The organism is Enterobacter sp. CCUG 70166 (genome assembly GCF_020224095.1).
In the GTDB taxonomy this organism is placed as follows: domain Bacteria; phylum Pseudomonadota; class Gammaproteobacteria; order Enterobacterales; family Enterobacteriaceae; genus Enterobacter; species Enterobacter intestinihominis.
Map to the genome: position 1 here is coordinate 1 of NZ_NRIQ01000047.1, position 56,778 is coordinate 56,778.

A 56,778-nucleotide genomic window follows, 5' to 3' on the forward strand; every position below is an offset into this window, starting at 1 on the left:
TCAACGGGGAGCAGGTCAACGCGATTGTGTTCATTCCCATTTTCTGAATCGGAAATAACACGTTCAAAATAAAGATAGAGCATGTGTGCTATTACATCGCGATAACGGTAAAGCGAGAGAATTGAGAGGTACATTCTCTTTTCTTCTGAGAGAAGCTCGTCACATACATCGTGATAGCTGGGGATTAAGCATGATGAGTACCAACTTACACGCTCAACCCCTGAGTAAATATCAGAGCCGATCCCCTTTAATGCTCTCCATGTTCCTGCAACACCTTGCTGTCCATAAATAGCCAACTGCCTGTCACTCTGGAACTTCATCTTTAAATAATCAGATGCTTGCATAATGTATCCACACAATGATTGCGGCTATAGGAATATACATTGAAAAGTCCAGAAATTCAAACCAGTAAAATTGCTTTACATAAACATTCACATAAATAATAAGTCAGTACGATTTTATTTATTAAGGTTATATACGAAACAACTTAATTACTTGAAGGGCATTAGCGGTTTATATTAGTTCACACACTTTTAGTTTACTCATTGCAAAATGAGTCTAATACCTATTTCTATAAAGAGAGTTGCATAAGCGATGCTATCCCGTTCACAACGAAGCTAAATAGCAGAAACCTCGCTTTTATAGCAGCCTTTTTATGGGCAGACCAGAAAACAAAAAACCCCGCCTAAGCGAGGTTTTTATCAGGGTTTTGCGGTTGGTTGCCGCAGAACACACTGTGTTACGTCAACGCAAAAAGTATACGCGATAGAAGACGAACGCGCAATTCCGGCACGGATTTTGACGTTTTTGAGTATGGATCGCCTTCCAAAATTTGTCCATAAAATACTGTTCATACATACAGTATTTATCTATACTGAGGGTGTTCGCAGTGAGCGAGGGGGCCGCAGTTTACCGGCGCAACGAAGTCCTGGCTGAAACGGGTGGTGCCGTCAGTGCCTTAACCCCTGAAGTGAGCACACTGTGTTACGTCAATCCAGGTGCTGGCCACAGGCGGCGGAAAGGTACGCCAGCATCGTGCTCCTTTTAACCAAAAGGAGACGCGTATGAGCGTCGTGGATATGGTCATACTTGTCCTCAAACTCATTGTTGCTGTATTGCAACTGCTTGATGCTGTCCTGAAATACGTTAAGTGATTCAGGTTCAAGTCGCACCTGAGAGGGGCGGGCAACCGCCCCTCTTTAATAACGAGGGAATGCTATGTCGCGTCTGTTAATTGAGCCTGTTACGCCTGATGAACCGGGCTATATCGCCCTGAAGGCCGAGAGTATCGCGTTAAATTTCAATATGCTGCGCAGGCTGGAAGAGAACTGGCAGCGCGGTGAGAATCGCTTTAACGCGCCGGGTGAAAAGCTGCTGGGGGCGTTTCTTAACGGCAGGCTGGTGGGCGTGTGCGGTCTAAATCGCGATCCATTCAGCCAGCAGCCGCGCGCCGGACGTATTCGTCATCTCTACGTCAGCGAAAAGTGCCGTGGGCTGGGGATTGGAAAACAACTTTTGACCGTGGTGATGGCGGATGCCAGCATCTGGTTTGATTTTCTTAATACCCATGCGCCGGAAACCGCGTACGGATTTTATCATCGGGCGGGCTTCAGGCTGGTGTCAGACGAGCCCCGGGTGACGCACCGCCTTTTTTGCGCAGTGTAAGCGGCTGGCAGCCTCGACGGGGGAATGTTACAGTTGGATGACATTTCACCAACCGATCCGCCATGTCCATCACCGTTTTCTGCATTTTACTGTTCGCCGCACTGCTGCATGCCAGCTGGAACGCCATCGTTAAGGCCGGAACGGATAAGCTCTATTCGGCGATCGGCGTTAGCGGTTCAGCCGCGCTTATTGCGCTGATTTTACTCCCCTTCTCGCCCCAGCCGACTGCCGCATGCTGGCCATATTTGTTCGTCTCCTGTGCGTTACACTGCTCGGCGGCGTCGGGACGATGGGATCTTACGGTCTGGCACTCTGGGCGATGACTCAGGCGCCGCTGGCGGTGGTCGCCGCACTACGTGAAACCTCTATTCTCTTCGGCGCATTCATCGCATTTGTGCTTTTAAAAGAGAAGGTTGTGGACCTGCGCATCGCGGCGGCGCTGGGTATTGCAGCCGGTGCGGTCCTGCTGCGCCTGGCGTAATTCGCTGGCAACATTAGTTGCCGATCTTGTTTACAAATCCTGCCTTCACGCCTTCTGTCATTCATCACAGTAATGCTTAAATTGTCATCTCTCTGTGGTAGATTCCTCGCGCATTTATGGGAATGAGTAGTCACTTATTCTTTATTTATCTCTTTTGGCAAAAGTATTCAGCGACATGAAAAAGCAACGGAACGTGAACTTATTGTTGATGCTGGTGTTACTGGTGGCCGTCGGGCAGATGGCGCAAACCATCTACATTCCGGCGATTGCCGATATGGCAAAAGATCTGAGCGTCCGCGAAGGTGCGGTACAGAGCGTGATGGCAGCCTACCTGCTGACCTATGGCGTTTCACAGCTGGTTTATGGTCCCCTGTCCGATCGCGTCGGGCGTCGTCCGGTCATTCTGGTGGGCATGAGCATTTTCATGGTGGCGACGGTGATTGCCATTACTACGCACAGCCTGACCATCCTGATTGCCGCCAGCGCCCTCCAGGGCGTGGGCACCGGCGTCGGCGGGGTCATGGCGCGTACCCTGCCGCGTGATATGTACCAGGGCACCCAGCTTCGCCACGCCAACAGTCTGTTAAATATGGGCATTCTGGTCAGCCCGCTGCTCGCCCCGCTGATTGGGGGTCTGCTGGACACCGTCTGGTCCTGGCGCGCCTGTTACGCCTTCCTGCTGGTGCTGTGCATTATTGTCACCTTCAGCATGGCGCGCTGGATGCCGGAAACACGTCCGCAGGACGCGCCGCGCACGAAGCTCATCGCCAGCTACAAAACGCTGTTCGGTAATGGGTCGTTTACCTGTTATCTGTTGATGCTAATCGGCGGCCTGGCGGGCATTGCGGTGTTTGAAGCCTGTTCCGGCGTGCTGCTGGGCGCAGGTCTTGGCCTGAGCAGCATGGTGGTGAGCATTTTGTTTATTCTGCCGATCCCGGCGGCGTTCTTCGGCGCATGGTTCGCCGGACGTCCGAACAAACGCTTCTCTACGCTGATGTGGCAGTCAGTGATCAGCTGTCTACTGGCCGGGCTGATGATGTGGATCCCGGGGCTGTTTGACGTGATGTCGGTCTGGACGTTGCTCATCCCGGCGGCGCTGTTCTTCTTCGGCGCGGGCATGCTGTTCCCGCTCGCCACCAGCGGCGCAATGGAGCCGTTCCCGTTCCTCGCGGGCACGGCAGGCGCGCTGGTCGGCGGTTTACAGAATATCGGTTCCGGCGCGCTGGCCTGGCTTTCGGCTATGATGCCGCAGACCGGGCAGGCGAGTTTGGGCCTGCTGATGACCCTGATGGGGCTGCTGATTTTGCTGTGCTGGCTGCCGCTGGCGTCGCGCGTCCCGCATCACGAACAGCCGGTTTAACCGCATGATGGCCCGGCTTCTCGCCGGGCTTTTCACACACGGGCGCAATCATCGCCTGTAATAACGGCTCTGGCGCAGGCCGCCAGGCGCCCTCTTCCCCGTCGTAAAACTGGAAGTCCGCGTTAAGCGCATACGGGATTTTCGCCTTTTGCAGCTCGCAGGACATAAAGTTGGCGAAGGCCATTTGCGAAGCGGTTGGCGTGAGGTGGTTTGACTCCCCCACGCCCCAGCCCCCGACCCAGCTAACGTGCCCGGTTTTTTGCTGCCAGTGCAGCGCGGCATTGATTCGGTTACGGATAGCCGCTTTCTCAGCCGCGGTTCCGGACGTCCACGGGTATTTGCCGTTCGTTTTCAGCGGACCCCAGGGGAAAATATGCCATTCCGCCAGCAGGTAATTCTGGCTGTGTGCGGGCAGCTTCAGGCTGGATAAATCCTCCGGCGCGGCGCGCAGACGAGGGGCGATAAAAATCATGCGGCTGGCATCAATGGCGTGAATGTCTTTGATCGCTTTCTCATACACCCGGTTGAGCGAAGCAACGTTGTGGTTGAGCTTGTCCGCCGGTTCGTAGATCAGGTCAAACCCCAGCAACGGCGAGCGCTGACCAAAATAGTGCGCCACGGCAATCCACCAGTTGATCACCGCTTTTTCGGTATCCGCTTTCGGATCGTTTTTATATTCATCGGCCTGATAGGCGATGATGGGGATGACGCCGTATTGCTCGCAAGCCTCCACCAGCTTACGCAGGTGAATCAGCCGCGCTTCCGTCGGTTCGCCCGCCACCCGAATACGGACATGATGTATGCCTTTCGCCTGGAAATCACGGACCACCAACGGGTCGAATTCGCGTATACCGCGCTCGGTGCGGGCCCAGTCGACATCCATTCCGACGCCCAACATCTGCGCGTAACGGGCAGCCGTCAGGGGTGGCTCAGCGGCACAGGCCCAGCCGGAAGCGAGCGCTAACACGGTGACAATTAACGGCTTTAACACGACGCCCCTTGCAAATAATCAAATGCTTTACTCTGTATTTAGCATGCTTTTTCACAATTGGTGTAGAGTCAAAACGAACTAAATTCTGAGACAGATTATGAAAACGACTGACCTGACCGGCCTCATTGACCGGTTTCCGCTGCTGGCGGATTTGATTGCCCTGAAAGAGATCACCTGGCTTAATCCGAACACCACGACGCTGGCGGAAGGGTTGCCATATGTCGGGCTGACCAAAGCCGACGTGGACGACGCGCATGCACGCCTGAAACGCTTCGCGCCGTATCTGGCGAAAGCCTTCCCGGAAACGGCGGCAACGGGCGGGATTATCGAATCCGAACTGGTCGCGATCCCGGCGATGCAAAAGCGGCTGGAGAAAGAGTCCGGCAAGGCCATTCCAGGCACGCTGCTGCTGAAAAAAGACAGCCATCTGCCGATTTCCGGCTCCATTAAAGCGCGCGGCGGTATCTATGAGGTGCTGGCCCACGCGGAAAAACTGGCGCTGAAAGCCGGGTTGGTGAGCGTTGAAGATGACTACAGCATCCTGCTGGAGCCACGCTTTAAAGCCTTCTTCAGCCAGTACAGCATCGCGGTGGGTTCAACCGGCAACCTGGGGATGTCCATCGGCATTATGAGCGCGCGCATCGGCTTTAAGGTCACGGTGCATATGTCCGCAGACGCCCGCGAGTGGAAGAAAGCCAAACTGCGCAGCCACGGCGCGATCGTCGTGGAATATGAGCAGGATTATGGCGTGGCGGTGGAGCAAGGGCGCAAAGCGGCGGAAAGCGATCCAAACTGTTTCTTTATTGACGATGAGAACTCACGCACGCTGTTCCTGGGCTATGCGGTTGCAGGTGAGCGCCTGAAAGCGCAGTTTGCCGCGCAGGGGCGCGCGGTGGATGCTGAACATCCGTTGAATGTCTATCTGCCGTGCGGCGTCGGCGGCGGCCCCGGCGGCGTGGCGTTTGGCCTGAAGCTGGCCTTTGGCGATAACGTCCACTGTTTCTTCGCCGAGCCCACGCACTCCCCGTGCATGCTGCTGGGCGTTTACACCGGGCTGCACGATGAAATCGCCGTGCAGGATCTGGGTATTGATAACGTGACGGCGGCGGACGGTCTGGCGGTAGGTCGCGCGTCTGGCTTCGTGGGCCGCGCGATGGAGCGTCTGCTTGACGGGTTCTATACCCTCGCCGATCAAAGCATGTACGACCTGCTCGGCTGGCTGGCGCAGGAAGAAGGCATTTGTCTGGAGCCGTCGGCGCTGGCGGGGATGGCCGGGCCGGTACGCATAACGGCGAATGCTAACACTACACACCTGGTCTGGGCGACCGGCGGCGGCATGGTGCCGGAAGACGAGATGGCGAAATATTTAGCGAAAGGGAAGTAAATATGCCGGGTGGCGGCTGCGCCTTACCCGGCCTACAGGTGCAAAATTTGTTGAATGTGGGTGACCGCAAACAGCAGTGACAGCGACAGCACGGCCAGGGCGATAAGGAACTTATCCCGCACCGCCTTCGGCTGTACAAAGTCGCTCTGCGCCACGTCCATCAGGTTACGACTGCGGGTGTAGCGCCATAAAATGATGGCTACCAGCGCCAGCACCACAATGGAGATCCAGAATGGCGCCCCCGTGCGGTGCCAGTTGTGCTTAATGGCAAGCGCGATCAACGCACCATACCCAAGCAGCGTGCGCAGCCAGGCCAGCGAGGTTCGCTCCGGCTGAAGCCCGGGGTCCGCTTCCCGCCGCGCTTTGCGGCTATCCGGCATACAGCACCAGTAACATCACTACGCCCGCAACCATCAGCAAAATCGTACTGATGATGATCAAACCGCGCGTGTAGGGGAGATCCTGCTTCAGACGCATCGCCTTTTCATTTCTCAGCCAGCGCAGATAGCCATAAATCGCCAGCACGCCGGCAATCAGGCACAGCAGCAGGGCCAGCACTTCGCGAATCAACGGAGTGGCAAAATCGGGGGCGAGCTGATCAAGGCCGACGCCTGCGGCCAGAAAGCCCAGGGCGGTGCGGATCCACGCTAAGAACGTGCGTTCGTTAGCCAGTGAGAAGCGGTAGTCCGGCGCTTCACCGAGGCGGGAAATGTTCATGAAGGTTCCTTGTCGTGCAGCATGCAGGCTTCAGCATAGCGTAATTCAGCCAGGACAAGGAGACCGGCATCTGGCGATGCCGGTCAGAAAGATTAGTGCAGCTCTGGCCAGTAATCCTTATTAGCTTCAATCAAATCGTCCAGAATCGCCTTCGCCACCGATGCGCTCGGTACGGTTTTCGACAGGGTAATCGCCTGCCAGAGTTTCTGATACGAGCGCTGCTCCCAGGCGTCCACCACCAGTTTTTCCACCGCCACCTGCTGGCTCATGAGCCCTTTCTGGAAGTGCGGAATATCACCCACGGTCAGCGGCTCCGGTCCGTTGTGGCCGACCAGACACGGAATTTCTACCATCGCGTCGGCGTCAAAATTATGGATAGCCCCATTGTTAGGCACAATCAGCAACATGCGTTCCTGGGTGTTAAAGGCAATCGCGGTCGCCAGATCGACGATGTACGATGCATGTTCGTCGATTTCCAGTTCACCGGCAGAAGAATGACCGGCTTCGATAATCGCCCGGCATGAACTGAATACATGCTTCTCACGGTGATCCATCACTTCATTGGCGCGGGTACGCTCCGGGTTGGAATGGGCGACCACATAGTCCGGGAACAGGTAATACTTCAGGTAGGTGTTCGGCATGGTGTCCGGATCCAGCGCCTGTACGTCTTTGGCCTTGGCGAAGGTATCGTTCCAGCTCGCTTCAGTATGCGCATCTTCCGAAGGTGGAACATAACCGTTTTTCGCCACGTATTCGCGCAGTTTCGGCATCAGATCGTTGCCGTTCAGATCTTCAATCGACGTCCACCAGCCGAAGTGGTTCAGACCGTAGTAGCGCACGCGCATCTCTTTGCGGTCTTTCAGGCCGACGATTTGCGCCATACGGCCTTCAATGCCGATCGGCATGTCGCAGATGTTGAGGATTTTCGCGTTCGGACGCAAGCGGCGCGTGGCTTCCGCGACAATCGCCGCCGGGTTGGAGTAGTTCAGCATCCACGCTTTCGGGGAGTACTGTTCCATATAATCTACCAGCTCAAGCACGCCGCCGATGGAGCGCATGCCGTAGGAAATGCCACCCGGCCCGCACGTTTCCTGGCCCAGCACGCCGTGGCGCAGCGGGATTTTTTCATCTTTTTCACGCATCGGGTATTTGCCCACGCGAATATGCGCCATCACGAAATCCACATCGGTAAAGGCTGCTTTCGGATCGGTGGTGTAACTAAATTCAATCTCAGGCGCCTGCTCCCTGAGGATGATTTTGCACGCCTCGGCGATAACCTCCTGACGTGCTCCGTCATTGTCATAGAACTTCAGCGCACGCAGCGGGAAACGGTCACGGTTGGCTAACAGCATCAGGACGATACCAGGCGTGAATGTACTGCCGCCGCCTGCAATAACAACTGAGAATTTTTTCATGATATAGCCTCTGTCAGAGTGGTTTGTTCGTTTGTTAAAGGGGTTTTCATCAGCGATTCCAGCTGGTCGCGCACCTGAGGAACGTGCAGACCGACAATCACCTGAATGCCGTTGCCGCGCCGCACCACACCGTGTGCGCCCAGGGCTTTGAAGACGTCGTCGCTTTGGGTTTTCGTCATATCCACCAGGGCGATACGCAGGCGGGTGGCGCAGTTATTGATACTTTCGATATTTGCTGCGCCGCCGAGCGCCTGTAAGAACCCAGCGGCCTGTCCGACCTGCTGGCTGGCTGCTGCCGGGGCGGTGGTTTGTCCACGCGCCGCCTTATAGTCGGCCTTGCTGTAGAGCTTGATTTCGCTCTCTTCCCGGCCCGGCGTTTTCAGATTCAGACGTTCGATAAGCGTCCTGAAGACCACGAAATAGAGAGCGGTGAAGCAGAGGCCGATGCCAATCTGGGTGAATACCGTCGAGGCGTGGTTATGGAACATCGGGATCCAGTTTTGCGGCAGGAACTGGTCCAGCAGACCGCCCCCCATGTTCCCCACCACCCCGAAGGTATACATCACCGTCGCCATCGTTGCGGCCAGCACGGCGTGGATGGCAAACAGCAACGGCGAGATAAACAGGAAGGTGAACTCCAGCGGTTCGGTAATACCCACCAGCACGGCGGTAAGCGTGGCCGGAACCAGCAGCCCCGCAACCTTGACGCGGTTCTCCGGCGACGCGGTGTACCAGATCGCCAGCGCAATCCCGACCGAGCCAAACACTTTCGAATTGCCGTGCAGGGCGAAGCCGCCTTCAGGGAACAGTGTTTTCAGCGGCACAGTGCTCTGGCTGAATTCCTGCAGGTGCTGCGCCCAGTAGACCTGAATGCCGCCCTCTACCGCCGCCGGGCCGAAAATAAACGGACCGTAGACGAAGTGGTGCAATCCGGTTGGGATCAGAATGCGTTCCAGGAAGGTATAGACCCATACGCCGAGCGCACCGGCAGAGCGCAGGAACGCCTGCAGGGACTCAATGCCCATCTGCACTTTCGGCCAGCCCAGCAGCGTCAGCCAGGCGCAGGGAATCATCACGAAGAACGCGAGGATAACGACAAACGAGGTGCCCTGGAAAATCCCCAGAAAGACCGGCAACGGCTTGTCGAAAAATCGGTTGTGGATGGCGGTGACGAGCCCGGAAATGATAATCGCCCCGATGATGCTGGTATCAAGCGTTTTGATTCCGGCAATCATCGCCAGCCCGCTGCCAGCAGTGGGTTCAGCAGAGAAGTCGACGCCAAAGAAGTGACCCCAGGTCATCCCCATCGCGTTGATAAAGTAGTTCCAGGTCAGAAAGCTAATCAGCACCGCCAGACAGGCGCGGCCCTGCGCCTGCTTTGCCAGGCCAATCGGTAAGCCGACAGCAAAAATCAGCGGCATATTGCGGAACACCGCCCAGCCGCCCTCTTCGATGATGTGAACAATCTGCGCGAACAGATGATCGGGGGCCGTTAAAGCTTCGCCGACAAACAGCGGGTTGCGAAGCATGATGGCGATCCCGACCACGATCCCGGCAAAGGGAAACAGTAAAACCGGGGTGAACATGGCGCCGCCAAAACGTTGTATTTGACTGAGCATTTTTAAATCCTCATGAAACAACCTGTAGGGGTAGAGGCCTTTATGATTTTTTACTGGCCTGAGGTGAGCATAAGAAGTTACTGATGCGGGAACATGGCGTGCCGCTGCGATTCGTGATCGCATTCATGGTTTTAATTTGACCAATCAGGTCTACTTTTGATAGCAAATATGGACAAGTTAAGACGTAATCCACGCCATAACGGGCGAGCAGAGGTCTACAGGTGATCTACAAATCTATTGCCGACAGATTGCGGCTACGGCTCAATTCGTCGGACTACAACATTGGCAGCCCGTTACCCGGCGAAAAAGCGCTGGCAAAGGAGTTTGGCGTAGCCCGGATGACCATCCGCAAAGCATTGGATCTGCTGGTAAGCTGGGGGCTGGTTGAACGTCGACACGGCAGCGGGACGTTCGTGGCGCGCAAAGACGTTCATCATGAAACGACTAACCTGACCGGGCTGGTAGAGGTACTGCGCCAGCAGGGGAAAGAAGTGCAGAGCAAGGTGTTGCAGTTTGAAGTGATGCCCGCGCCGCCCGCCATCGCCAGCCAGCTGCGGATTCAGGTTGATGAGCGGATCTATTTTTCAAGGCGGGTACGTTACGTGGACGGAAAACCGCTGATGCTGGAGGACAGCTTTATGCCGGTGAAGCTGTTCCGCAATCTTTCCCTGGCGCATCTCGAAGGGTCTAAGTTTGATTACATCGAGAAGGAGTGCGGGATCACCATTAGCGGCAACTACGAGAGCCTGACACCAGTGCTGGCAGATAAACAGCTGGCCGGTTATATGAATCTGCCGGAACAGACGCCGCTGCTGCGCATCACCTCTCTTTCCTACAGCGACAGCGGCGAGTTCCTCAACTATTCCGTGATGTTCCGGAACTCCAGCGATTACCAGGTGGACTACCATCTGCGGCGTATCCACCCGGAAGACTTATTAGCCCATCCCCCAGAACAGCACCGCCAGTAGTTGCGGGGTGATAATGCGCAAAAACATCACCAGCGGATAAACCGTGGCGTAGGACAACGCCGCCGCGCCGCTGGTGGCGTGCAGGTTATTGGCGAACGCCAGCGCGGGCGGATCGGTCATGGAACCGGCCAGCATGCCGCACAGCGTGAGATAATTCATTTTTGCGAACATACGCGCCAGTAATCCGACCGTTATCAGCGGGATGGCGGTAATGAATATGCCGTAGCCTACCCAGCTCATCCCTTCGCCGTTAACCAGGGTATCGACAAAATCGCCGCCGGATTTCAGCCCCACCACCGCCAGAAACAGCACGATGCCCAACTCCCGCAGCGCCAGGTTAGCGCTCGGCGGCATAAACCAGTAGAGCTTACCGATGGAGCCGATACGCCCGAGGATCAGCGCCATAATGAGCGGCCCGCCTGCCAGCCCCAGCTTCAGTGCTACCGGGAAGCCGGGCACGTACAGGGGGATGGAGCCAAGCATGACGCCAAGCCCGACGCCGATAAAGACCGGCAGCATCTGCACCTGCTGGAGTTTTTGCTGGGCGTTGCCCACCATGTTCGCTACGGCATCAATAGATGAAGGACGCCCGACGAGGTTGAGAATATCACCGAATTGCAGGCTGGCATCCTGGCTGGCCACCAGCTCGACACCGGCGCGGTTAAGCCGGGAGATCACCACGTCATAACGCTCTTTAACCTGCAAATCGCGTATTTTCTTGCCCAGGACCTTCTCATTGGTCACTACCACGCGCTCCACGCGCATGTCCGTTCCACGGGTTGAGAGCGAGGTATCCACCTCCTGACCAATCACCAGCCGGGCATTGTTTAAATCCGCCGGTTGCCCTACCAGATGCAGGAGATCGCCGTGCTGAATGAGGGTGTCAGGTGAAGGCACCATCAGCGTGTCGTCACGTTTCAGGCGTGAACAGATAATGGTCGCGCTGTTCAGAATGGGGACATCCTGTATCGCCATATTATTCAGGTTGGGGTTTTCGACGCGAATGTTGATGGTTTTAATAAGCGCATGGCCGTTGGTCAGCGTGCTTTCATGCTCTTTCGCCTCCTGCTCGACGTTAATGCGGAACAGCACGCGCACCAGCCACATGGAGAGCAAAATACCGCAAATGCCAAACGGATAGGCCATGGCGTAGCTCATCCCCATCTGATCGACGACATCAGCAGGGATACCCAGATCGCGCAGAATTTGCTGGCCCGCCCCGAGCGCGGGCGTATTGGTTACGGCGCCGGAGAAGATGCCCAGCACGACGGGCAGCGGAATAGCGAAGAGTTTGTGCAGAATGGCGGTGACCAGCCCACCCATCACGACGATGCCGAAGGCAAAGAGATTAAGGCGTAAACCGGAGACGCGCAGGGAAGCGAAGAAGCCCGGCCCCACCTGAATACCGATGGTATACACAAAGAGGATCAGGCCGAACTCCTGGATGAAATGCAGCATATCGGCGCTGAGCACCCACCCAAGCTGGTCGGCAAAATGGCCGACAAAAATCCCGCCGAAAAGCACCCCGCCAATCCCAAACCCGACGCCGCGGATTTTGATATTCCCCAGCCATAGCCCCACTACCGCGACAAGGGCCAACACGCTGACGGTTAACGCGATATCACTCATGTTCCACATCCTGTGTATAACCTTAGTTATAACAGGGATTCTCTCAGAGCTGGCGGCGGTTGTATGGGCGATGGCGCACAAAAAAGCCCTGCCGGGGCAGGGCCTTGTGCGGTCTGTGAGCGTTGTCGGGTGGCGGCTGCGCCTTACCCGACCTACAGTTTCGGCGGGTTTGTTAACTGTTTAACGCCGGCCTGTCGCTAATGGCGATGCGCTGCGGCGCGATAGCTTCCGGCACGTTACGGGTGAGGTCAATGTTCAGCAGCCCGTTAGTGAACGTCGCGCCAGAAACTTCCATATGGTCTGCCAGGGTAAAGCTCAGGCTAAACGGCTGAGTGACAAGCCCCTGATGCAGCCATTTGGTCTCGGTGTCTGGTTTTTCCGGTGACCCTTTAACGGTCAGGCGCGTACCCTCAAGCTGGATGTCGAGATCTTCCTGACGAAACCCGGCCAGCGCAAGCGTGATGCGGTAGTGGTTATCATCGCTTTTTTCGATGTTGTACGGCGGAAACGTCTGCTGTTCGGTTGCGCTTTGCAGCGCGTTAGCCAGTTTGTCAAAACCGATCCACTGACGCAGCAGGGGGGAAAAATCATAGTTACGCATACTAAATCTCCTTCTGAGAAGCGAGTTCGGCACAGTTTATTTTTGTGCGCAGTTGTACCTGCAAACCCTTGCGGATTCGCATATGCTCCCTTTACGGCAAGCAATTTCAGGTGGGCCGCAGCCGCGACCCGCTTAATTAATTGATTTCGATACGACGCGGTTTTTTCTCTTCCGGAATCACACGTTCCAGTTCGATAAACAACAGGCCGTTCACCAGGTTCGCGCCCTTGACGTGGATGTTCTCAGCCAGCTGGAACTTGCGTTCAAAGTTGCGCTCTGCGATGCCCTGGTAGAGGTAGGTTCGTTCTTTCTGCTCGCCCGCATGGGAGCCTTTCACCACCAGCAGATTGTCCTGCGCGGTGATCTCCAGTTCGCTCTCTGCGAAACCGGCGACAGCAATCGCAATGCGATAGTGGTTTTCGTCAACCAATTCAACGTTGTAAGGAGGATAGCCGTTGCTCTGGCTCTGGTTGTTTTCTAAGTGGTTGAACAGACGATCAAAACCAATGGCAGAACGGTATAGCGGAGAGAGATCGAAATTACGCATAGATAAAAACTCCTGGAATCAGCGAGAAAATGTAGCCTTCCACCATGGACAGGCTTCTGCTTCCCCGAACACCCATCAGGCGTGTCCGTTATCGGGTTACATTCTTAAAATGGGTCTGGATACGGCCTTTTCAAGCCTGTTGATGTGAGATTTTTTTGCACTTTGCTGGTTGTCGCATAGACTCAGGGGCACAGCACAAAGGGTTAAATTGCGATGGCGACCACAGTGCGGGAGTTTTGAGCTATCCATTTTGGACGCGCCTCGCTATAACCCTGAGTTGCAGGTCAATGCCGTGCTACTAATGATGACTGAGTGATGATGAGAAATGTTCTGATTAAGCTGGCGACGTTCAGCGGGGTTGTTTTACTTTGCGGGTGTTCGAGCGTGATGTCGCACACCGGCGGTAAAGAAGGAACATATCCGGGGACGCGCGCCAGTGCCGCCATGATCTCTGATGATGAGACAAACTGGGGTACCAAATCTCTGGCGATTCTTGATATGCCGTTTACGGCGGTTGCCGATACGCTTCTGCTGCCGTGGGATATGTTCCGCACCGACAGCTCAGTGCGTTCGCGCGTTGAGAAAAGCGAGCAGGAGACGCTGGCGACTAACTCCGTCATCCCGCCCGCAGAGATGACCCCGCGCTAATTCTGTGCGGTTTCCGTTAGCCACAGCTGGCGGAAACCGTCCTTCTCTTCCATCCACGCAACAAAACGTCCGTCCGGGGAAAACACCACAGCGTCAGCAGACGGCGGGTTGCCATGATCGGACGTCAAAAACGTCACCTCTCCGGTCTGCGCATCGCAGCAGGCAATGCGGCCTGCAAGCACAAATCCCAGCCCGTTGCCGGAAGGATGCCAGTTAAAGGCCGACTGAATATCACGCTCAGCGTGGGTCAGCTGACGCGGCTCGCCGCCCTCAGGGGAGATAAGCCACAGCTGCACAACGCCGTTATCGTCCCGCATTAAAAACGCAATCTGCGTCCCCTGCGGATTGCTGCGCACCCAGTGGCGCGGCACATTCACCAGCCCCGGATACGCCTTCTGGTGGGTGAAGGTTAAGCGACGTTGCGTTACGCCCGCAGGCGGCGCGGGCATTGTTTCAGGCGTTCCCTGCAACGGCGCATCGCCCGCCCGTTTCCAGCCCTGCTCGTCCTTGGGAAGGTCCACAATAAACAGTTCGGGCACTTTCTCGCCTTTCGCAGACACCGTATCGCCGATAAACGCCAGCCTGTCGTTGTCCACCCAGCCCTCTTCATAGGCGCGGTTGATCTCATCGCTGCCCGGTTGCGGGTTCGGCGTTGTCCGGCTTACCAGCACGCTCCAGAAGGTGCCAGCATATTCCCGCGGATGGTTCCCCTGTGGATTTACCGGACCAAAAGGCGCCGCCACCCCGACGTTACGCAAATCCAGCTGCGGATTGCGCGCGTGCAGTACATGGTCGTTGTAGGTAAAGCTGACGAACTGCCCGTTCGGGCTAAAAACGTGAACGTGGCTGCCGCCACGCAGCGCCCCCGCCGTGTAAGGCGCGGTGATATCCATCGCATCAAGATTGCTCACCTGGCCGTTGTGCGCAATCACTCCCTGACGATGGTGAAAATCATACTGCCAGTCTGCATCCGGTTTTTTCGGGCCGTGGATAAAAACATATTTCTCCCCGGCAGGATGAACGGTCACCACGCCGACATGCGCGCCGTCAGTCGCACGGTAGATCACCTCAACCTCGCCCGTACCGACGTTGACCCGCTCAATGGTTTTACCGGTAAACGACGCGCCGGACGGGCGGACATCATAGACAAGCCACTGGCTGTCTGGCGTCCAGATGTTGATGTTGGTGAGCTGGTGGTTGCGGGAAGCGAAGGTGATTTGTTTCATGAAAATACCCTGATGCGCGGTTATCGCATCAGGGTAAAACATCCGAAGGGATTAGCCTACTCGTTTCACGTCACCTACCAGCAGGATGTAGGAGAGCGCGCCGATCAGCGCCACGGCAGAGATATACACCAGAGCCGGACCAAAGCCGTAGTCCTGCGCCAGGTAACCGATGACCAGCGGCACGGTGATCCCGCCCAGGCCGCCAACGAAGTTGAATACGCCACCAGTCAGGCCAATCAGCCGCATCGGTGCCAGGGACGACACCAGCGACCAGGTGATGGAGGCAAAACCGTTCCCGAAGAACGCTACCGCCATCAGGGTCATGATCCACACTGGATCGTTGGTGTAGTTCGCTCCCATGATGCAGGTAGAGATCAGCAGTCCGCAGATAATCGGCGTTTTACGCGCAACCCCCAGTGAGAAGCCTTTTTTCACCAGCTTATCCGCCAGCCAGCCCGAGAGCAGGACGCCGAAAAACGCCGCAAGGAAGGGTACGGTGGTCATAAAGCCCGCCTTCAGCGCGGTTATCCCTTTTTCCTGGGTCAGATAGTTCGGGAACCAGGTGAGGAAGAACCACAGCGTGGAGGTCACCGCGAACTGGCCCAGATATACGCCCACCAGCTTACGGTGGAAGACCAGCTTCCAGTCCGCTCTGGTCAGCGGCTGGCGCGCCTCTTTTTTCACTGGCGCATCGCCGTCCACCAGACCGCCGCCGTCGCGGATGTAGTCCAGTTCGGCTTTGGTGATGCTTTTGGTCAGACGCGGCGGCTGATAGACCTTAAACCAGATTAACGACCAGATAATGCCGATCCCGCCGGTGACGATGAACACCCAGTGCCAGCTCAGCAGCTCCTGGATCCAGATTAACAGCGGCGTCAGAAACGCCAGACCAACAAACTGCCCGGAGGTGTAAAAACCAACAGCGGAAGCACGTTCGTGTTCAGGGAACCAGCTGGTCACCATGCGGTTGTTGGTCGGGAACGCGGGCGCTTCAAACACCCCGGTGATGGCGCGCAGGCCTATCAGCGACATCAGCCCGGTGGCGAAGCCCTGGAACAGGGTCGCCACGGACCAGCCCAAAATAGCGATAAAGTAGGTCAGACGTGACCCCACGCGGTCAAGGAACCAGCCGCCGGGGATCTGGCAGAGCGTATACAGCCAGGCAAACGCCGAGAAGACGTAACCCATTTCCGCTTTGGTGATGCCAAACTCTTCCTGAATATGGGCCGAGGCCACAGCAAGGTTGGCGCGGTCGACATAGCAAATGACCACGGTAATAAAAATCATAATTAGCGTCAGGTAGCGGCGACGCCCGGTTTTTGTAGCAGTAACTGGAATATCCATCGCAATCTGTCTCCAGATTTTGGGCATAGCGAAGCCGCTCACCATGCCCTGTAATTTACAGAGGGTTATATTTTTTCTATGTACGTTTTTTTTGCCCGGTGGCGCTTCGCTTACCGGGCCTACGAGAGAGTAGGCCGGATAAGCGTAGCGCCATCCGGCGATTTACCACTCGGCTACGGAACCGTCTTCAAGACGCCACAGTGGGTTACGCCAGTCCGGCGCACTTTTACTCAGCTCAATGACTTTGGCTTCGTCGATCTCCACGCCAAGGCCCGGCTTCGTTAACGGTTTAAAGAAACCACCTTCCATGCTGAAGTCTTCTTTGTTTTTCACAAAGTCGAGCAGCTCCGCGCCCTTGTTATAGTGAATGCCCATGCTTTGTTCCTGGAACACTGCATTACGGGAGACGAAGTCCACATGCAGACAGGCTGCCAGCGCAATCGGCCCAAGCGGACAGTGCGGCGCCAGCGCCACATCGTAGGCTTCTGCCATGCCGGCAATTTTGTAGCATTCGGTGATGCCACCCGCGTGGGAGAGGTCCGGTTGCAGGATCGCAATGCCGCCCGCTTCCAGCACGCGCTTAAACTCGAAGCGCGAGAACATACGCTCCCCCGCCGCGATGGGAATGTGCGTCTGTTCAGCCAGTTTTGGATAGTATTCCGCCTGCTCGGCCAGAACAGGCTCTTCAATAAACAGCGGGCGATACGGCTCCAGCTCTTTAATCAGCACTTTGGCCATTGGCGCGCTGACGCGGCCGTGGAAATCCAGGCCAAACTCAATCTCGTTGCCGAAAGCCTCGCGGATTTGCGCCACGGTGTTCACCGCCCGGTCTACCGCGCGCGAGTTGTCGATAACGCCCATCTCTTCGCAGCCGTTGAGTTTGAAGGTGTCAAAACCGATGTTGCGCAGCTGCCGGATACCGTCGATCACTTCCGCAGGGCGGTCACCGCCCACCCAGCTGTAGGCTTTGATTTTGTCTCGCACCAGGCCGCCCATTAATTGCCAGACCGGGGCATTCAGCACTTTGCCTTTGATATCCCACAGCGCCTGATCGATACCGGCGATGGCGCTCATCAGGATCGGACCGCCACGGTAAAATCCCGCCCGGTACATGACCTGCCACAGGTCGTTGATGCGCGCCGGATCCTGGCCAATCAGGTATTCACCCAGCTCGTGAACCGCGGCTTCAACGGTGCGCGCACGGCCTTCAATCACCGGCTCGCCCCAGCCAACCACGCCTTCGTCGGTTTCGATTTTCAGGAACATCCAACGCGGGGGTAAACGGTACGTGGTAAGTTTGGTTATTTTCATTGCACTGCCTCTCGATACGCTTTCACAAATGCTGCCGCCTGATGTGCGGTACGCTCAACGGGCTGTCCGGCACGATAGAGATCGCTGCCCAGCCCCGCGCCTGCACAACCCGCTTTTATCCACTGCACCAGGTTTTCCGGCGTGACGCCGCCCACGGCAAAGACCGGCACGCTGGCGGGTAAGACCGCTTTCAGCGCTTTGATGTAATCCGGACCAAAGGCCGACGACGGGAAAATTTTGAGAGACTGTGCGCCCGCATCGAGGGCGGCAAAGGCTTCTGTGGCCGTGGCGCAACCCGGGCATACGGTCATGCCGTAATCCACCGCCCGGCGGATCACCTCGGGGTTGATATTCGGTGTGACGATAAGCTTGCAGCCCATCTTCGCCAGTTCATCCACCTGCTCCGGCTGTAATACGGTACCAGCACCAATCAGCGCTTTATCACCGAACGCCTTCACAATTGCCGGAATGCTTTTTTCCCATTCCGGGGAGTTGAGCGGGATTTCCACCGCGTCGAACCCGGCGTCGATCACCGCGCCAACGTGCGCTAAGGCCTCACCGGGCGTGATACCGCGCAAAATCGCGATCAAGGGAAGTTCAGTTTGCCACTGCATGAGCAATGCTCCTTATACCTGCCTGAAATGCCGTGTCGCCTTCCACCGCAGCAACATCCCGTCCGATAGCGTGGAACGCCTGGCGGTAACGAGACGTCAGCGATGAACCCGCGACGAGCGTGATGGCCTGCTGCCCGGCGAACCCGTCGCTCAGGGCGGCGACTTCTGCGCCAATCAGCAGGCCGGACAGAAATTCGCTGACCTGCTCGCGCGGAAGGTTTCCCAGCACGTGCGAGGCGCGAACCTCAAAAAGTTGCGGCAAAACGGCAGGGGATGCGATCCCGCGCTCAAGCCCGGCGGCAAACGCTTCCCGCGAAGGGGTTTGCTCCGGCAAACCGGCCCCCATCAGCGAATGCTTAAGCAGCAAGTGGTGCAGTTCGCCGGTCATCACCGTGCGGAAATCATGAATTTGCTCAGCATCCGCCTGGACCCATTTGCAGTGCGTCCCGGGCATGACGTAGACAGAAGAAGGAGAAAGGGTGCGCGCCCCGAGCAGCTGCGTCTCTTCGCCGCGCATCACGTTATGGTTATCGTCGCGAGAGACGCATAAACCGGGAATAATCCAGACATTGTCGCCAACAGACGTTAACTGATCGCCAACGGCGGTGAAATGCACCGGAACCGACAGGTAAGGCGCAACCTTCCAGCCCACGTTACTGCCGACCATTCCGGCCATCACCACTGGCGTAGTACCGTCGCGCCAGTTTTGTGTCACCTCTGCTAACACCGCTTCGGGGGATTTACCGTTCAGGCGCGTCACACCTGCTTCTGATTGCCTGCTTTCCAGACACTGCTCCCCCTGGTAGAGCCAGGCGCGCAGATTGGTCGATCCCCAGTCAATTGCGATGTAGCGTGATGTCATGTGATTTCCTTCAACCTTCGTGTCGAGCTGGCGATCATGGTCAGCGCCGCCTGCTCTGCCGCATCGCCGTCCTGATGCCGTATCGCATCGAACAGCGCTTTATGTTCCTGAAGCGTTTTCGGCATGTTGGCCTCATCGCCCATCCAGGTACGTTCAAAAACTGCTCGCTGTAGCGAGCTGATCGCCACGCTAAGCTGCTGTAACACCGGGTTATGCACCGACTGCAGTACCGCCTCGTGGTAGCGAATGTCCGCCTCGTTGAACGCCTCCCGATTCTGGTTATTGGCGATCATGTCGTTTAACGCCGACTCAATCTGTGCCAGGTCACCTGACGTTGCGCGCTCTGCCGCCCAGCGGGCGATGGCCGGTTCCACCAGATTTCGGACTTCGCTCATCGCGCCGATAAGCCGTGGGTCGTAGTCGTTTTCCAGTACCCATTGCAGAACATCGGTATCGAGGTAGTTCCACTGGTTACGCGGCGCAACAAACGCGCCGCGATAGCGCTTCATTTCAATCAGCCGCTTCGCCATCAGCGAGCGGAACACTTCCCGGATGATATTGCGCGAGGTTTCAAACTCCTCGCACAGTTCCGCCTCTGCTGGCAGCGGCGAACCGGGAACGTATTTGCCACCCACAATCTGAGTGCCCAGCGTGATGACAATGCGATCGGTTTTATTGAGTGTCATGGAGAGTCCTTGTGCTCTGTAAGTCCATCACTACTTTACCGCGACCGCTGAATTTCGCCTCACTTTTGCAGTACAAACGTGAGTCCTTTCGCCATTGCCGTGGTGACAATGTAGTACAATCAGTTAATGTTGTACTACAATCCAGATCACAAAAAGAACAATTCGATAAATTCAGCGCTAAAAAAAGCCCCGGTTGATAACCGAGGCTGATGATTACAGACAGCTGTTAGGACAGGACAAATTTCTCAATCGCATAAGCCACGCCGTCTTCCAGGTTAGATTTGGTGACGAAGTTCGCCACTTCTTTCACCGACGGGATGGCGTTATCCATCGCCACGCCCATGCCTGCATATTCGATCATCGCAATATCGTTTTCCTGGTCGCCCAGCGCCATAATCTCCTCAGGCTTGATGCCCAGCGCATCGGCAAGCGATTTGACACCCGTGCCTTTATTGACGCGTTTATCGAGGATTTCGAGGAAGTACGGCGCACTTTTCAGCACGGTGTATTTCTCTTTTACCTCAGCCGGAATGCGTGAGATGGCTTTGTCGAGAACCGCAGGTTCATCAATCATCATCACTTTCAGGAACTGGGTTGCCGGGTCCATGTTTTCCGCTTCGCAGAACACCAGTGGAATGGTTGCAACGTAGGACTCGTGCACCGTGTAGTAGCTGATATCGCGGTTGGCGGTGTAAAGCGTATTGCGATCGAGCGCGTGGAAGTGAGAGCCCACTTCGCGGGAGAGTTTTTCAAGGAACAGGTAGTCATCATAGCTCAGTGCAGTTTGCGCCACCGTGCTGCCATCTGCTGCCTTTTGCACCAGTGCGCCGTTATAGGTGATGCAGTAATCGCCAGGCTGGTTCATGTGCAGCTCTTTCAGGTAGCTGTGCACCCCGGCATACGGGCGTCCGGTGGTGAGCACCACGTTCACGCCTTTTTCGCGTGCGGCGGCGATCGCATTTTTAACGGCAGGAGAGATAGTGTGGTCTGGCAGCAGCAGCGTGCCGTCCATATCGATTGCAATGAGTTTGATAGCCATGAGGTCCCCGGGATAAATGAGTGCTATCTCATGCTAACGCGATTAAGCACACAAAAATAGAGCTACCTTGCGTAACAAAAAGCCCCTTTTATATTTATCCCGGGAACAAGAACTCACTCGCGGGTGAGAACGATTTTGCCAAACGCACCGCGATCCAGATGCTCAAGCGCCTGTTCCAGTTCGTCAAAACGATAGCGATGTTCAATCACCGGTTTTAACTCCGTGACATCAACAGCACGGACGAAATCTTCCAGCGCCCGGCGGTGTCCAACCCCAATCCCCTGAATGACGGGGGATTTCAGCAGCAGCTCGCCAGCAGGCAGGGAAATGTCCGTTCCGGCCAGCACGCCAATAACGGAGATACGCCCGTGAACGGCTACCGCGCGAAGGGAATGTCTCAGGTTCTCCCCACCCACGGTTTCGATAATGTGGTCGATGCCGCGATCCTGCGTCAGTGCCAGCGTATTTTCAGCCCAGTCGCCTTTCAGTCGGTTGATGCCCTGGCTGGCTCCCAGCTTTTTGGCTAGTGCCAGTTTTTCATCACTCCCCGACGTAACAATAACTTCTGCGCCGTGCGCTTTTGCTATCTGCAAAGCGAATAGCGCCACACCGCCCGTGCCTTGTACCAGCACCGATTGCCCGGCGCGTAAATGACCGCGCTCCACCAGCGCGAACCATGCGGTAAGCCCCGCGCAAGGAAGCGTGCTGGCCTCAGCGTCATCCAGGCTTTCCGGGGACGCCACCAGCGCGTTTTCACTCACAATCACATATTCGGCCAGCATGCCCTGGAAGTATCCACCGGACGTTTTATAGGGCAAATCGCGCGCGTCTGCCTGCGGCTTGCCGTCGATCCATTCCGGGAAGAAGGTTGAGATGACGCGTGCGCCGGGTTTGAAACGCGTAACGCCTTCACCAATGCTGTCCACCACGCCCGCCATGTCAGACGCCGGGGTAAACGGGAAGGAAAGCGGGATCGGCATTGTGCCTTCAACAACCATTTTATCCCGGTAGTTGAGCGCAACGGCATTAACCCTTACGCGAACCTCCCCCGGGCCTGGCTGTGACACAGGCACCTGAACAAGCTGAAGGCTCTCGCGCCCAAGGGCGTTCATTGACCAGCGCTGCATTGTTTCTGTCATTTTTTCTCTCCTGCCATCAAATAAGCTTTAGGACTGACAGTCTACCGTTGACGTTTGGTCGCCAGTGGCGATAAGTTTTCCCATAATTGATGACGCAGTGGATACAATTCATGACCGATACGCTGAAGGATATACCTGTATTTGTGGCCGCCGTTGAGGCGGGAAGTTTTGCGCAGGCCGCCGTCCGTCTGCATTTGTCGCGCTCGGCGGTAGGAAAAAGCATTGCTCGTCTTGAAGAGCGGCTGGGCGTACGTCTTTTCCAGCGTACCACCCGCAGCCAGAGGCTGACCGACAACGGCGCTCTGTTTTATGAACGCTGCCTTCGCGCGCTGGAGGAGATTCGGGGCGCGGAGTCGCTGCTTGAAACAGGGAAGCAGCAGGTCAGCGGCCGCCTGCGCGTCGCCATGCCGGTTCTGTTTGGTCGCCAGTGCGTCGCGCCACTGCTGATAGAACTGACGCAGGAACACCCCGGGCTTGAGCTTGAAATGTCATTCAGCGACCGCGTGGTGGATCTGGTAGAGGAAGGCTTTGATATGGCGGTACGTAACGGCACGCTGCAGGACAGCAGCCTGCTGGTCGCCAGAAGGCTGGGCGAGCATCGCATGGTGCTGTGTGCCGCCCCGGATTACCTGATGAAGAACGGCCAGCCAGAAAACGTTGCTGATTTACCCCACCACACTGCCATTAACTATCTGCGATCAGGCAGAGTGCTGCCCTGGCAGCTAATGGATAGCGAAGGGAGATCGCACACCTTTACTCCCCGCTCATCGCTCAATATGGATGATTTACAGGCAATCTGCGACGCTGCGCTGGCCGGACACGGCCTTGCGTGGTTGCCCTGCTGGATGGCCCGCAGAGAAATACATCAGGGAAAACTCATCCCGCTTTTAAAGCAGGCACCGGACGTGCGCTTCGACGTTCATGCAGTCTGGCAGCAGACGCCGCATCTGCCGCTGAGGGTTAGAATTGCTGTCGATACGCTTGCCAGCCGTTTACCGTCAGTGCTGTCGCTGGACTTTCCTGCAAGCCGCGTCGAAGGTGCAAGTTAACGTTCTGATTCAAAAAGGCAAACTTGCCTGCCAGGCGAAACCCTGCTGATAACAGTGAAGTACACATCCCGATGACGTTCTGACGTCCATAGCTCCCCGACGGGGGCCTTTCTGGCAAAGGCGTAGCCACGCGAAACAAGATATTGTTTAAGTACAGCGGCATCAGATACCCCGCTAAAGCACACGCCAGCGGTCTCTGGCTGTCCATTTGCAGCAGAGTGGCTGAAGGTATAATCCGGTGACAGGCGTGGTGCCTGCTTAATCGATTCTGGGGTGTAAAGATGATAGCGAACCTTATCTGATTCACGATATGTCATCTCAGGCTCATATGCCAAAAAGAGGTATGCTAACGTGACAATCCCGATGGCCAACCCTGAAAATATGGCTAACTTTTTCATGCTCAACGTCGTCCTGAGTGGGTAAAGAAGGAATGATATGTGCCGTTATCGTTAAGAATACGAACAATGTCTGAGCTGAAGTTATCAAACGGCGTTACCCACCTCATAAAGCGGGGAAGCGGGCCTTTATAGGGTTCATGCCGGATATTAAGGTCATCAGGGTCGGGAAAAATCAATGGAAGAAAACCCCGGTTCTTGAAATTACCGATCGGTCCGTAATGATCCCAGCGGCGTAGTGCGCTTTCACGACTGACAGGCCGCAACTGAGCCCGGTAATCCGAAGGAATCAGCGCCCTGTAAAAACCGAGCAGATCCGACACCAGGTCTTCTCCGCTGAACCCGCTATCGGTGTACCAACTGAAAAAAGCGCGGGACTGGTAATTTTCAAAATTTCTCGCGGTATCCATCATCATAGCCAGGGCAATGCTGTTAATTTCTGACATCGAGCGCCCACGTTTTATTTCCCAGCGAACAAACTTACCCGTTCCGGCCAGTCCTTTCCCGATATTCATTCTCTGATTGTATGCAATCGTGTAATAAGGTCTGCCACTGGCTTCGCCGCTGCTGAAATCAGCCAGAAGCAGGGAAATATCTTCGCCCCTGGCATGCCCCAGGTCGATCCAACCGAGGACCTCACTGTAGACGAGGCCGCTGCGGGTCGTTACCTGCCATTCATCGGCCCCGATAATATCGCTCCTGCTGCTCATACGGTTTATTCCTTTTTCCGTACCGATTTCAACTTTAACAGACCACCATACTCTTTATCGGGGTATATACTCCTGGGCGAGGATCACATCAATGAGATCGACTTCGTTTTATTGATATTCAAATATAAGTAAAAAAAAGAGAGTGACATGATGTCACTCTCTTTTTTGTTATTAGCCGACTGCATTCTTTATGAGACATCATTTGGAATGAGCCCCACAAAAACAACCGTTAAATATCGATATTCGCCGCTTTCAGGGCGTTCTCTTCGATGAAGGCGCGACGTGGTTCAACCGCGTCACCCATCAGGGTCGTGAACAGCTGATCCGCTGCGATTGCGTCTTTAACGGTGACGCGCAGCATGCGACGGCTTTCCGGATCCATGGTGGTTTCCCACAGCTGATCCGGGTTCATTTCGCCCAGGCCTTTATAACGCTGAATAGAGAGGCCACGACGGGACTCTTTCACCAGCCACTCCAGCGCCTGTTCGAAGCTGGCTACCGGCTGACGACGCTCGCCACGTTCGATGAACGCGTCGTCTTCGATCAGACCACGCAGCTTCTCGCCGAGGGTGCAGATACGGCGGTATTCCGGACCGGTAACAAACTCGTGCTCCAGCGGGTAGTCGGTATCGACGCCGTGGGTACGCACGCGAACAATCGGCTCGAACTGCTGCTCAGCGTTCTGCTGAACGTCGAACTTCCACTGGCTGCCGTGCTGCTCTTTCTCGTTCAGCTCGCTCACCAGGGTGTTCACCCAGCGGGTGACGGTCTGCTCGTTGCTCAGCTCGGCTTCGGTCAGGGTCGGCTGATAAATCAGCTCTTTCAGCAGCGCTTTCGGATAGCGACGCTCCATACGGCCAATCATTTTCTGCGTGGCGTTGAACTCGGAGACCAGACGCTCCAGCGGTTCACCGGCCAGCGCTGGCGCGCTGGAGTTTGCGTGCAGGGTCGCACCATCAAGGGCGATCGCGATTTGGTACTGATCCATCGCCTCGTCATCTTTAATGTACTGTTCCTGCTTGCCTTTCTTCACTTTATACAGCGGCGGCTGGGCAATGTAGACGTGGCCGCGCTCAACGATTTCCGGCATCTGACGATAGAAGAAGGTCAACAGCAGCGTACGAATGTGCGAGCCGTCGACGTCCGCATCGGTCATGATGATGATGCTGTGATAGCGCAGTTTGTCCGGGTTGTACTCGTCGCGACCGATGCCGCAGCCGAGCGCGGTGATGAGCGTCGCCACTTCCTGAGAAGAGAGCATCTTGTCGAAGCGCGCTTTCTCAACGTTAAGGATTTTACCCTTCAGCGGCAGAATCGCCTGGTTCTTGCGGTTACGGCCCTGCTTTGCAGAACCGCCCGCGGAGTCCCCTTCCACAAGGTACAGTTCAGACAGCGCCGGATCGCGTTCCTGGCAGTCAGCCAGTTTGCCCGGCAGGCCTGCCAGGTCCAGCGCGCCTTTACGACGGGTCATTTCACGGGCTTTACGCGCCGCTTCACGGGCACGCGCCGCATCGATAATTTTACCCACCACGATTTTCGCGTCGGACGGGTTTTCCAGCAGGTATTCGCTCAGCAGTTCGTTCATCTGCTGTTCAACCGCCGATTTCACCTCAGAAGAGACCAGCTTGTCTTTGGTCTGTGAGGAGAATTTCGGATCCGGCACCTTCACGGAGACCACGGCAATCAGGCCTTCACGGGCATCGTCACCGGTGGCGCTGACTTTCGCTTTTTTGCTGTAGCCTTCTTTGTCCATGTAGGCGTTCAGGGTACGGGTCATCGCCGCGCGGAAGCCCGCAAGGTGCGTACCGCCGTCGCGCTGTGGAATGTTGTTGGTAAAGCAGTAGATGTTTTCCTGGAAACCATCGTTCCACTGCAGTGCCACTTCCACGCCGATACCGTCTTTTTCAGTAGAGAAGTAGAAGATATTCGGGTGAATTGGCGTTTTGTTCTTGTTCAGATACTCAACGAACGCCTTGATACCGCCTTCGTAGTGGAAGTGGTCTTCTTTGTTGTCGCGTTTGTCGCGCAGTCGAATCGACACGCCGGAGTTCAGGAACGACAGTTCACGCAGGCGTTTCGCCAGGATCTCGTACTCGAATTCGGTGACGTTGGTGAAGGTTTCAAGGCTCGGCCAGAAACGCACCATGGTACCGGTTTTGTCGGTATCACCGGTAACGGCCAGCGGTGCCTGCGGCACACCATGGGTATAAATCTGGCGGTGAATTTTGCCTTCGCGCTGGATAACCAGCTCCAGCTTCTGCGACAGGGCGTTTACTACGGATACGCCTACGCCGTGCAGACCGCCGGAAACTTTATAGGAGTTATCATCGAACTTACCGCCTGCGTGCAGAACGGTCATGATAACTTCCGCAGCAGATACGCCCTCTTCCGGGTGAATACCGGTTGGGATGCCACGACCATCATCGGTAACGGACACGGAGTTGTCCGCATGGATCGTGACCACGATGTCTTTACAGTGACCCGCGAGCGCTTCGTCGATAGCGTTATCTACCACCTCGAATACCATGTGGTGCAGACCGGTGCCGTCATCCGTGTCGCCGATATACATACCCGGGCGCTTACGCACCGCATCCAGTCCTTTCAGGACTTTGATACTGGAGGAGTCATAAGAATTCGACATCAACGTTTCTCGCTCATTTCAACTTGGGTTAATCCGTTATTTTACCCTTTTCCACGGTAAACATCTTCGAATTTTCGTCCGACATGTCCATAACGTGTTCAGCGCTAATGGCGCTGACGAAAACCTGCGACTGCGTGGCTTTTAAGCGGCTGGCAAGTAGCCCGCGCCGCGCGTCGTCAAGTTCCGAGGCAAAATCATCTATCAGGTACAGGCAGCGTCGCCCACTTTCGCGGGTGAGGAACTCCCCCTGCGCCAGGCGTAGCGCGCACATCAGGAGCTTCAGCTGCCCGCGCGACAGCGTGTCTTCCACCGGCGCACCGTCGGCACGAATGCGGAAATCCGCCTTGTGCGGGCCGTGCGCGGTGTAGGTCAACATGCGATCGCGCTCGAAGCTTCTCTCTAACACCTCGGCATAATCCGTCTCTTTTTCCCAGCCACGCTGGAAAGAGAAGGTGAGAGAGAACTCGGGTAAAAACTGTTTGCAGGTATCGGCCATGTCTTCGGCGATACCTGCGCTGTATTCGGCACGCCAGCGGCTGATTTGTTCCGCAAGAGGAATTAATTCCATGTCCCACGGACGCAGCTGGGCGTAGCGCGTGACCTGGCGCAATGCGGCGTTACGCTGTTTAAGCAGACGCTTCAGATTGCTCCAGGCGTTAAAGAAACCGGCTTCATTGTGAAAGCATCCCCAGTCGAGGAACGCTCTTCTGTATTTGGGGCCGCCGTTGAGTAAAGTAAACCCCTCCGGCGTAATCAGCTGCATCGGCATCAGCAGTGCCAGCTCCGCCACCTTGTGGCCGTCGGTGCCGTCGATGCGCACCTTGCTGTCGCCCTGCTTGTCTTTGGTCAGGCCGATGGCAGTTTCCCGCTCGGCACCCTGCAAGCGCCCATGCAGCACAAACGCATCCTGCTCGTGGCGAATCACGCGACCAATCTGCAAACTGCGAAACGCCCGGCCATGACCGAGCGTATAGATGGCTTCCAGCACGCTGGTTTTGCCGCTGCCGTTCGCGCCAACCAGGAAATTAAAGCCAGGGGATAAAGCGAGATCCGCGCTCTCGATGTTGCGAAAGTCGCGGATCAACAGACGGGTGAGCGACATTACAGTCTCATTGGCATGACAACATAAGCAGCCGACTGTGATGCGGCATCTTCAATCTGTACGCTCGAAACGGAGTCAGTCAGCAGGATGCGAACGTTCTCGCATTTCAGTGCATTCAGCACATCCAGCACATAGCTGACGTTGAAGCCGATTTCCATCTCAGCCCCGGCGTAGGTGACGTCCAGAATCTCTTCTGCCTCTTCCTGCTCCGGGTTGTTGGCGGTGATTTTGATCTGGTTTTCACTCACGTACAGACGTACGCCGCGGAATTTCTCGTTGGAGAGAATAGCGGCGCGCGCGAACGCCTGCTTGAGGATGTCGCAACCTGCCTCCAGCGTTTTGTCCGGGTTCTTCGGCAATACGCGGCGATAATCCGGGAAACGTCCGTCTACCAGCTTCGATGTGAAGACAAAATCGCCCACGTGGGCACGAATATTGTTGCTACCGATCTGCACGCGCAGCGGGGTGTCGCCGCCGTCGAGCATACGCATCAGTTCAATTACGCCTTTACGCGGTACGATCACCGAATGGTTTGGCAGTGAATCGCCAATCGGCATAGAACAGACCGCCAGACGGTGACCGTCTGTAGCCACGGTACGCAGCTCTTCACCTTCGGTTTCGAACAGCATGCCGTTTAAGTAGTAACGAACGTCCTGATGCGCCATGGAGAACTGCGTGGCTTCAATCAGACGCTTCATCGTCGCCTGCGGCAGGGTAAATTCAACTTCGCTCTGCCAGTCATCCAGGTTCGGGAAGTCCGCAGCGGGCAGCGTGGAGAGGGAGAAACGGCTGCGGCCAGAGCGCACCAGCATGCGGTCGCCCTCCAGCTGCACGGCGATTTCAGCGCCTTCCGGCAGCCCACGGCAAATATCAAAGAATTTACGTGCCGGAACCGTGGTCGCGCCCGCGTCGTGCGGCTGAGTCAGCGTAACGCGCGCGATCATTTCCATTTCCAGATCTGTGCCGGTCAGCGACAGCGTACCGTCAGCGACCTGAAGCAGCAGGTTTCCAAGAATAGGCAGCGTAGGGCGGCCGCCTAATGGGCCACTCACCTGTTGCAGCGGTTTTAATAAATGTTCACGTTCAACGGTAAATTTCATAGCGTCACGATGATAATGTTCTGATTAAATTGGAAAAATCTTCTTTTATGTCGTGGCTTTCTTCGCGTAACTGCTCAATCTTGCGACAGGCGTGCAGCACGGTCGTATGGTCACGTCCACCAAACGCATCACCGATTTCCGGCAGGCTGTGGTTGGTGAGCTCTTTTGCCAGCGCCATCGCCATCTGACGCGGACGCGCCACCGAGCGGGAACGACGTTTAGACAGTAAATCTGCCACTTTGATCTTGTAGTACTCAGCCACCGTCTTCTGAATATTGTCGATGGTGACCAGTTTTTCCTGCAATGCCAACAAATCGCGCAGCGCTTCACGCACAAAATCGATGGTGATCGCACGACCGGTAAAATTGGCGTTGGCGATAACGCGGTTCAGTGCCCCTTCCAGCTCACGAACGTTGGAACGCAGGCGCTTGGCAATAAAGAACGCCACTTCACCCGGCAGGCGAATGTCGTTCTCGTCGGCTTTTTTCATCAGGATCGCGACGCGGGTTTCCAGCTCCGGCGGCTCGATCGCCACGGTCAGGCCCCAGCCGAAGCGGGATTTGAGACGATCTTCAACGCCGTTGATCTCTTTTGGATAACGATCCGAGGTCAAAATGATCTGCTGATTGCCTTCCAGCAGGGCGTTAAAGGTGTGGAAAAACTCTTCCTGCGATCGTTCTTTATTGGCAAAGAACTGGATGTCATCGATCAGCAGCGCATCAACGGAACGGTAGTAGCGTTTAAACTCTTCGATCGCATTGTTTTGCAGGGCTTTTACCATGTCCTGAACGAAGCGTTCGGAGTGCATATACACTACTTTGGCATTGGGCTTACGCGCCATAATGCCGTTGCCCACCGCATGCAGCAGGTGCGTTTTACCGAGACCCGTGCCGCCATAAAGGAACAGCGGGTTGTAAGCACCACCGGGATTATCGGCAACCTGGCGGGCCGCCGCGCGCGCCAGCTGGTTCGACTTACCTTCGACGAAGTTATCGAACGTGTGTTTCACGTTAACATTTGAGCGGTAGGTAGGCTCAGCGGGGGCCGGAACGTTATCCCAGCCCTGACGAGCCGGTGCAACGCGAGGCGCTGGAGCGGGCGCCGCCTGTGCAGGGGCTGCCACATTGACAACTTCACGAACGGTTTGGGTGACCGGCTTTGTGCCCACTTCAAAACGCAGCTGTGGGGCATCTGACCCGCAGAAATCGTTCAGCAGTCCATTGATGTTATTAAGGTATTTATCCCTTACCCAATCGAGCACGAAACGGTTTGGCGCGTACAAAGCCAGCGTGTTATCGCTCAGTTCCGCCTGCAATGGGCGGATCCACATACTGAATTCTGTGGCTGGTAACTCATCCTGCAATCGGGCAAGACACTGCTGCCAAAGCGAAAGTGACACGGCGGACTCCACTCGAACAATAAAAGAAAACTATTGAATATTCATGATTGTTGGCGCACATCGACATGACCCCATCAGGGTGATGTGCGAACCGCTATCTGCGGTTATACACGCTATCGTTGATACAGCCTGAACGATGTTGTGTTTATGTCCGGCCAGGATCGCTGGATCCCGATCAGGACCGCGGATCATAGCCTAAACTGAGCCAGAGATCTTCTGTTTCTCACAGATTCTTCCCGATTTATCCACAGGAAGATCCGGAATCGGGTAAGTGTAAACGATCCTGACGCGAGTGCCTCGCGATTTAGGCCGCATATTGGAAAATTTAATGAGCACAGACAATTTTGGGCTTAAATGATCTAACGAAGATCCAGGAGGATCCTTGCGCTTTGTTGGCGAGCCCGTATAATCCTCGACCCGGCGCGTGATGCTCATCTTCCTGCGTCGTTCGTTGCTCATTTTCCACGCGAAATCGTGCGGAAATACGCAGGGATTTAAGGAAAGAGAATTGACTCCGGAGTGTACAATTATTACAATCCGGCCTCTTTAATCACCCACGCTGAGGCGTTAGTCGTTCGAATCTCGTTCGGGTATACGCAAAAGTCAGTGAATTTATTCAAGTTTAGGTAGAAATCGCCATGAAACGCACTTTTCAACCGTCTGTACTGAAGCGCAACCGTTCTCACGGCTTCCGTGCTCGTATGGCTACTAAAAATGGTCGTCAGGTTCTGGCACGTCGTCGTGCTAAAGGCCGCGCTCGTCTGACCGTTTCCAAGTAATAAAGCTAACCCCTGAGTGGTTAAGCTCGCATTTCCCAGGGAGTTACGTTTGTTAACTCCCACTCATTTCACTTTCGTCTTCCAGCAGCCACTACGGGCTGGCACGCCGCAAATCACCATCCTCGGCCGCCAAAATTCGCTGGGGCATCCCCGCATCGGTCTCACAGTCGCCAAGAAAAACGTTAAGCGTGCGCATGAACGCAACCGGATTAAACGTCTGACGCGTGAAAGCTTCCGTTTACGTCAGCACGAACTGCCTTCAATGGATTTCGTGGTGGTGGCTAAAAAAGGGGTTGCCGACCTCGATAACCGTGCTCTCTCGGAAGCGTTGGAAAAATTATGGCGCCGCCACTGTCGCCTGGCTCGCGGGTCCTGATAGCCCTCATTCGGGTCTATCAACGCCTGATTAGTCCGCTACTCGGGCCACATTGCCGTTTCACGCCAACATGCTCAAGCTACGGAATTGAGGCATTGCGCAGGTTTGGAGTGATAAAAGGCAGTTGGTTGACGGTGAAACGCGTATTAAAATGCCACCCTTTACACCCAGGTGGAGACGACCCCGTCCCTCCAGGACCTTTTGATACCAGAGAACACTAACGATGGATTCGCAACGCAATCTTCTTATCATCGCTTTGTTGTTCGTGTCTTTCATGATCTGGCAGGCATGGGAGCAGGATAAAAATCCTCAACCCCAGCAACAGACCACGCAGACCACGACCACCGCAGCGGGTAGCGCCGCCGACCAGGGCGTACCGGCCAGTGGCCAGGGGAAACAGATTACGGTTAAGACCGATGTGCTTGAGCTGACTATCAACACCCGTGGTGGTGATGTTGAGCAGGCGCTGCTGTTGACCTACCCGAAAGAGCTGAAGTCTACCGAACCGTTCCAGTTACTGGAAACCACGCCTGAGTTTATCTACCAGGCACAGAGCGGCCTGACCGGTCGTGATGGCCCGGATAACCCGGCGAACGGTGCGCGTCCACTGTATAACGTCGAGAATGACACCTTTGTGCTGGCTGATGGTCAGAACGAACTGGTTATTCCGATGACCTACACCGACGCGGCAGGCAACACCTTCACCAAAACCTTCACCCTGAAACGCGGTGAATATGCGGTGAACGTGGGCTACAGCGTACAGAACACCGGTGCGAAACCGCTGGAAATCTCTACCTTTGGTCAGCTGAAGCAGTCCATCAATCTGCCGTCTCACCGTGACACCGGAAGCAGCAACTTTGCGCTGCATACCTTCCGTGGCGCGGCTTACTCCACGCCAGATACCAAGTACGAGAAATACAAATTCGACACCATTGCCGATAACGAAAACCTGAACGTCAGCTCTAAAGGCGGTTGGGTCGCAATGCTGCAACAGTATTTCGCGACGGCGTGGGTACCGAATAACGACGGTACGAACAACTTCTACACCGCGAACCTCGGCAACGGTATTGCAGCCATCGGCTACAAATCTCAGCCGGTTCTGGTGCAGCCGGGTCAAACCGGTAAGCTGGCAAGCACCCTGTGGGTCGGCCCGGAAATCCAGGACAAAATGGCTGCCGTTGCGCCGCACCTGGATCTGACCGTTGATTACGGTTGGTTGTGGTTCATCTCTCAGCCGCTGTTTAAGCTGCTGAAGTTCATCCACAGCTTCCTGGGTAACTGGGGCTTCTCCATCATCGTTATCACCTTTATCGTTCGTGGCATCATGTACCCGCTGACTAAAGCGCAGTACACCTCCATGGCGAAGATGCGTATGCTACAGCCGAAGATTCAGGCTATGCGTGAGCGTCTGGGCGATGACAAACAGCGTCAGAGCCAGGAGATGATGGCCCTGTATAAAGCAGAGAAAGTGAACCCACTGGGTGGTTGCTTCCCGCTGCTGATTCAGATGCCAATCTTCCTTGCGCTGTACTACATGCTGATGGGTTCCGTTGAGCTGCGCCACGCGCCGTTCGCCCTGTGGATCCATGACCTGTCCGCACAGGACCCGTACTACATCCTGCCGATCCTGATGGGCGTGACGATGTTCTTCATCCAGAAGATGTCTCCGACCACCGTGACTGACCCGATGCAGCAGAAGATCATGACCTTTATGCCGGTCATCTTCACCGTGTTCTTCCTGTGGTTCCCGTCAGGTCTGGTGCTGTACTATATCGTCAGCAACCTGGTGACCATCATCCAGCAGCAGCTGATTTACCGTGGTCTGGAAAAACGTGGCCTGCATAGCCGCGAAAAGAAAAAGTCCTGATTCGGTAACTTAACGCTAAAATAAGGGCGGTCGATTGACCGCCTTTTTTATTTGTATTGAACGAGAGCAACCATGAGCCATAACGACACTATCGTCGCCCAGGCAACCCCACCGGGACGCGGTGGTGTAGGCATTCTGCGCATCTCCGGCCTGAAGGCGCGTGAGGTGGCCGAAGCGGTGCTGGGTAAACTGCCAAAGCCGCGCTACGCTGATTATCTGCCATTTAAAGATGCCGACGGCACCTCGCTGGACCAGGGCATTGCGCTGTGGTTCCCCGGCCCAAACTCTTTTACTGGCGAAGACGTGCTGGAGCTTCAGGGTCACGGCGGCCCGGTGATCCTCGACCTGCTGTTAAAACGTATTCTGACCCTGCCTGGCCTGCGCATTGCGAAGCCGGGTGAGTTCTCCGAGCGTGCCTTCCTGAACGATAAGCTCGACCTGGCTCAGGCCGAAGCGATTGCCGACCTGATCGACGCCAGTTCCGAACAGGCAGCCCGCTCCGCGCTGAACTCGTTGCAGGGGGCATTTTCCGCACGCGTGAATCACCTTGTGGAAGCACTTACTCACCTGCGAATCTATGTTGAAGCGGCTATCGACTTCCCGGACGAGGAGATTGACTTCCTTTCTGACGGCAAAATCGAAGCCCAACTCAACCAGGTGATGAACGATCTGGATGCCGTTCGCGCCGAAGCGCGCCAGGGCAGCCTGCTGCGTGAGGGCATGAAGGTGGTCATTGCTGGTCGCCCCAACGCCGGGAAATCAAGCCTGCTGAACGCTCTGGCGGGCCGTGAAGCGGCGATCGTGACCGACATAGCCGGCACCACCCGCGACGTCCTGCGCGAGCATATCCATATCGACGGCATGCCGCTGCACATCATCGATACCGCTGGCCTGCGCGATGCGAGCGATGAAGTCGAGCGTATCGGTATCGAACGCGCCTGGCAGGAGATCGAGCAGGCCGACCGCGTGCTGTTTATGGTGGACGGCACCACGACCGACGCCGTTGACCCGGCTGAAATCTGGCCAGACTTTATCGCCCGTCTCCCGGCCAAACTGCCGATCACCGTGGTGCGCAATAAGGCCGACGTTACCGGCGAAACGCTGGGCATCAGCGATGTGAATGGTCACTCACTGATCCGCCTGTCGGCGCGGACCGGTGAAGGCGTGGACGACCTGCGTAACCATCTCAAGCAGAGCATGGGCTTTGATACCAGCATGGAAGGCGGCTTCCTGGCGCGTCGCCGTCACCTGCAGGCGCTGGAAGAGGCGGCACGCCATCTTGACCAGGGCAAAGCGCAGCTGATCGGCGCTTGGGCCGGCGAGCTGCTGGCGGAGGAACTGCGTCTGGCGCAGCAGAACCTGAGCGAGATCACCGGGGAGTTTACGTCGGACGATCTGCTTGGACGAATTTTCTCAAGCTTCTGTATTGGTAAGTAATTCCCGATAGAACATGGTGGTTTCCTCCAGGGAAATCACCATTGTCCCAATGGCAACTCGCTTAATCCCCCCATGCCCCCTATCCTGCTTGCCTGCATCTATGGGGGATTTATGGCTCGTTTTCTGTTTTGTAGTTTCGCATTAGTTCTGCTGTATCCGTCCGGCATTGATATGTATCTGGTGGGGCTACCGCATATTGCCCGCGATCTGGGTGCCAGCGAGGCGCAACTGCACATCGCGTTTTCGGCCTACCTCGCGGGAATGGCGTCGTCGATGGTATTTGCCGGGAAAATCGCGGACAGAGCCGGCCGTCAACCCGTCGCCATTACGGGGGCGGTTATCTTTACGCTGGCATCGGTACTGTGTTCAATGGCTCAGGAAAGCACAATGTTCCTGTCAGGGCGCTTTATCCAGGGCATTGGCGCGGGCGGCTGTTACGTGGTGGCGTTTGCCATTCTGCGCGATACCTTGAGCGCCCAGCGCCGCGCCAGGGTGCTGTCGATGCTGAACGGCATTACCTGCATCATCCCGGTGCTGGCACCGGTTGTAGGCTACCTGATCATGCTGAAATTTCCATGGCAGAGCCTTTTCTGGACCATGGCCACAATGGGCGCCATCGTCTTTATACTGTCCGTGACGGTGTTGAAAGAGACCCATCCCGGTTCGCAGCAGACGCACCACGCTGCTACCATTCATCCGGCTGAAAAGCTTCTGAATCGCTTTTTCCTGAGCCGCCTGGCCATCATCACGCTCAGCGTGGCGGTGATCCTCACCTATGTAAACGTTTCCCCGGTGTTACTGATGGAGACGATAGGCTTCGATCGCGGTGAGTATTCGACGGTGATGGCGCTCAATGCGATGGTCAGCATGGCGGTTTCATTCTCGATGCCCTTTGCGCTCAATATCTTCCGCCAGCGCACGCTGATGCTCGCTTCACAGACGCTGTTTCTCGCCGCAGGCGTAATTCTGGCGACCGCCACCTCACATGCGCTGATGCTGGTGGGTATGACCCTGATCTGCGCCGGATTCTCCGGCGGCTTCGGCGTGGCGATGAGTCAGGCGCTTGGCCCGTTCTCACTGCGGGCAGGCGTGGCAAGCTCGGTGCTGGGCATTGCGCAGGTCTGCGGTTCGTCGCTGTGGATTTGGCTGGCGGCGGTGATCGGCCTTAACGCGCTGAATATGCTGATCGGGGTTCTGATTGGCTGTAGCATACTCTGCATTACCTTACTTATGGTCATCCAGCCCGCGGCGCACTATGAAGAAGCCCATCAGCAGTCTCGATCTTAATCTTTTACTTTGCCTGCAGTTGTTGTTGCAGGAGCGCAGCGTCACCAAAGCCGCGAAGCGAATGAACGTGACGCCGTCCGCGGTGAGTAAATCGCTGGCGAAGCTGCGCGACTGGTTCGACGATCCGCTGTTTGTGAAAACGCCTTTAGGGCTACTGCCCACGCCGCTAACGGTGAGTCTGGAACAGGATCTGGCCGACTGGATGCAGATTGGCAATCAGATCGTCGATAAATTCCACCATAGCTCTCCAGGCGGGCTCAAGTTTGTGCTCGCCGCCGAAACGCCGCTGATGCTGATTCGCTTTAACACCCTGCTGGAGCAGGTGAATGAGCGCTACCCACAGGCGACGGTGAAGTTGCGCCAGTGGGATTATGATTCGCTGGACGCCATTACGCGCGGAGAGGTCGATCTCGGTTTTACCGGCCGCGAAACGCACCCGCGCTCCCGCGAGCTGCTAAAGCTGATGCCGTGGTTTATTGACTACGAAATCCTGTTCAGCGACCGTCCGTGCGTCTATCTGCGAGAAGATCATCCGGCACTTCACGAAGCGTGGAACCTTGAGACGTTTCTGCGCTACCCGCATATCAGCATCTTCTGGGAGCGCAGCGATACCTGGGCGCTTGATGAAGTGCTAAAAGAGATGGGCCACGAGCGCAACGTCGCCATGAGCCTGCCCGGCTTTGAACAGTCTATGTTTATGGCGGCTCAGCCGGACCACAACTACATTGCCACTGCGCCCTACTACTGCCATCACTACAATCAACTCCACCAGCGTAATCTGGTCTGCCTTCCCATTCCCATCGATGAGGCGCAGGCAGAAAAGCTGACCGTACCCTTCACGCTAATCTGGCATAAGCGGAACAGCCATAATCCGAAAATTATCTGGCTGCGCGAAACTATAAAAGCCCTGTATACCGCGCCAGGTCAGGTTTTTGCCTAAGATAATGTAAAGTTCGGTCCTCAGGCTTCTCTTATTTCTATTTACTGATTAAAACAGAAGCTGAGTTAAGCGATAATCATGTAACCGTTTAACCGACTACGACCATTATCAGGGAGCGAAAAATGGCTACGCACTTTGCACGAGGAACATTAACGGAAGGGCATCTCGTATCGGCCAGAATTTCTTCAGCCTGTCACAGTGAGGCGCTCAAACTACCTGAACACCGCAGGACGCGGTTTTTAGCTTCCAGAGCGCTCCTCGCAGAACTGCTTTTTATGCTGTACGGCACCAGCGAATTACCGGACATACTCACCCAGCCAGAAGGTCGCCCGGTTTTTGCGGACCCGGCACTCCCCCATTTTTCCATTGCGTATACCGGCAACATTGTTGGCGTCGCGCTGACGACTGAAGGTGATTGCGGCCTGGATATGGAGCTGCAACGCGTCACGCGCAGCTTCCATGGTGCTAACGCGCTCGATGAATACCCGCTCTCCAGCAATGAAAAGCTGTGGATACGTAACCAGAACGATCCCGTTGAAGCCAGAGCGCAGCTCATCACCCTTCGCCAGAGCATCCGTAAACTGAGCGGCGCGGCATCAGACGACGCCAGCCTGTTGCAGCTGCTTCCCGGCTCCGGACGCCTGCGTGCCGCGAAAGCGTCGCTGGTAGAGGCGCTCAGCGACGCTGAGGACGTACTGATCTGGTCCGTTGCGGTGAGCCCCGCCATCGAACGGCTGAAAATCTGGGAGTTTGACAGTATTCGCGGTTGGCGTAGTCTTCCGGATGTACCTGAGCGCGCCAACGAGCCCGCCGCGCGCCTGATGCGATTAACCAGTTTACCGGCAGAAAAAGCATACACCCATAGCTGATCCGTCCAGGGTCATCATGATGAAACAGGAGTAATCATGTCTGATACGTTGAAAGTTGTTACGTTACTGGGAAGCCTGCGCAAAGGTTCGTTTAACGGGATGGTAGCGCGCACGCTGCCACAGCTGGCGCCTGCGGGAATGGAGATCAGCGCCCTGCCGTCTATTGGCGACATCCCGCTTTATGATGCTGACGTTCAGCAGGAAGAAGGGTTCCCGCACAGCGTGGAGGCGATAGCCGAGCAGATCCGTCAGGCTGATGGTGTAGTGATTGTAACGCCAGAATATAACTACTCGGTTCCGGGGGGTCTGAAGAACGCGATTGACTGGTTATCCCGTTTACCGGAGCAGCCGCTGTCAGGCAAACCGGTGCTGATCCAGACCAGCTCAATGGGCACCATCGGCGGTGCGCGCTGCCAGTATCACCTGCGACAGATCCTGGTGTTCCTGGATGCTATGGTGATGAACAAGCCGGAATTTATGGGCGGCGTGATTCAGAACAAAGTCGACCCGCAGACGGGTGAAGTGGTGGATCAGAGTACGCGTGATCATCTCTCTGGTCAGTTGACTGCGTTTGGGGATTATATTAAGCGGGTTAAAAGCTGATAAAAAAGCCCGGTGGCGCTAGCGCTTACCGGGCCTACACTCATCAGTAGGTCAGGTAAGCGAAGCGCCACCTGACACCACACACCGCACCTTAGTGCGCGTCAATAAACACAATCTTGAGCACAAACAGCAGCGCCACAATCATCACGCACGGGCTGAGTTCGCGGAAACGGCCGGTACCGATCTTCATCACACAGTACGAGATAAAGCCCAGCGCGATACCTTCGGTGATCGAGAAGCTGAACGGCATCATCACCGCGGTAATAAACGCCGGAACGGCTTCCGTCAGATCTTCCCACTTCACGCGCGCCAGGCTCGAGGTCATCAGCACGCCGACGTAGATCAGCGCGCCAGCTGCCGCGTACGGTGGCACCATCCCCGCCAGCGGAGAGAGGAAGATCACCAGCAGGAACAGCAGACCCACGACTACCGCCGTCAGGCCAGTACGGCCGCCCACGGACACGCCGGAAGAGGATTCAATGTAAGCGGTAACAGACGAGGTGCCGATGAAAGAACCCGCAACGGACGAGATGCTATCCACATACAGCGCCTGCTTCATGCGCGGGAATTTGCCTTTCTCGTCCGCCAGACCCGCTTTGTCCGTCACGCCAATCAGCGTACCGGAGGAGTCAAACAGGTTGACCAGCATGAAGGAGAAAATCACTCCGGCCAGACCCAGGTTCAGCGAGCCCGCCAGATCAACGTGACCAATCACGGTAGAAACGCTCGGTGGCGCAGAGACAATACCGCTGTAATGCACGTCACCCAGCATCCAGCCCAGCAGCGTGGTCACGATGATAGAGACCAGCACCGCAGCGTGGATGTTACGCGACGCCAGGATCGCGATAATAAAGAAGCCCAGCACGCCCAGCAGCACGCTGTGAGAGGTCAGGTTACCAATACTCACCAGCGTTTCCGGGTTCGCCACGATTACGCCAGCGTTTTTCAGCCCCATCATGCCGATAAACAGACCGATACCGCTGGTGATGCCCACGCGCAGGCTCACGGGAATGTTCGCAATCATCCAGTAGCGCACACGGAAGATGGTCAGCAGCAGCAGGCCGACCGCGCCCCAGAAAATAGCCCCCATCCCAACCTGCCACGGCAGGCCCATCGCCTGAACCACCACGAACGCAAAGAACGCATTAAGACCCATTGCCGGGGCCAGCGCCACGGGCAGATTAGCGAAAACGCCCATCAGGATGCTGCCAAGGGCCGCGATCAGACAGGTGGTAACAAAGACGGCGCTGGTGTCCATGCCAGCCACGCCCAGAATTTGCGGGTTAACGAAAACGATATAGACCATCGTCAGGAAGGTAGTAAAACCGGCGATCACTTCGGTGCGTGCCGTTGTGCCGTGCTCGCGCAGTTTGAACACGCGCTCAAGCAGCCCCTGACCAGATGTCTGGGTAGTGTGTTGTTGACTCATCATCAATTTCCGAACAAGGAGGGAAAATTCGTCGCTATCCTATACCAAAATGCGACAATAGTGGCGGTTACGGGATACTTTTTTCATTGATTTTGCTTATACGGCAACGATTGCGTCTCGTTAAACTGTCGTACGTAAACGTTAAACTTGTTAAAAGGGAAAGGCATGTCCGGAATTGAAGCGGTATTTTTCGACTGTGACGGTACGCTGGTCGACAGTGAGGTCATTTGTTCCCGCGCGTATGTCGCCATGTTCCAGGAATTTGGCATTACGCTCGATCTCGAAGAGGTGTTTAAACGCTTTAAGGGCGTGAAGCTGTACGAGATCATCGACATCATTAACGAAGAGCACGGGGTGGATCTGGCGAAAGCGGATCTGGAACCGGTGTACCGCGCCGAGGTCGCACGCCTCTTCGACGCCGAGCTGGAAGTTATCGCCGGCGCTAACGCGCTGCTGGATGCGATGACGGTGCCGATCTGCGTGGTCTCTAACGGCCCGGTCAGCAAAATGCAGCATTCACTCGGCAAGCTGGACATGTTGCACCACTTCCCGGAAAAACTGTTCAGCGGCTACGATATCCAGCGCTGGAAGCCGGATCCGGCATTGATGTTCCACGCGGCGAAGGCGATGAACGTCAACGTGGAGAACTGCATCCTGGTGGATGACTCGTCTGCGGGCGCGCAGTCGGGGATTGATGCGGGGATGGAGGTGTTTTACTTCTGCGCCGATCCGCACAACAAGCCGATCGATCATCCAAAAGTGACGACCTTTACAGACCTGGCGCAGCTGCCGGAATTGTGGAAGGCGCGCGGGTGGGATATTACTCGCTGAAAAAACAAAGCCGGATGGCGCTAACGCTTATCCGGCCTACAAGGATCGTAGGGCGGGTAAGCGATAGCGCCACCCGCCACACACATCACTCTTTCGGATCTTTACCCGCCAGCAGCTTGTCCAGCTCGTCGCCGCCCACGTGACGGAAATCCTGTCCCTTCACGAAGTAGAAGATGTATTCGCAAATGTTCTGGCAGCGGTCGCCAATACGCTCAATTGAGCGCGCGCAGAACAGCGCGGTCAGCACGCTTGGAATGGTACGGGAATCTTCCATCATGTAGGTCATTAGCTGACGCACTATGCCTTCGTATTCCTGGTCAACTTTCTTATCTTCACGGTAGATACGGACCGCTTCGTCCAGATCCATGCGCGCGAAAGCGTCCAGCACATCGTGCAGCATCTGCACGGTGTGGCGACCGAGAGACTCCAGGCTCACCAGCAGCGGCTGGTGCTGCTGGGAGAATTTCTCCAGCGCGGTGCGGCAGATTTTATCCGCCACGTCACCAATACGCTCCAGCTCGGCGATAGTTTTGATGATCGCCATTACCAGACGCAGGTCGCTCGCGGTTGGCTGACGCTTGGCAATGATGCGCACGCACGCTTCGTCGATGGCGACTTCCATCATATTGACGTTGTGATCGCCTTCGATAACGCGCTTCGCCAGCTCGCTGTCCTGGTTGTGCATTGCCGTAATCGCATCAGAAAGCTGCTGCTCGACCATGCCGCCCATGGTCATCACCTGGGTGCGAATGCTTTCCAGCTCTGCGTTAAACTGGCCGGAAATGTGTTTATTAAGATTGAGGTTGTCCATGGTTTCTCCACATGCACTAAGGCAAATCAACCGTAGCGGCCAGTAATATAATCTTCGGTTTGTTTCTTCGCAGGACGGGTGAACAGCGCGTCCGTATCGCTGAACTCAATCAACTCGCCCAGGTACATAAACGCCGTGTGGTCAGAGCAACGGGCTGCCTGCTGCATGTTGTGAGTGACGATCACCACGGTGTAATCCTGCTTCAGCTCGGTGATCAGCTCTTCGATACGCCCGGTTGAGATCGGGTCAAGGGCTGAGCACGGCTCATCCAGCAGCAAGACTTCCGGGCGAATGGCGATACCGCGCGCAATGCACAGACGCTGCTGCTGACCACCGGAGAGAGAGTACCCGCTCTGGTGAAGTTTATCTTTGGTTTCGTTCCATAATGCGGCCTTGGTCAATGCCCACTGCACGCGCTCGTCCATATCCGCACGGGAGAGCTTCTCAAACAGACGCACACCAAAGGCGATGTTGTCATAGATCGACATCGGGAACGGCGTGGGTTTCTGGAACACCATCCCCACTTTCGCACGCAGCAGGGCGATATCCTGGGTATTGGTCAGGATGTTGTCACCGTCCAGCAGAATTTCACCTTCTGCGCGCTGCTCCGGATAGAGCGAATACATTTTGTTAAAGGTGCGCAGCAGCGTGGATTTACCACAGCCAGACGGACCGATAAATGCCGTGACCTGGTTCTTCGCGATATCCAGGTTGATATTCTTCAGGGCATGGAATTTGCCGTAGTAGAAGTTCAAATCACGAACCTGAATCTTACCCGGGGCAGTATCAACCATACTCATTGACTCATTTCCTCATTCGGCGCCGCGATGTGCCGCGCCGTAAAAATTTAACCGTGTTTCTGCTTCGCGAAAATGACGCGCGCCAGAATGTTCAGCAACAGTACGCAAAGGGTGATGATCAGCACCCCGGCCCAGGCCAGCTGCTGCCATTCCGCGAATGGGCTCATCGCAAATTTAAAGATCGTCACCGGCAGGTTGGCGATCGGCTGCATCATGTCCGTACTCCAGAACTGGTTGGAGAGGGCGGTAAACAGCAGCGGTGCGGTTTCACCAGCGATACGGGCGATAGCCAGCAGGATACCGGTCATGATCCCCGAGACGGACGCTTTCAGGGTGATCGCCGAAATCATTTTCCATTTCGGTGTGCCCAGCGCGTAAGCCGCTTCACGCAGGCTGTCCGGCACCAGTTTCAGCATGTTTTCAGTGGTACGAATAACGATAGGCACCTGCAACAGCGCCAGCGCAATCACACCCGCCCAGCCGGAGAAGTGTTCCATTTGCGCCACCACGATGGTGTAAACAAACAGACCTACCACAATCGACGGGGCAGAAAGCAGAATGTCGTTAATAAAGCGGATGACTTCAGCGATCCAGGACTTGCGGCCATACTCCGCCAGATAGATACCCGCCATGATGCCCAACGGCGTACCGAAAACGGTCGCCCACAGGATCAGCAGGCCGCTGCCCGCCAGGGCGTTTGCCAGACCACCACCCGCCGTGTTTGGCGGCGGCGTCATCTCGGTGAACAGCGCCAGGGACATTCCATCAATACCACGGGTGATGGTGGACATCAGGATCCAGATCAGCCAGAACAGGCCGAACGCCATCGTGGCCATGGAAAGCGTCAGCGCAATGCGGTTTTTAATCCGGCGCTTTGACTGCATTTTGCGACGAGATTCCGCAAGCTGAGCGGTGTTTTGCATGTCGAGAGTCGCCATTAGCGTGCCCCCTCGTTTTTAGCCAGACGCATAATCATCAGCTTGGAGATAGCCAGCACAATAAAGGTAATAACAAACAGGATCAGACCCAGTTCCATCAGCGCTGCGACGTGCAGCCCGGATTCCGCTTCGGCAAATTCGTTCGCCAGCGCAGAGGTAATACTGTTCCCCGGCATGTAGAGCGACACGCTGTCGAGCTGGTAGGTGTTGCCGATGATAAAGGTCACCGCCATGGTTTCACCCAGCGCGCGGCCTAAGCCCAGCATGATGCCGCCGATCACCCCATTTTTGGTGAACGGAAGGACGATGCGCCAGATAACCTCCCAGGTGGTGCAGCCGATGCCGTAGGCCGACTCTTTCATCATCACCGGGGTTTGTTCGAAGACATCGCGCATGACCGCCGCAATGTACGGAATAATCATGATGGCGAGGATCACGCCAGCCGCCAGAATACCGATACCGAATGCCGGGCCAGAGAACAGGGCCCCCACAAACGGAACGGCGGAGAGAACATTACCCACCGGCTCCTGGAAGTACGTCGCAAACAGCGGAGCAAAGATAAACAGGCCCCACATGCCGTAAACGATACTTGGGATGGCCGCCAGCAGTTCAATGGCGATACCCAGCGGACGTCGCAGCCAGCCCGGCGCCAGCTCCGTCAGAAACAGGGCAATACCGAAGCTTACCGGCACTGCAATCAGCAGAGCGATAAAAGAGGTCACCAGCGTGCCGTAAATCGGCACCAGCGCACCGTAAATATCGTTCGGCGCATCCCACTCTTTGGTCCACAGGAAGGCGAAACCAAATTTTTGAATGCTCGGCCAGGAGGAGAAAATGAGGGACACGATAATGCCGCCCAGCAGCAATAGCACAATCAGCGCAGCCAGTTTCACCAGCGCGCTGAAAATCATGTCACCTTTTTTACCCGGAGGGTTAAATGCAGGCTTGGTTGCAGCCATAAATTACTCTTCTTTATGAGACGTCTTACGAATATGCCCGGTGGCGCTGGCGCTTACCGGGCCTACAGGATGAACCGTAGGGCGGGATCGCTGCGCGCCACCCGCCATCTTCGTCAAAAATATCCTGTTAGTACAGCGCTTTACCGCTGCTGTCTTTCACGTTGGTTTTCCATGCAGCACGGATCTGCTCAACCACGCTGTCTGGCAGGCTGGCGTAATCCAGGTCATTCGCCTGTTTGCCGCCGTTTTTGTATGCCCAGTCGAAGAACTTCAGCACTTCAGCACCCTGCTCAGGCTTCTTCTGCTCTTTGTGGACCAGAATGAAGGTGGTAGACGTGATAGGCCATGCATCGTCGCCTTTCTGGTTGGTCAGGTCCTGAGCGAAGGATTTGCTCCAGTCAGCGCCTTTTGCGGCGTTAGCGAAGTTCTCTTCGGTCGGGCTAACCGGTTTGCCGTCAGCAGAAACCAGTTTGGTGTAAGCCAGGTTGTTCTGTTTCGCGTAAGCGTACTCTACGTAGCCGATAGAGCCAGGCAGACGCTGTACGAAGGCAGCGATACCGTCGTTGCCTTTACCGCCCAGACCGGTTGGCCAGTTAACGGTAGAGCCGGAACCGACTTTAGATTTCCACTCTTCGTTCACTTTCGCCAGGTAGCTGGTGAACACGAAAGAGGTACCAGAGCCGTCAGCACGACGAACCACCGCGATATTCTGCGAAGGCAGCTTAACGCCCGGGTTCAGTTTGGTGATGGCTTCGTCATCCCATTTTTTGATTTTGCCCAGGTAGATATCACCCAGGGTTTTGCCGTCCAGCACCAGCTCGCCTGATTTCAGGCCAGGGATGTTAACAGCCAGCACAACGCCGCCGATCACGGTCGGGAACTGGAACAGGCCTTCCTGATTCAGTTTCTCATCAGACAGCGGAGCGTCGGATGCGCCGAAATCAACGGTATTCGCGGTAATTTGTTTTACGCCACCGGAGGAGCCGATACCCTGATAGTTAACCTTGTTGCCGGTTTCTTTCTGGTAGGTATCCGCCCATTTGGCATACACCGGCGCAGGGAAGGTTGCACCAGCGCCAGTCAGGCTTGCTGCTGCGAAAGCAGAGAAAGCGCTCAGAGATAAGGTCGCGGCGACAACAGTTGCGACAGTGGTACGCATAACTTTCATAATGTCTCCTGCAAGGATTTCGTAAATCATTGTTTAAGTGGCTACGATGAGCAAAATAGGACAAACAGGTGACAGATAAATGTACGAAATATGACAGTTTTATGACAAAGAAAATTTCACTTAAAATTAAGCAAAAATACATAAATAAATCATAAACTTAATGATTATTATGACAGCTTGTTTTCAGTAATATTTTCTTTATGTGACACTGATAAAATAGCTGAAAATGACGGATTGTCATAAAAAAAGGCTCCACCGGATGGCGGAGCCTGGAAGGATTATTCTACGGTAACGGACTTCGCCAGATTTCGCGGCTGGTCAACGTCGGTGCCTTTGATCAGCGCGACGTGGTAAGCCAGCAGTTGCAGCGGTACGGTGTAGAAGATCGGCGCAATCACCTCTTCCACATGCGGCATCTCGATGATGTGCATGTTGTCGCTGCTGGCAAAACCGGCATCTTTATCCGCAAAGACGTACAGTACACCACCACGGGCGCGCACCTCTTCGATGTTAGATTTCAGTTTTTCCAGCAGTTCGTTGTTCGGTGCCACCACGATAACCGGCATATCCGCGTCGATCAGCGCCAGCGGACCGTGTTTCAGCTCGCCCGCCGCGTAGGCTTCCGCGTGGATGTAGGAGATCTCTTTCAGCTTCAGCGCGCCTTCCAGCGCGATAGGGTACTGATCGCCACGACCCAGGAACAGAGCGTGGTGCTTATCAGAGAAATCTTCAGCCAGCGCCTCAATGCGCTTGTCCTGAGACAGCATCTGCTCGATACGGCTCGGCAGCGCCTGGAGACCGTGAACGATGTCATGCTCAACGGAAGCATCTTCGCCTTTCAGACGCGCCAGCTTCGCCACCAGCATCAGCAGAACGGTCAGCTGAGTGGTAAACGCTTTGGTGGAAGCGACGCCGATTTCGGTGCCCGCTTTAGTCATCAGCGCCAGATCGGATTCACGCACCAGCGAGGAGCCCGGTACGTTACAGATGGCCAGCGAACCCAAGTAACCCAACTCTTTAGACAGACGCAGCGCCGCCAGGGTATCGGCCGTTTCGCCAGACTGGGAAAGAGTGATCATCAGGCTGTTACGGCGCACAGCGGATTTACGATAGCGGAACTCAGATGCGATTTCGACGTCGCACGGCACGCCCGCCAGGGATTCAAACCAGTAGCGAGAGACCATACCGGAGTTGTAAGAGGTACCGCAGGCCACGATCTGAATGTGCTCGACTTTGCTCAGCATTTCGTTGGCATTGGCGCCCAGCTCGCTCAGATCCACTTCACCATGGCTGATGCGCCCGGTCAGGGTGTTTTTAATGGCGTTTGGCTGTTCGTAGATCTCTTTCTGCATGTAGTGACGATAAGCACCTTTGTCGCCCGCGTCGTATTGCAGGTTTGATTCGATTTCCTGGCGCTTAACCTGCTCGCCTTTCGTGTCGAATACGGTCACGCTGCGACGTGTCACCTCGGCAATGTCGCCCTCTTCCAGAAAGATAAAGCGACGGGTAACCGGCAGCAGCGCCAGCTGGTCGGAAGCGATAAAGTTTTCACCCATGCCCAGACCAATCACCATCGGGCTACCGGAACGCGCGGCCAGCAGCGTGGACGGGTCACGGGAATCCATGATCACCGTACCGTAAGCACCACGCAGCTGAGGGATAGCGCGCAGCACCGCATCATGCAGTGTACCGCCCTGTGCCAGCTCCCAGTGCACCAGGTGAGCAATCACTTCGGTGTCGGTTTCAGAGACGAAGGTATAGCCGCGCGCTTTCAGTTCTTCACGCAGCGGTTCGTGGTTTTCGATAATGCCGTTATGCACCACCACAATGTGTTCAGACACATGCGGGTGTGCGTTGCCTTCAGATGGCTCACCGTGAGTCGCCCAGCGGGTATGCGCAATACCGGTGCCACCGTGCAGCGGATGTTCCTCCGCCGCCTGGGCCAGCATCTGCACTTTACCGAGACGACGCAGACGGGTCATATGACCTTCTGCATCGACGACAGCCAGACCGGCTGAGTCATAACCACGGTATTCCAGACGACGTAAACCTTCGAGAAGGATTTCAGCAATATCACGCTGCGCAACTGCGCCAACAATTCCACACATAGTTAGATTTCCTGATTATGGCGTTATGCCATGCGTTGTCGCTGACCTGTATTTGCCCTTTCCGGGCACCCCGAGCCTTGTAGAGAGTGGGGTTATTTTTATGGGTACTGCTGGTGGGGGGAGGATTATGTTATCCCCTCACCCCGGCCCTCTCCCCAAAGGGGAGAGGATGAAAACCGCACCATTCAGTTCCCCTCTCCCCTATGGGGAGAGGGTCAGGGTGAGGGGTGTATATTGTCGTTACTTTTTCTTCACCGGGCGTTTCCAGCCCTGCTTACTGACCTGCGGAACGCGGCTTAACACCAGCTCGTTCTCGGCCACATCGCGCGTAACGGTTGTCCCGGCGGCAATGGTCACGCCTTTGCCCACGGTAACAGGCGCCACCAGCTGGGTATCGGAACCTACAAACACATCATCACCGATGATGGTTTTAAACTTATTGGCACCGTCATAGTTACAGGTAATCGTCCCTGCACCGATGTTCACGTTGTCGCCAATTTCCGCATCGCCCAGATAGGTCAGATGACCGGCTTTCGAGCCTTTACCGAGACGTGCTTTTTTCATTTCCACGAAGTTACCTACATGAGCGCCTTCCAGCAGCTCAGCGCCCGGGCGCAGACGCGCAAACGGGCCGATGGTACAGGCGGGATCCAGACGCGCATCTTCTACCACGCTGTACGGGCTGATTTCGCAGTCGTCACCGATCACGCTGTTTTTAATCACACAGCCGGTGCCGATTTTGACGCGGTTGCCCAGCGTGACGTTACCTTCCAGGATAACGTTAGTATCTATTTCAACGTCGCGCCCGTGGGTCAGCGTGCCACGCAGATCGAAACGCGCCGGATCGCGCAGCATAACGCCCGCCAGCAACAGTTTTTCTGCCTGCTCGGACTGGTAAATACGCTCCAGGCGTGACAGCTGTAGACGGTTGTTTACCCCGTCCGTTTCGCTGATACGCGCCGGATGAACGGCAGCAATCTCACGCCCTTCCTGGTACGCCATCGCAATGATGTCGGTGATGTAGTATTCACCCTGCGCGTTGTTATTATTGAGTTTGGACAGCCAGCGCTTCATATCCGCACCGTTCGCAATCAGGATGCCGGTGTTGATCTCCTGAATCTGACGCTGTTCGTCAGTGGCATCTTTATGCTCAACAATCCCGGTTACCTTGCCGTTTTCACGCGTAATGCGGCCATAGCCGGTTGGATCGTCCAGCACGACGGTTAATAACCCAATGCCACCCTGCGGTTTGGCTTCACGCAGGCGAGTGAGGGTTTCAACGGAGATCAGCGGTACGTCGCCGTAGAGCATCAGGATGTCTTCATCATCAGCGAAGAAGGGTGCAGCCTGCTGCATTGCATGACCCGTACCCAGCTGTTCTGCCTGAAGCACCCAGTTGAGATTGTCGTCACGCAACGTTTTTTTCAGCAGATCGCCGCCATGTCCATAAACCAGATGCACCTGGCTGGCGCCTAATTCATTAGCTGCATCAATAACATGCTGCACCATTGGCTTTCCTGCCAGTGTGTGGAGCACTTTAGGCAGATCGGAATACATGCGGGTACCTTTGCCTGCGGCAAGGATCACCACGCTCATCGCACTGTTTAACATACGCATCCTGACGGTAGTTTGTGTGAGAAGTAAAAACGTTTGATGCTTAAAATTCTACATCTTTTTCATCATGAATTAAGGCCGAAAAAAAAAGCCAGCCTGGGATCCAGACTGGCTTTTGTGCTTTTCAAGCCGGTGTTACATCGCTTTTTTGGTCAACTCGATAACGCGCAGTTTCGCGATCGCTTTGGCCAGCTCCGCAGACGCCTGAGCGTAATCCACGTCACCATGAGAGCTGCTAATGTGCTCTTCAGCCTTACGCTTCGATTCCAGGGTTCGCGCTTCGTCGAGATCCTGGCCACGAATAGCGGTATCGGCCAGAACGGTCACACTGCCTGGCTGCACTTCAAGAATGCCGCCGGACAGATAGATAAACTCTTCATGACCGAACTGTTTAACGATGCGGATCATACCAGGCTTAATGGCGGTGAGCAGCGGTGCGTGACCCGGGAAAATACCCAGTTCACCTTCACTACCCGTTACCTGGATTTTCTCGACCAGACCAGAGAACATTTGTTGCTCTGCGCTGACGACGTCCAGGTGGTAAGTCATTGCCATATCACCCTCCGATTAAGGCGTTAAAGTTTTTTGGCTTTTTCCACGGCTTCTTCGATGGAACCAACCATGTAGAACGCCTGCTCTGGCAGGTGATCGTATTCGCCTTCCATGATGCCTTTAAAGCCACGGATGGTGTCTTTCAGGGAAACGTATTTACCTGGAGAACCGGTGAATACTTCCGCAACGAAGAACGGCTGGGACAGGAAGCGCTGGATCTTACGTGCACGTGCTACCACCAGTTTGTCTTCTTCAGACAGTTCATCCATACCCAGGATGGCGATGATGTCTTTCAGTTCCTGGTAACGTTGCAGCAGGGACTGTACGCCACGCGCGGTGTCGTAGTGTTCCTGGCCAACAACCAGTGGATCCAGCTGACGGCTGGTAGAGTCCAGCGGGTCAACGGCCGGGTAGATACCCAGAGACGCGATCTGACGGCTCAGTACCACGGTTGCATCTAAGTGAGCAAAGGTGGTGGCTGGAGATGGGTCAGTCAAGTCATCCGCAGGTACGTATACCGCCTGAACGGAGGTGATAGAACCAGTTTTGGTAGAGGTGATACGTTCCTGAAGAACACCCATCTCTTCCGCAAGCGTAGGCTGATAACCTACCGCTGAAGGCATACGACCCAGCAGTGCAGATACTTCAGTACCGGCCAGGGTGTAACGGTAGATGTTATCAACGAACAGCAGAACGTCACGGCCTTCGTCACGGAACTTCTCAGCCATCGTCAGGCCAGTCAGCGCAACGCGCAGACGGTTTCCTGGTGGCTCGTTCATCTGGCCGTAAACCAGGGATACTTTATCCAGAACGTTGGAGTCGGTCATTTCGTGGTAGAAGTCGTTACCCTCACGAGTACGTTCACCAACACCCGCAAACACGGAGTAACCGGAGTGCTCGATCGCGATGTTACGGATCAGCTCCATCATGTTTACGGTTTTACCTACACCCGCACCACCAAACAGACCAACTTTACCGCCCTTCGCGAACGGGCACATCAGGTCGATAACTTTGATGCCGGTTTCCAGCAGTTCCTGAGAGCTGGACAGCTCTTCGTAGGAAGGTGCCGCGCGGTGGATAGCCCAACGCTCTTCTTCACCGATGTCGCCTTTCATGTCGATTGGTTGACCCAATACGTTCATGATACGACCCAGTGTTGCTTTACCTACCGGGACTTCGATCGGGTGCTCAAGGTCTTTCACTTCCAGACCACGACGCAGACCGTCGGAAGAACCCATGGCGATGGTACGCACGATACCGCCGCCGAGCTGCTGCTGAACTTCCAGCACCAGGCTCTCGTTACCATTTTGTACCTCAAGCGCGTCGTACACGCGTGGTACGGCGTCCTGAGGGAACTCGACGTCCACCACGGCGCCGATTACCTGGACAATCTTTCCAGTAGCCATCTTGAATCCTCTACGTAATTCGTAAACCTGGTTAAACCGCGGCGGCCCCCGAGACGATCTCGGTGAGTTCCTGAGTAATGCTGGCCTGACGAGCTTTGTTGTAAACCAACTGCAGCTCTTTAATCAGGCTGCCGCCATTATCGGTCGCGGCTTTCATCGCCACCATTCGTGCGGCCTGCTCGCTGGCCAGGTTTTCTACAACGCCCTGATAAACCTGAGATTCAACGTAACGACGCAGCAGGGTATCCAGCAGCGGTTTCGGATCGGGTTCATACAGGTAATCCCAGGCTTTCTGTTTCAGCTCGTCATCTTCTGATGCCGGTAACGGCAGCATCTGAGTGAGCGTAGGCACCTGAGACATGGTGTTAATAAATTTGTTGCTGACAACGTACAGTCTGTCCAGACGGCCTTCATCGTAGGCCTGCAACATCACTTTAACCGGGCCGATCAGTTCGGACAGGGACGGGTTATCACCCATACCGGTCACCTGAGCGACAATGTTGCCACCAACGGAGTTAAAGAAAGAGACGCCTTTAGAGCCAATCAGTGCCAGATCGCACTGAACGCCTTTATCGGACCAGCCTTTCATATCCGCCAGCAGTTTTTTGAACAGGTTAATGTTCAAGCCGCCACACAGACCACGGTCAGTCGACACCACCAGGTAGCCCACGCGCTTAACGTCGCGTTCTTCCAGGTAAGGGTGCTTATATTCCAGATTACCGTTTGCAAGGTGACCAATCACTTTGCGCATGGTCTCTGCATAAGGACGGCTGGCCGCCATGCGATCCTGCGATTTACGCATTTTGGAAGCGGCGACCATCTCCATCGCTTTAGTGATCTTTTGCGTGTTCTGGACGCTTGCGATCTTACTACGTATCTCTTTTGCGCCGGCCATGAGCTTCTCCTCAATGCCAGACGGCTTGTCCTGAGACAAGCCGCCGGACGATTACCAGGATTGGGTTGCTTTGAAGGAATCGAGGATAGCTTTCAGCTTGCCTTCGATTTCGTCGTTATAGCCACCGGTCTGGTTGATCTCTTGCATCAGCGGAGCGTGATCACGGTCGACGTAAGCCAGCAGAGCGGCTTCGAAGCTACCGATTTTCGCCAGTTCCACATCTTCGAGGTAACCGCGTTCAGCCGCGAACAGTACCAGGCCCTGCTGAGCAACAGACATTGGCGCGTACTGTTTCTGCTTCAGCAACTCGGTCACTTTCTGACCGTGGCTCAGCTGTTTACGGGTTGCTTCGTCCAGATCGGATGCGAACTGAGAGAACGCAGCCAGTTCACGATACTGTGCCAGCGCGGTACGGATACCACCGGATAGTTTCTTGATGATCTTGGTCTGAGCAGCACCACCCACACGGGATACGGAGATACCCGGGTTAACCGCCGGACGAATACCGGAGTTAAACAGGTTGGTTTCCAGGAAGATCTGACCATCGGTAATGGAGATTACGTTGGTCGGAACGAACGCAGAAACGTCACCCGCCTGGGTTTCAATGATCGGCAGAGCGGTCAGAGAACCTGTTTTACCCTTCACTTCACCTTTGGTGAAGTTCTCGACGTATTCCGCATTAACGCGGGAAGCACGCTCCAGCAGACGAGAGTGGAGGTAGAATACGTCGCCCGGGAATGCTTCACGTCCTGGTGGACGACGGAGCAGCAGGGAAACCTGACGATAAGCAACAGCCTGTTTAGACAGGTCATCGTATACGATCAGCGCATCTTCACCGCGGTCACGGAAGTATTCGCCCATTGCGCAACCAGCGTATGGTGCCAGGTATTGCAGTGCAGCAGATTCAGACGCAGTTGCTACCACAACGATGGTGTTAGACAGTGCGCCGTGCTCTTCCAGTTTACGAACCACGTTGGAAATGGTGGACGCTTTCTGGCCGATAGCCACGTACACACATTTGATGCCGGAATCACGCTGGTTGATGATGGCGTCGATTGCCATCGCGGTTTTACCGGTCTGACGGTCACCGATGATCAGTTCACGCTGACCACGACCGATTGGGATCATGGCATCAACGGACTTATAACCCGTCTGCACTGGCTGATCAACGGACTGACGGTCGATAACGCCTGGTGCGATAACTTCGATTGGAGAGAAGCCATCGTGCTCAACCGGACCTTTACCGTCGATTGGCGCACCCAGGGTGTTAACAACGCGACCCAGCAGGCCACGGCCAACCGGCACTTCCAGAATACGGCCAGTACACTTAACCTTCATGCCTTCGGCAAGGTCAGCGTATGGACCCATCACGACGGCACCTACGGAGTCGCGCTCCAGGTTCAGTGCGATAGCGTAACGGTTACCCGGCAGGGAAATCATCTCACCCTGCATACAATCGGCCAGGCCGTGGATGCGGATAACACCGTCACTTACAGAAACAATAGTACCTTCGTTGTGAGCTTCACTCACAACACTGAACTGAGCAATGCGCTGCTTGATCAGTTCGCTGATTTCGGTGGAATTCAGTTGCATGCTCCAGTCCCCTTAAGACTGCAAGACGTCTGCAAGGCGCTCAAGACGGCCGCGTACGCTGCCATCAATGACCATATCACCCGAACGGATGATTACGCCTGCCATTACAGACTTATCGATTTTGCAATTCAGCTTAACTTTGCGTGACAGACGTTTTTCCATCGCGGCGGTGATTTTCGCAAGCTGTTCATCACTCAGTTCAGTCGCGGAAGTTACTTCAACTTCAGCGGTAGCTTCACTAAGGGCACGTAAGTGCTCAAACTGCTCGAGAACATCCGGGAGCACACGGAGACGACCATTTTCCGCCATCACCTTAATCAGGTTCTGGCCGTTGGCATCCAGTTGCTCTCCGCACACGGCGATAAACGACGCGGCGAGGGTTTCAGGCGCTAACGCACCAGAAAGCAACTCGGCCATTTGTTCGTTTTTCGTCACCTCAGCGGCAAACGCCAGCATATTCTGCCAGCGATCGACATTTTGGTGTTCGACAGCAAAGTCAAAAGCTGCTTTGGCGTAGGGGCGAGCTACCGTAACAAATTCAGACATCAGCCCCTCCCTCCTTACAGTTCAGCGACAAGTTTGTCCACGATGTCGCTGTTAGCAGCTTCATCCACGGAACGTTCGATGATCTTCTCGGCGCCAGCAACAGCCAGAATCGCAACCTGCTTACGCAGTTCTTCACGAGCACGTTTACGCTCAGCTTCAATTTCAGCCTGAGCCTGTGTCACGATCTTAGTACGTTCCTGTTCTGCTTCAGCTTTGGCTTCGTCCAGGATCTGAGAACGGCGTTTGTTAGCCTGTTCAATGATTACCTGAGCTTCAGCTTTCGCTTTTTTCAGCTGGTCTGTCGCGTTGGCCTGTGCAAGGTCCAAATCTTTCTTAGCGCGTTCTGCGGAAGCCAGACCGTCAGCAATTTCTTTCTGACGTTTTTCGATGGCAGCCATTAAAGGCGGCCATACATACTTCATGCAGAACCAGACAAAGAGAATAAACGCGATGGCCTGGCCGAGGATTGTTGCGTTCATGTTCACAGCACAATACCTCTTAAATTTCTGTGGCTTGGGGTTTTAAAACAACTACTACGCGACAGCAAACATCACGTACAGACCCAGACCTACAGCGATCATTGGGATTGCATCCACCAGACCCATAACGATAAAGAACTGAGTACGCAGCAGAGGAATCAGATCAGGTTGACGCGCTGCGCCTTCCAGGAATTTGCCCCCGAGGATGCCGATACCGATCGCAGCACCGATAGCCGCCAGACCCATCATCACAGCGGCAGCCATGTACAGCAGATCCATATTCAGGTTTTCCATGACAGTCTCCAGTTTGTTTCAATTAAAACGTAGTAGTGTTGGTAAAAAATCAGTGCTCTTCAGACGCCATCGACAGATAGACGATCGTCAGAACCATGAAGATAAAGGCTTGCAGCGTAATGATCAGGATGTGGAAAATGGCCCATGGCACATTCAGAATCCACTGTGACCACCACGGCAGAAGACCCGCGATCAGAATGAAAATCAGCTCACCCGCATACATGTTGCCGAACAGTCGCAGACCCAGTGAAACAGGTTTGGACAGCAGGCTAACGCCTTCCAGGATCAGGTTGACCGGAATAAACGCCCAGTGGTTGAACGGCTGCAAGGTAAGCTCTTTCACAAAGCCGCTTACGCCTTTCATTTTGATGCTGTAGAAAAGAATCAGGATAAATACGCCCAGCGCCATCGACAGGGTGATGTTCACGTCGGCAGACGGAACCACGCGCAGGGCAGGCAGACCGAAGACATGTTCGCCGATCCACGGCAGGAAATCGATAGGCAGAAGGTCCATCAGGTTCATCAGGAAGACCCAAACGAACACGGTCAGGGCCAGCGGAGCAATCAGCTTGCTCTTACCATGGTACATGTCTTTGACGCTGCCATGGACGAAGCCGATGATCATCTCGATGAACGTCTGGAATTTCCCTGGAACACCGCTGGTCGCTCGTTTAGCAACACCGCGGAACATGGCCAGGAACAGAAGACCCAAAACCACCGAGAAGAACATGGAGTCGATGTTGATCGTCCAGAAGGTGGCCGGGGGGTTATGTGGATCCACCAGCGAGAATGTACGCAGGTCCAGCTGAAGGTTATTCAGATGGTGACCTATGTAATCCTGCGGCGTCATATTTTCTGAAGCCATGATGCCTTTTACCCTTTGTTATTGATTACAGCTGGAGCCAGAACTTGTACCACCAGCACCAAAACCCACGTTGCTATCAGCGGCATGAATACCACTTTCAAAACCGCCAGCGCCATCACCAGTAGAGCAAAGGTCAGCAACACCTTACACACTTCGCCGAGAGCGAAGGACCAGGCCACGCGGCCTTTGGCGGGTGTATGCGCCTGATGACGCCAGGCAAAAATCATAAACAACACGTTTGGCAGAACCACCGCCAAACCTCCGCACGCGGCGGAGATGCCCCAGAAGGGGTCTTTGAGGCTAAACAGCAGTCCACTTGCTATCACAGCCAGAAACTGAATGAACAGAAGCTTACGAGCAACGTTTCTACTCAAGAGCGACACAGACATCACGTTTTTACTCCTGCTCCCTTCGAGGTATGCCGCGTGTCGTATAAAACGTCCTTTAAGGCTCAGAGTCAAGCATCAAAAAGCGGTCAAATTATACGGTGCGTACCCGTGATTTCAAACATTAAGTAGCGAAAAGGTGAATAAATGTTTAAATATTTTTCCCCAGTCCTATTTTTCAACTTTTGAACTCAGTGCCAACCTTCAGGCAAAACTGCAAACAGCGCGGAAACGTTGGTGATAAAGCGTGCACGAGATCACAAAATACACATTTGCGATAAAGTGGTATTTATCAAAGACGTAA

General features: G+C 55.3%; 55 protein-coding genes, 3 pseudogenes and 1 other annotated feature. Of the genes and pseudogenes, 18 read left to right on the forward strand and 40 right to left on the reverse strand.

Annotated elements, in window-relative coordinates; all coding sequences use genetic code 11:
- Positions 1–344 (reverse strand): annotated as a pseudogene (locus CKK19_RS19745) (hypothetical protein); the annotation flags it as partial.
- Positions 345–1,064: 720 nt separating this feature from the next.
- On the opposite strand from CKK19_RS19745, the gene tisB reads away from it, so the two are divergent.
- From tisB to emrD, 4 genes and pseudogenes are all read left to right on the forward strand, one after another.
- Positions 1,065–1,154, forward strand: a complete 90-nt coding sequence (tisB, locus tag CKK19_RS19750; protein ID WP_022646551.1) for a type I toxin-antitoxin system toxin TisB — start codon at positions 1,065–1,067, stop codon at positions 1,152–1,154.
- Positions 1,155–1,218: 64 nt separating this feature from the next.
- Positions 1,219–1,665 (forward strand): GNAT family N-acetyltransferase, encoded by a 447-nt coding sequence (locus CKK19_RS19755; RefSeq protein WP_023298965.1) that lies wholly within the window; start codon positions 1,219–1,221, stop codon positions 1,663–1,665.
- Positions 1,666–1,727: 62 nt separating this feature from the next.
- Positions 1,728–2,146, forward strand: a pseudogene (locus tag CKK19_RS19760) (EamA family transporter).
- 175 nt (positions 2,147–2,321) lie between these two features.
- The gene (gene emrD / locus CKK19_RS19765) at positions 2,322–3,506 is read left to right on the forward strand and encodes a multidrug efflux MFS transporter EmrD (protein ID WP_023298963.1); all 1,185 of its coding nucleotides are present in this window, start codon (positions 2,322–2,324) and stop codon (positions 3,504–3,506) included.
- Here the strand turns inward: emrD and CKK19_RS19770 are convergent.
- Positions 3,412–4,497 (reverse strand): annotated as a pseudogene (locus CKK19_RS19770) (cellulase family glycosylhydrolase); the annotation flags it as partial. The gene emrD and the pseudogene CKK19_RS19770 overlap by 95 nt on opposite strands.
- A gap of 97 nt (positions 4,498–4,594) precedes the next feature.
- On the opposite strand from CKK19_RS19770, the gene dsdA reads away from it, so the two are divergent.
- Entirely contained in the window at positions 4,595–5,881 is a 1,287-nt protein-coding gene (dsdA, locus tag CKK19_RS19775; RefSeq protein ID WP_225455208.1) for a D-serine ammonia-lyase, read from the forward strand.
- A 32-nt stretch (positions 5,882–5,913) separates the two neighbouring features.
- Here dsdA and CKK19_RS19780 read toward each other — a convergent pair whose 3' ends face one another.
- From CKK19_RS19780 to CKK19_RS19795, 4 genes are all read right to left on the reverse strand, one after another.
- Positions 5,914–6,261, reverse strand: coding sequence for a DUF202 domain-containing protein (locus CKK19_RS19780; protein WP_022646545.1), 348 nt, complete (start codon positions 6,259–6,261; stop codon positions 5,914–5,916).
- Positions 6,251–6,598, reverse strand: a complete 348-nt coding sequence (locus CKK19_RS19785) for a YidH family protein (protein WP_022646544.1) — start codon at positions 6,596–6,598, stop codon at positions 6,251–6,253. The genes CKK19_RS19780 and CKK19_RS19785 overlap by 11 nt, the downstream gene beginning before the upstream one ends.
- Positions 6,599–6,690: 92 nt before the next feature.
- Positions 6,691–8,013 carry a 6-phospho-alpha-glucosidase gene (locus CKK19_RS19790; RefSeq protein ID WP_023305140.1) on the reverse strand — a complete coding sequence of 441 codons (1,323 nt, stop codon included), beginning with the start codon at positions 8,011–8,013 and terminating at the stop codon, positions 6,691–6,693.
- Positions 8,010–9,632, reverse strand: a complete 1,623-nt coding sequence (locus CKK19_RS19795; RefSeq protein ID WP_022646542.1) for an alpha-glucoside-specific PTS transporter subunit IIBC — start codon at positions 9,630–9,632, stop codon at positions 8,010–8,012. Before CKK19_RS19795 ends, CKK19_RS19790 begins: the two co-directional genes overlap by 4 nt.
- 221 nt (positions 9,633–9,853) lie before the next feature.
- Between CKK19_RS19795 and CKK19_RS19800 the strand changes: the two genes are divergently transcribed.
- Positions 9,854–10,600 (forward strand): GntR family transcriptional regulator, encoded by a 747-nt coding sequence (locus CKK19_RS19800; RefSeq protein WP_063148991.1) that lies wholly within the window; start codon positions 9,854–9,856, stop codon positions 10,598–10,600.
- Here the strand turns inward: CKK19_RS19800 and CKK19_RS19805 are convergent.
- The 3 genes from CKK19_RS19805 to ibpA all read right to left on the reverse strand — a co-directional run bounded on the left by CKK19_RS19805 (position 10,568) and on the right by ibpA (position 13,377).
- Positions 10,568–12,229 (reverse strand): putative transporter, encoded by a 1,662-nt coding sequence (locus tag CKK19_RS19805; RefSeq protein ID WP_022646540.1) that lies wholly within the window; start codon positions 12,227–12,229, stop codon positions 10,568–10,570. The genes CKK19_RS19800 and CKK19_RS19805 overlap by 33 nt on opposite strands.
- Positions 12,230–12,401: 172 nt before the next feature.
- Complete coding sequence (gene ibpB, locus CKK19_RS19810) at positions 12,402–12,830, reverse strand: small heat shock chaperone IbpB (protein ID WP_022646539.1); 429 nt, start codon at positions 12,828–12,830, stop codon at positions 12,402–12,404.
- A 136-nt stretch (positions 12,831–12,966) separates the two neighbouring features.
- Positions 12,967–13,377: a small heat shock chaperone IbpA gene (ibpA, locus tag CKK19_RS19815; RefSeq protein WP_003861094.1), complete on the reverse strand. Its 411-nt coding sequence runs from the start codon at positions 13,375–13,377 to the stop codon at positions 12,967–12,969.
- Positions 13,371–13,445: a sequence feature (ROSE (Repression Of Heat Shock gene Expression) occurs in the 5'-region of heat shock genes and acts as an RNA thermometer to modulate expression.), on the reverse strand. Its footprint overlaps the gene before it by 7 nt.
- A gap of 247 nt (positions 13,446–13,692) precedes the next feature.
- Here ibpA and CKK19_RS19820 point away from each other — a divergent pair.
- Positions 13,693–14,025: a YceK/YidQ family lipoprotein gene (locus CKK19_RS19820; protein WP_032622035.1), complete on the forward strand. Its 333-nt coding sequence runs from the start codon at positions 13,693–13,695 to the stop codon at positions 14,023–14,025.
- Here CKK19_RS19820 and CKK19_RS19825 read toward each other — a convergent pair.
- The 8 genes from CKK19_RS19825 to CKK19_RS19860 all read right to left on the reverse strand — a co-directional run bounded on the left by CKK19_RS19825 (position 14,022) and on the right by CKK19_RS19860 (position 22,246).
- Positions 14,022–15,251 carry a DUF3748 domain-containing protein gene (locus CKK19_RS19825; protein WP_074174426.1) on the reverse strand — a complete coding sequence of 410 codons (1,230 nt, stop codon included), beginning with the start codon at positions 15,249–15,251 and terminating at the stop codon, positions 14,022–14,024. The two genes, CKK19_RS19820 and CKK19_RS19825, sit on opposite strands and share 4 nt — an antisense overlap.
- A 51-nt stretch (positions 15,252–15,302) precedes the next feature.
- A complete protein-coding gene (locus CKK19_RS19830) occupies positions 15,303–16,640 on the reverse strand; it encodes an MFS transporter (protein ID WP_161177384.1) in 1,338 nt (445 codons plus the stop codon).
- A gap of 117 nt (positions 16,641–16,757) precedes the next feature.
- Entirely contained in the window at positions 16,758–17,906 is a 1,149-nt protein-coding gene (gene dgoD / locus CKK19_RS19835; RefSeq protein WP_017694024.1) for a galactonate dehydratase, read from the reverse strand.
- On the reverse strand, positions 17,903–18,520 hold the full coding sequence (locus tag CKK19_RS19840) for a 2-dehydro-3-deoxy-6-phosphogalactonate aldolase (protein WP_022646535.1): 618 nt from the start codon (positions 18,518–18,520) through the stop codon (positions 17,903–17,905). Before CKK19_RS19840 ends, dgoD begins: the two co-directional genes overlap by 4 nt.
- Positions 18,504–19,382, reverse strand: a complete 879-nt coding sequence (locus CKK19_RS19845; RefSeq protein ID WP_063853997.1) for a 2-dehydro-3-deoxygalactonokinase — start codon at positions 19,380–19,382, stop codon at positions 18,504–18,506. The genes CKK19_RS19840 and CKK19_RS19845 overlap by 17 nt, the downstream gene beginning before the upstream one ends.
- Entirely contained in the window at positions 19,379–20,068 is a 690-nt protein-coding gene (gene dgoR / locus CKK19_RS19850; protein ID WP_003861109.1) for a D-galactonate utilization transcriptional regulator DgoR, read from the reverse strand. The genes CKK19_RS19845 and dgoR overlap by 4 nt, the downstream gene beginning before the upstream one ends.
- A gap of 226 nt (positions 20,069–20,294) precedes the next feature.
- Positions 20,295–21,107 carry a sugar-phosphatase gene (gene yidA / locus CKK19_RS19855; RefSeq protein WP_023298954.1) on the reverse strand — a complete coding sequence of 271 codons (813 nt, stop codon included), beginning with the start codon at positions 21,105–21,107 and terminating at the stop codon, positions 20,295–20,297.
- A gap of 113 nt (positions 21,108–21,220) precedes the next feature.
- Entirely contained in the window at positions 21,221–22,246 is a 1,026-nt protein-coding gene (locus tag CKK19_RS19860) for a zinc-dependent alcohol dehydrogenase family protein (RefSeq protein WP_063853998.1), read from the reverse strand.
- A gap of 110 nt (positions 22,247–22,356) precedes the next feature.
- Between CKK19_RS19860 and CKK19_RS19865 the strand changes: the two genes are divergently transcribed.
- Positions 22,357–23,295, forward strand: a complete 939-nt coding sequence (locus tag CKK19_RS19865; RefSeq protein ID WP_023305132.1) for a LysR family transcriptional regulator — start codon at positions 22,357–22,359, stop codon at positions 23,293–23,295.
- Here CKK19_RS19865 and CKK19_RS19870 read toward each other — a convergent pair.
- The 6 genes from CKK19_RS19870 to dnaA all read right to left on the reverse strand — a co-directional run bounded on the left by CKK19_RS19870 (position 23,292) and on the right by dnaA (position 30,642).
- Positions 23,292–23,693 (reverse strand): hypothetical protein, encoded by a 402-nt coding sequence (locus CKK19_RS19870; protein WP_032670893.1) that lies wholly within the window; start codon positions 23,691–23,693, stop codon positions 23,292–23,294. The two genes, CKK19_RS19865 and CKK19_RS19870, sit on opposite strands and share 4 nt — an antisense overlap.
- 2 nt (positions 23,694–23,695) lie before the next feature.
- A complete protein-coding gene (locus tag CKK19_RS19875; RefSeq protein WP_022646529.1) occupies positions 23,696–24,400 on the reverse strand; it encodes a hypothetical protein in 705 nt (234 codons plus the stop codon).
- Positions 24,401–24,629: 229 nt separating this feature from the next.
- Positions 24,630–27,041 carry a DNA topoisomerase (ATP-hydrolyzing) subunit B gene (gene gyrB, locus CKK19_RS19880; protein WP_063137909.1) on the reverse strand — a complete coding sequence of 804 codons (2,412 nt, stop codon included), beginning with the start codon at positions 27,039–27,041 and terminating at the stop codon, positions 24,630–24,632.
- Between the two features lie 28 nt (positions 27,042–27,069).
- On the reverse strand, positions 27,070–28,143 hold the full coding sequence (recF, locus tag CKK19_RS19885) for a DNA replication/repair protein RecF (protein ID WP_022646527.1): 1,074 nt from the start codon (positions 28,141–28,143) through the stop codon (positions 27,070–27,072).
- Positions 28,143–29,243 (reverse strand): DNA polymerase III subunit beta, encoded by a 1,101-nt coding sequence (dnaN, locus tag CKK19_RS19890; protein ID WP_003861122.1) that lies wholly within the window; start codon positions 29,241–29,243, stop codon positions 28,143–28,145. Before dnaN ends, recF begins: the two co-directional genes overlap by 1 nt.
- A gap of 4 nt (positions 29,244–29,247) precedes the next feature.
- Complete coding sequence (gene dnaA, locus CKK19_RS19895; RefSeq protein ID WP_003861124.1) at positions 29,248–30,642, reverse strand: chromosomal replication initiator protein DnaA; 1,395 nt, start codon at positions 30,640–30,642, stop codon at positions 29,248–29,250.
- A gap of 638 nt (positions 30,643–31,280) precedes the next feature.
- Between dnaA and rpmH the strand changes: the two genes are divergently transcribed.
- The 9 genes from rpmH to CKK19_RS19940 all read left to right on the forward strand — a co-directional run bounded on the left by rpmH (position 31,281) and on the right by CKK19_RS19940 (position 38,800).
- Positions 31,281–31,421 carry a 50S ribosomal protein L34 gene (gene rpmH / locus CKK19_RS19900; RefSeq protein WP_000831330.1) on the forward strand — a complete coding sequence of 47 codons (141 nt, stop codon included), beginning with the start codon at positions 31,281–31,283 and terminating at the stop codon, positions 31,419–31,421.
- Positions 31,422–31,437: 16 nt separating this feature from the next.
- On the forward strand, positions 31,438–31,797 hold the full coding sequence (gene rnpA / locus CKK19_RS19905) for a ribonuclease P protein component (protein ID WP_006808764.1): 360 nt from the start codon (positions 31,438–31,440) through the stop codon (positions 31,795–31,797).
- On the forward strand, positions 31,761–32,018 hold the full coding sequence (gene yidD, locus CKK19_RS19910; RefSeq protein WP_001307474.1) for a membrane protein insertion efficiency factor YidD: 258 nt from the start codon (positions 31,761–31,763) through the stop codon (positions 32,016–32,018). The genes rnpA and yidD overlap by 37 nt, the downstream gene beginning before the upstream one ends.
- 2 nt (positions 32,019–32,020) lie before the next feature.
- On the forward strand, positions 32,021–33,664 hold the full coding sequence (gene yidC / locus CKK19_RS19915) for a membrane protein insertase YidC (RefSeq protein WP_023298949.1): 1,644 nt from the start codon (positions 32,021–32,023) through the stop codon (positions 33,662–33,664).
- 72 nt (positions 33,665–33,736) lie between these two features.
- A complete protein-coding gene (gene mnmE, locus CKK19_RS19920; protein WP_058677089.1) occupies positions 33,737–35,101 on the forward strand; it encodes a tRNA uridine-5-carboxymethylaminomethyl(34) synthesis GTPase MnmE in 1,365 nt (454 codons plus the stop codon).
- 111 nt (positions 35,102–35,212) lie between these two features.
- Positions 35,213–36,388 carry an MFS transporter gene (locus CKK19_RS19925; protein WP_032622027.1) on the forward strand — a complete coding sequence of 392 codons (1,176 nt, stop codon included), beginning with the start codon at positions 35,213–35,215 and terminating at the stop codon, positions 36,386–36,388.
- Entirely contained in the window at positions 36,357–37,328 is a 972-nt protein-coding gene (gene yidZ / locus CKK19_RS19930; RefSeq protein ID WP_063853999.1) for an HTH-type transcriptional regulator YidZ, read from the forward strand. Before CKK19_RS19925 ends, yidZ begins: the two co-directional genes overlap by 32 nt.
- A gap of 122 nt (positions 37,329–37,450) precedes the next feature.
- Positions 37,451–38,197 carry a 4'-phosphopantetheinyl transferase family protein gene (locus CKK19_RS19935; RefSeq protein WP_023298947.1) on the forward strand — a complete coding sequence of 249 codons (747 nt, stop codon included), beginning with the start codon at positions 37,451–37,453 and terminating at the stop codon, positions 38,195–38,197.
- Positions 38,198–38,233: 36 nt separating this feature from the next.
- A complete protein-coding gene (locus tag CKK19_RS19940; protein ID WP_058677088.1) occupies positions 38,234–38,800 on the forward strand; it encodes an NADPH-dependent FMN reductase in 567 nt (188 codons plus the stop codon).
- A 91-nt stretch (positions 38,801–38,891) separates the two neighbouring features.
- Here CKK19_RS19940 and adeP read toward each other — a convergent pair whose 3' ends face one another.
- Positions 38,892–40,229, reverse strand: a complete 1,338-nt coding sequence (adeP, locus tag CKK19_RS19945) for an adenine permease AdeP (RefSeq protein ID WP_139152660.1) — start codon at positions 40,227–40,229, stop codon at positions 38,892–38,894.
- 165 nt (positions 40,230–40,394) lie between these two features.
- Between adeP and yieH the strand changes: the two genes are divergently transcribed.
- On the forward strand, positions 40,395–41,060 hold the full coding sequence (gene yieH, locus CKK19_RS19950) for a 6-phosphogluconate phosphatase (RefSeq protein ID WP_022649879.1): 666 nt from the start codon (positions 40,395–40,397) through the stop codon (positions 41,058–41,060).
- Positions 41,061–41,145: 85 nt separating this feature from the next.
- On the opposite strand, the gene phoU is transcribed toward yieH, so the two are convergent.
- From phoU to atpI, 16 genes are all read right to left on the reverse strand, one after another.
- Entirely contained in the window at positions 41,146–41,871 is a 726-nt protein-coding gene (phoU, locus tag CKK19_RS19955) for a phosphate signaling complex protein PhoU (protein WP_003861153.1), read from the reverse strand.
- 26 nt (positions 41,872–41,897) lie between these two features.
- Positions 41,898–42,671, reverse strand: coding sequence for a phosphate ABC transporter ATP-binding protein PstB (gene pstB / locus CKK19_RS19960; protein WP_003861154.1), 774 nt, complete (start codon positions 42,669–42,671; stop codon positions 41,898–41,900).
- 47 nt (positions 42,672–42,718) lie between these two features.
- A complete protein-coding gene (pstA, locus tag CKK19_RS19965; protein WP_022649878.1) occupies positions 42,719–43,609 on the reverse strand; it encodes a phosphate ABC transporter permease PstA in 891 nt (296 codons plus the stop codon).
- Positions 43,609–44,568, reverse strand: a complete 960-nt coding sequence (gene pstC, locus CKK19_RS19970; protein WP_022649877.1) for a phosphate ABC transporter permease PstC — start codon at positions 44,566–44,568, stop codon at positions 43,609–43,611. The genes pstA and pstC overlap by 1 nt, the downstream gene beginning before the upstream one ends.
- 127 nt (positions 44,569–44,695) lie before the next feature.
- Positions 44,696–45,736: a phosphate ABC transporter substrate-binding protein PstS gene (gene pstS / locus CKK19_RS19975; protein ID WP_022649876.1), complete on the reverse strand. Its 1,041-nt coding sequence runs from the start codon at positions 45,734–45,736 to the stop codon at positions 44,696–44,698.
- Between the two features lie 278 nt (positions 45,737–46,014).
- Positions 46,015–47,844 carry a glutamine--fructose-6-phosphate transaminase (isomerizing) gene (glmS, locus tag CKK19_RS19980; protein WP_225455209.1) on the reverse strand — a complete coding sequence of 610 codons (1,830 nt, stop codon included), beginning with the start codon at positions 47,842–47,844 and terminating at the stop codon, positions 46,015–46,017.
- A 240-nt stretch (positions 47,845–48,084) separates the two neighbouring features.
- Positions 48,085–49,455 carry a bifunctional UDP-N-acetylglucosamine diphosphorylase/glucosamine-1-phosphate N-acetyltransferase GlmU gene (gene glmU, locus CKK19_RS19985; RefSeq protein ID WP_022649874.1) on the reverse strand — a complete coding sequence of 457 codons (1,371 nt, stop codon included), beginning with the start codon at positions 49,453–49,455 and terminating at the stop codon, positions 48,085–48,087.
- 138 nt (positions 49,456–49,593) lie between these two features.
- Entirely contained in the window at positions 49,594–50,013 is a 420-nt protein-coding gene (locus CKK19_RS19990; RefSeq protein WP_045331217.1) for a F0F1 ATP synthase subunit epsilon, read from the reverse strand.
- A 20-nt stretch (positions 50,014–50,033) separates the two neighbouring features.
- Positions 50,034–51,416, reverse strand: a complete 1,383-nt coding sequence (gene atpD, locus CKK19_RS19995; protein WP_003862362.1) for a F0F1 ATP synthase subunit beta — start codon at positions 51,414–51,416, stop codon at positions 50,034–50,036.
- A 31-nt stretch (positions 51,417–51,447) separates the two neighbouring features.
- A complete protein-coding gene (atpG, locus tag CKK19_RS20000; protein WP_003862364.1) occupies positions 51,448–52,311 on the reverse strand; it encodes a F0F1 ATP synthase subunit gamma in 864 nt (287 codons plus the stop codon).
- 51 nt (positions 52,312–52,362) lie between these two features.
- Positions 52,363–53,904 (reverse strand): F0F1 ATP synthase subunit alpha, encoded by a 1,542-nt coding sequence (gene atpA, locus CKK19_RS20005; RefSeq protein WP_006808751.1) that lies wholly within the window; start codon positions 53,902–53,904, stop codon positions 52,363–52,365.
- A gap of 12 nt (positions 53,905–53,916) precedes the next feature.
- Positions 53,917–54,450, reverse strand: coding sequence for a F0F1 ATP synthase subunit delta (gene atpH, locus CKK19_RS20010; protein ID WP_003862369.1), 534 nt, complete (start codon positions 54,448–54,450; stop codon positions 53,917–53,919).
- A gap of 14 nt (positions 54,451–54,464) precedes the next feature.
- Positions 54,465–54,935, reverse strand: coding sequence for a F0F1 ATP synthase subunit B (gene atpF / locus CKK19_RS20015; protein ID WP_003862370.1), 471 nt, complete (start codon positions 54,933–54,935; stop codon positions 54,465–54,467).
- 48 nt (positions 54,936–54,983) lie between these two features.
- Positions 54,984–55,223, reverse strand: a complete 240-nt coding sequence (gene atpE / locus CKK19_RS20020) for a F0F1 ATP synthase subunit C (protein WP_000429386.1) — start codon at positions 55,221–55,223, stop codon at positions 54,984–54,986.
- A gap of 49 nt (positions 55,224–55,272) precedes the next feature.
- Positions 55,273–56,088, reverse strand: a complete 816-nt coding sequence (gene atpB / locus CKK19_RS20025) for a F0F1 ATP synthase subunit A (RefSeq protein ID WP_022649873.1) — start codon at positions 56,086–56,088, stop codon at positions 55,273–55,275.
- Positions 56,089–56,096: 8 nt separating this feature from the next.
- On the reverse strand, positions 56,097–56,477 hold the full coding sequence (gene atpI / locus CKK19_RS20030) for a F0F1 ATP synthase subunit I (RefSeq protein ID WP_003862375.1): 381 nt from the start codon (positions 56,475–56,477) through the stop codon (positions 56,097–56,099).
- Positions 56,478–56,778: the final 301 nt, after the last annotated feature.

Excerpts from the sequence above, each read along its gene's own strand:
- pstA (WP_022649878.1), bottom strand. The coding sequence starts at position 43,609 with ATGGCGACTCTCGACATGCAAAACACCGCTCAGCTTGCGGAATCTCGT.
- atpA (WP_006808751.1), bottom strand. The coding sequence starts at position 53,904 with ATGCAACTGAATTCCACCGAAATCAGCGAACTGATCAAGCAGCGCATT.
- CKK19_RS19875 (WP_022646529.1), bottom strand. The coding sequence starts at position 24,400 with ATGAGCAGCAGGAGCGATATTATCGGGGCCGATGAATGGCAGGTAACG.
- atpB (WP_022649873.1), bottom strand. The coding sequence starts at position 56,088 with ATGGCTTCAGAAAATATGACGCCGCAGGATTACATAGGTCACCATCTG.
- phoU (WP_003861153.1), bottom strand. The coding sequence starts at position 41,871 with ATGGACAACCTCAATCTTAATAAACACATTTCCGGCCAGTTTAACGCA.
- yieH (WP_022649879.1), top strand. The coding sequence starts at position 40,395 with ATGTCCGGAATTGAAGCGGTATTTTTCGACTGTGACGGTACGCTGGTC.
- CKK19_RS19805 (WP_022646540.1), bottom strand. The coding sequence starts at position 12,229 with ATGAGTGATATCGCGTTAACCGTCAGCGTGTTGGCCCTTGTCGCGGTA.
- ibpB (WP_022646539.1), bottom strand. The coding sequence starts at position 12,830 with ATGCGTAACTATGATTTTTCCCCCCTGCTGCGTCAGTGGATCGGTTTT.
- atpE (WP_000429386.1), bottom strand. The coding sequence starts at position 55,223 with ATGGAAAACCTGAATATGGATCTGCTGTACATGGCTGCCGCTGTGATG.
- CKK19_RS19860 (WP_063853998.1), bottom strand. The coding sequence starts at position 22,246 with ATGACAGAAACAATGCAGCGCTGGTCAATGAACGCCCTTGGGCGCGAG.
- adeP (WP_139152660.1), bottom strand. The coding sequence starts at position 40,229 with ATGAGTCAACAACACACTACCCAGACATCTGGTCAGGGGCTGCTTGAG.
- emrD (WP_023298963.1), top strand. The coding sequence starts at position 2,322 with ATGAAAAAGCAACGGAACGTGAACTTATTGTTGATGCTGGTGTTACTG.
- glmS (WP_225455209.1), bottom strand. The coding sequence starts at position 47,844 with ATGTGTGGAATTGTTGGCGCAGTTGCGCAGCGTGATATTGCTGAAATC.
- yidZ (WP_063853999.1), top strand. The coding sequence starts at position 36,357 with ATGAAGAAGCCCATCAGCAGTCTCGATCTTAATCTTTTACTTTGCCTG.
- recF (WP_022646527.1), bottom strand. The coding sequence starts at position 28,143 with ATGTCGCTCACCCGTCTGTTGATCCGCGACTTTCGCAACATCGAGAGC.
- gyrB (WP_063137909.1), bottom strand. The coding sequence starts at position 27,041 with ATGTCGAATTCTTATGACTCCTCCAGTATCAAAGTCCTGAAAGGACTG.
- rpmH (WP_000831330.1), top strand. The coding sequence starts at position 31,281 with ATGAAACGCACTTTTCAACCGTCTGTACTGAAGCGCAACCGTTCTCAC.
- yidC (WP_023298949.1), top strand. The coding sequence starts at position 32,021 with ATGGATTCGCAACGCAATCTTCTTATCATCGCTTTGTTGTTCGTGTCT.
- atpI (WP_003862375.1), bottom strand. The coding sequence starts at position 56,477 with ATGTCTGTGTCGCTCTTGAGTAGAAACGTTGCTCGTAAGCTTCTGTTC.
- CKK19_RS19870 (WP_032670893.1), bottom strand. The coding sequence starts at position 23,693 with ATGAAAAAGTTAGCCATATTTTCAGGGTTGGCCATCGGGATTGTCACG.
- CKK19_RS19820 (WP_032622035.1), top strand. The coding sequence starts at position 13,693 with ATGATGAGAAATGTTCTGATTAAGCTGGCGACGTTCAGCGGGGTTGTT.
- CKK19_RS19830 (WP_161177384.1), bottom strand. The coding sequence starts at position 16,640 with ATGGTGAGCGGCTTCGCTATGCCCAAAATCTGGAGACAGATTGCGATG.
- yidD (WP_001307474.1), top strand. The coding sequence starts at position 31,761 with ATGGCGCCGCCACTGTCGCCTGGCTCGCGGGTCCTGATAGCCCTCATT.
- tisB (WP_022646551.1), top strand. The coding sequence starts at position 1,065 with ATGAGCGTCGTGGATATGGTCATACTTGTCCTCAAACTCATTGTTGCT.
- dgoR (WP_003861109.1), bottom strand. The coding sequence starts at position 20,068 with ATGACACTCAATAAAACCGATCGCATTGTCATCACGCTGGGCACTCAG.
- pstC (WP_022649877.1), bottom strand. The coding sequence starts at position 44,568 with ATGGCTGCAACCAAGCCTGCATTTAACCCTCCGGGTAAAAAAGGTGAC.
- ibpA (WP_003861094.1), bottom strand. The coding sequence starts at position 13,377 with ATGCGTAATTTCGATCTCTCTCCGCTATACCGTTCTGCCATTGGTTTT.
- CKK19_RS19990 (WP_045331217.1), bottom strand. The coding sequence starts at position 50,013 with ATGGCAATGACTTACCACCTGGACGTCGTCAGCGCAGAGCAACAAATG.
- atpG (WP_003862364.1), bottom strand. The coding sequence starts at position 52,311 with ATGGCCGGCGCAAAAGAGATACGTAGTAAGATCGCAAGCGTCCAGAAC.
- CKK19_RS19935 (WP_023298947.1), top strand. The coding sequence starts at position 37,451 with ATGGCTACGCACTTTGCACGAGGAACATTAACGGAAGGGCATCTCGTA.
- dnaN (WP_003861122.1), bottom strand. The coding sequence starts at position 29,243 with ATGAAATTTACCGTTGAACGTGAACATTTATTAAAACCGCTGCAACAG.
- CKK19_RS19845 (WP_063853997.1), bottom strand. The coding sequence starts at position 19,382 with ATGACATCACGCTACATCGCAATTGACTGGGGATCGACCAATCTGCGC.
- CKK19_RS19785 (WP_022646544.1), bottom strand. The coding sequence starts at position 6,598 with ATGAACATTTCCCGCCTCGGTGAAGCGCCGGACTACCGCTTCTCACTG.
- CKK19_RS19925 (WP_032622027.1), top strand. The coding sequence starts at position 35,213 with ATGGCTCGTTTTCTGTTTTGTAGTTTCGCATTAGTTCTGCTGTATCCG.
- dgoD (WP_017694024.1), bottom strand. The coding sequence starts at position 17,906 with ATGAAAATAACCAAACTTACCACGTACCGTTTACCCCCGCGTTGGATG.
- CKK19_RS19755 (WP_023298965.1), top strand. The coding sequence starts at position 1,219 with ATGTCGCGTCTGTTAATTGAGCCTGTTACGCCTGATGAACCGGGCTAT.
- CKK19_RS19840 (WP_022646535.1), bottom strand. The coding sequence starts at position 18,520 with ATGCAGTGGCAAACTGAACTTCCCTTGATCGCGATTTTGCGCGGTATC.
- pstS (WP_022649876.1), bottom strand. The coding sequence starts at position 45,736 with ATGAAAGTTATGCGTACCACTGTCGCAACTGTTGTCGCCGCGACCTTA.
- mnmE (WP_058677089.1), top strand. The coding sequence starts at position 33,737 with ATGAGCCATAACGACACTATCGTCGCCCAGGCAACCCCACCGGGACGC.
- glmU (WP_022649874.1), bottom strand. The coding sequence starts at position 49,455 with ATGTTAAACAGTGCGATGAGCGTGGTGATCCTTGCCGCAGGCAAAGGT.
- yidA (WP_023298954.1), bottom strand. The coding sequence starts at position 21,107 with ATGGCTATCAAACTCATTGCAATCGATATGGACGGCACGCTGCTGCTG.
- CKK19_RS19790 (WP_023305140.1), bottom strand. The coding sequence starts at position 8,013 with ATGAAAAAATTCTCAGTTGTTATTGCAGGCGGCGGCAGTACATTCACG.
- CKK19_RS19780 (WP_022646545.1), bottom strand. The coding sequence starts at position 6,261 with ATGCCGGATAGCCGCAAAGCGCGGCGGGAAGCGGACCCCGGGCTTCAG.
- CKK19_RS19940 (WP_058677088.1), top strand. The coding sequence starts at position 38,234 with ATGTCTGATACGTTGAAAGTTGTTACGTTACTGGGAAGCCTGCGCAAA.
- dsdA (WP_225455208.1), top strand. The coding sequence starts at position 4,595 with ATGAAAACGACTGACCTGACCGGCCTCATTGACCGGTTTCCGCTGCTG.
- CKK19_RS19865 (WP_023305132.1), top strand. The coding sequence starts at position 22,357 with ATGACCGATACGCTGAAGGATATACCTGTATTTGTGGCCGCCGTTGAG.
- CKK19_RS19825 (WP_074174426.1), bottom strand. The coding sequence starts at position 15,251 with ATGAAACAAATCACCTTCGCTTCCCGCAACCACCAGCTCACCAACATC.
- CKK19_RS19795 (WP_022646542.1), bottom strand. The coding sequence starts at position 9,632 with ATGCTCAGTCAAATACAACGTTTTGGCGGCGCCATGTTCACCCCGGTT.
- pstB (WP_003861154.1), bottom strand. The coding sequence starts at position 42,671 with ATGAGTATGGTTGATACTGCCCCGGGTAAGATTCAGGTTCGTGATTTG.
- atpD (WP_003862362.1), bottom strand. The coding sequence starts at position 51,416 with ATGGCTACTGGAAAGATTGTCCAGGTAATCGGCGCCGTGGTGGACGTC.
- atpH (WP_003862369.1), bottom strand. The coding sequence starts at position 54,450 with ATGTCTGAATTTGTTACGGTAGCTCGCCCCTACGCCAAAGCAGCTTTT.